This window comes from Micromonospora sp. DH13 (assembly GCF_020873825.1).
GTDB classification, from domain to species: domain Bacteria; phylum Actinomycetota; class Actinomycetes; order Mycobacteriales; family Micromonosporaceae; genus Micromonospora; species Micromonospora haikouensis.
On the sequence record NZ_JAHWGR010000032.1, the window covers coordinates 1 to 55192 of the forward strand.

A 55192-nucleotide genomic window follows, 5' to 3' on the forward strand; every position below is an offset into this window, starting at 1 on the left:
ACCGCCGCACCACCGAAGGCCGCACCCCAGCCGAGATCACCCGCAGCCTCAAACGCTACATAGCCCGACAAATCGGGCCCACCCTCGAAGCCGCCGCTTGACAAAGACCTACACAGATCTGGCACTTAGGGCCCCGATTCTGTCTCTTTTGCCGCTTATGCGGGGGCCGAAACTGCAAGATCGCGGGGAGCGGGGGCGGGAGCGGGGAGCGGGGGCGGGAGCGGGGAGCGGGGGCGGGAGAGGGGCGGGGCAGGCGGGGGTCAGTTGCCTCGGCGGCGGAGCTTGGCGCCCCACTGGGCCACCGTCACCAGCAGCGCGCCGATGCCGAGGGCGAGTGCGCCGATCAGGCCGACGGCCGCCGTGGAGGCGCCCGTCACCGGCAGATCCTGGCTCGCGGACATGTTCACCTCCCTCACGCGTCGGTCGTGGCGGGGACGGCGAAGCGGGTGGGGGAGGCCCACACGCACCGGTCCACCGTTGGCTGGCGGATGGCCTTGACCAGGGCGTGCACCAGGATCACCCGGTACAGCAGGTCGGCCAGCACGATCGTCGGCAGGAACAGCAGCAGACGGGGGCGGCGCAGCCGCCAGGCGGCGAGCGCGACCCAGAGCCCCTGGCCGGCGAGCAGGAGCAGCAGGCCCGTGCCGAGGCCGGGCCCGGCGGTGGCGAGCAGCCACAGCGTGAGCGGCGCGCCGAGCACGTAGAGCAGCCAGTGGGCCATGAGCAGCACGTACGCGTAGTCGAAGCGGGTGTTCCGGCGGCCGACGCGGTGCCCGATGATGCCCTGGAAGGTGCCCCACAGCCAGCGCAGGTTCTGCTTGTACCAGTCCCGGCCGTTCGTCGGGTCCTGCAGCAGTGCGGTGGCTCGGGGGGCGTACACGACGCGGCCGAGGCCCCGGCGGTGCGTCTCCAGCACCCAGTACGTGTCGTCGACGATGTACGGCGGCTGCTGCGGCAGCAGCACGTCGAGCAGTTCGGTGCGGTAGATCGAGTTCGAGCCGGAGATGCAGTTCATGACGTTGAAGTGGCTCTGGATGCGGCGTACGACTGCCTGGTAGTTCCAGTAGCTGTAGGCGCGCTTGGCCAGCCACGGGTTCCACCGCCGCTCCGGCGGCCACCAGGTGACGTTGTGCCCGACGACGATCGCCACCCGCTCGGTGAGGTGCGCCAGCGCGGCGGTGACGAAGTCGGGCGCGACCAGCACGTCGTCGTCGAGGATGGCGACGGCCCGGTACGCGGTGCCGAGCCCGAACCGGACGTATCCGGCGTGCAGGGCGGCTGGCTTGCCGACGTTCTCCGTGAGTTCCAGCACCTCGGCCCCGGCCTCGGCGGCCTCCCGCGCGGTCGCGTCGGTGGAGGCGTCGGAGACCACGTATACCTGGGCGCCGGTGGCGCGGGCGGCCCGCACCGCCCCGGCGATCGTCGCCGCCCCGTTCCGGCAGGCGATCATGATGGCCACCTCGTCGGGGGCGACCGGCCGGTACCGGGGGAACTCGGGGCGTTCGCCGTGCCGGGTGACCCGCTCGGGGCGGAGGAAGCCGTAGCCGAAGGCGGCCACGATGAGGAACAGGACGATCCCACCGAGAGTAATCGTGGAGATCAAGAAAACTTCCCGCATGAGGCCCATTTCGCAGGTGAGGGGGTATGCGAAAGCCGCTCACGTTGCGGCGCTGCGGTAACGCTACGTGTTCTTCGGGCGGTCGCCAAATGCCGGCCCGGGTTCTGGCCGTTCGGCTGACCCGCCGTCGCCGGCCGGCGGAGTCGTGGCCGGTCAGGGGTGTGAAGCGCCGCGCGCCGGCCGGGCGTTGGGCCCCGCGTGACACGATGAGCGGGTGAGTGGTGCTGCCCCTGCCGGATACGCCCCGCCGACCGGCCCCGGCGGAAGCGGAGAGCCGACGCCGCCGGCCCGCCGGTCCCGTTGGCTGCTCGTGGCGACCGTGGCCTGGGCGGTGCTGCTCGGCGTACTCACCTGGGTCTCGGTCCGCGACGACGGGCCGACGGTCCGCGAGCAGCGCAGCCTGGCCCAGGCCGGGCCGGTGGTCGACCGCGCGGTGGGCGAGCTGGTCGCGGCGGCCGGCGACCGGGCGGTCGCGCTCACGCCGGCCCGCACGGAGCCCGGCTGCCGGGTGACCCCCTTGCTCGACGGCGCGACCCTGGAGCGCGGCGTGGAGATCCTCGACCCCGCCGCCGACCCCCGCGCGGTGCTCACCGAGGTCGCCGACCGGCTGCCGGCCGGCTGGGAGGCCGGGGTCCGGGTGACCGGCGACGGCCCCCGGCTGCGGGCCGATGCGGGGGAGTTCGTGCTGGTCGAGGGCCGCCCGGCCGGCGACGGCCGGCTCCGGCTGACCGTCCGCACCGGGTGCCGGCCCGTCGGCGACGGCTACCGCCCGCCGTCCGCGCAGGGCGGCCCGGAGGCGGACGCGCTCGCCGCCGCCCTGCGGGCGCTGGCCGCCCCCGCCGCGCCGGCCCCCGAGCTGCTCGCCGCGCCGTGCCCCGGCGGCGACCGCCAGGCCCGCACCGCCCGCGTCACCCTCGACCCCGCCCCGGCCGCGCCGGCCACCGCGCTCGCCCCGGCCGCCGGCCGCGCGGTCCTGTTCGACACCCCCGAGGGGTACGCCTACCGTGCCGGCGCGGTCACGGTGGCCCTGACCGGCGGCGACCTCACCGCCACCACGCCCTGCCCCTGACGCCCACCCGCCACGCCCAGCCCAGTCCTCCCGAGCCTGACGGGCTCAGCGGCGGCGCACCGGGTCGCTGGCGGTGCGGCTGCGGCCCAGCGCGTCGACCAGCCCCCACCTGCCGGGGATGTCGAGCAGCTCCACCCGGCCCATGCCCTCCGGCACCGCCGGATCGATGATCAGATGCTCGCCCTGCGGCTCCAGGCCGAGCATCACCCGCAGCAGCAGCAGCGGGGTGCCGGCCGACCAGGCCTGCGGGCTGCACGCCGTCGGATACTCCACCGGATAGTCGGTGAGGTCCCGCTCGTAGCCGGCGAACGCCTCCGGCAGCCGCCCGCCGAAGTGCCGCGACGCCGAGAAGATCCCCTCGCAGATCCGGCCGGCCTCCTCGCGGAAGCCGTACCGCCACAGGCCCCACGCGATGATCGCGTTGTCGAACGGCCACACCGTGCCGACGTGGTAGCCGATCGGGTTGTAGCGGCCCTGGTCGTCGGCGAGCGTACGCACGCCCCAGCCGGAGAACAGCCGGGGCCCGAGCAGGTGCGCGGCGACCGGGCCGGCCTTGTCGGCGTCGACGATCCCGCTCCACAGCAGGTGACCGATGTTCGACGACAGGGCGTCGACGGGCCGCCCGTCCGGGTCCAGCGCCAGCGCGTAGTACTCGCGGTCGGGCAGCCAGAAGTCCCGGTTGAACCGCTCCTTCAGCTCCGCCGCCTCCCGCTCCAGCCGCTCGGCGTACGCGGGATCGTTCCAGACCGTGCGGGCCAGCCGCGCCCCGCGCAGCTTCGCGTCGTACGCGTACCCCTGGGTCTCGCAGGTGGCCCGGGGGAAGCCCGGCAGCCGGCCGTCCGAGTAGGAGATGGCGTCCCAGGAGTCCTTCCAGCACTGGTTCGCAAGCCCCGTCTCCGGGTTGCGGGTCCGGTACCAGACGTACCCGGTGCCGAGCAGGTCGCCGTACGTGTCGATCCACTCCAGCGCGCCCCGGGCCGGGGCCTCCAGCTGCCGCACCAGGGCGGTGTCGCCGGTCCACCGCTCGTACTCGTCGAGCAGGATCACGAACAGCGGCGTCGAGTCGGCGGCGCCGTAGTACGGCGAGTGCGGCTGCTCCTCGAACCCGGCCGTCTCGCCGTACCGCAGCTCGTGCAGGATCTTGCCGGGCTCCTCGTCGCGGAAGTCGTCGATCCGGAACCCCTGCAGACCGGCCAGCATGGTGATCGTCGGCGGCACCAGGTCCGGCAGGAACGGCAGCATCTGCAGCGAGGTGAAGATGCTGTCCCGCCCGAACAGGGTCATGAACCAGGGCAGCCCGGCGGCCATCAGCCGCACCCCGAGGGCGATCGACTCGTAACGCAGGGCCGCCAGGTCGTTCAGGCTCCGCAGGTACGCCCCGGCCAGCGGCTCGCAGTCGCAGCCGAGCTTCGGCGCCCGCGCGACGATCTCCTCGTGCTCGGCCTGGATCTCGGCGACCGAGCGGGGTTCCGCGCCCAGCGGCAGGTTGGCCCGGACGTCCTCGCCCCGGGCCCCGTAGATCACCGTGGCCACGTCGAGTCGGGTCGTCCACTCGCCGTGCGGATCGACGCACACCCGGAACGTCATGCCCGCCGGGTCGACGGTCGCCGTGGCGCTGCTGCCCACCACGGTCTCCCGGTGGAAACCCTCCCGCCGGTACGTGAACCGCAGCTCGTTCTCCCCCGGGGTGGCGGTGGCCCGGCCCTTCTTGCGCCGGGCCTGCTTGATCTCGAACAGGTCGGCGAAGTCGGCCCCCATGTCGACCCGGACGACGAACTCGACCTGCCGCCCGGAGTGGTTGAGCACGGTCAGCTCCTCGGCGAAGCTGCCGCCGATGGACCGGCTGCGGATCACCGACACCTTCGCGTCGAGGTAGTGCGTCGGCGCGCCGGGCACCAGGAAGAACCGGGTGCGGTACGAGAACGCGTCGTCGGTGGAGAGCGGATGCAGCCGCTCCCCGTCGACGGTCAGCACCCAGGTCGACAGGAACCGGGTGTCGAAGGAGAACAGCCCGGTCGGGAAGTCCTGCGACGGCTCGATGTCGCCCCGCCGGTCGCTGACCAGGAAGGTGTTGCCGTCGAGGATGCTGACCTGCTCCCTCACGCGGGCTTCCTCACGCCGGCCGGCCGGTCTGCTCCCGGGCCACCGCCCGGGGATCCCGGGTGCCGGGCTGCTCCGGGAAGAACCGCCGGAACGCCAGGAAGAGCACCACGTCGCCGGTGAACGTGCTCTCGTTGCGCAGCATCGACGAGATGCCGTGCGCCCGGCCGGTGACGAGCTGGTCGAACAGGTCGGCGCTGCCGAACCAGTAGGCGTCGGCCGGCCCGGTCTCCCGGGTCACCCGGGCCGAGCCGGGGGCCATCTCGACCCGCCAGTGCTCGCTGTGGTTGCCGGTGGTGATCCGGAGCTGGAGCGTGCCGCGCACCGGGCCGCGCAGGACGGCGGGGGCGCGCGCCGGCAGCGTCGCGAAGAACCGCTCCGTCGCCTCGGTCGTCGCCCCGGTCACAGGGGAGATCGTAGGCAGGGCGGGGGACGAACCGGGTGGTTATCGACACTCAGTAGACGAGTGCCCGCGCCTCCTCGGCCATCGCCTCCTCGACGAAGACCGCCGCCCCGGCGATCCGCACGCCGGGCAGCACGTCGCCAGGGCCGATGTCCCGCCGGGCCGCGCACTGGGTGCAGGCGGTCACCCGACCCGTCGTCAGGATCACGTGCAGCAGCTCGCCCAGCGGCGCGGAGTGCGGCAGCTCGAACTGCTGCGCCCGGCCGGGCAGCGCGAACCAGGTCGACTCCCCGGTCAGCCAGAGCGACACGTCCACCCCGGCGGCGGCGGCCGTGGCGGCGACGGTGAATGCCTGGGCGCACCGCTCCGGGGCGTCGGCCCCGGCGGTCGCCTTGACGACGAGAGAGCGGGCCATGGGGCCCAGCATAGGATGACCGGGATGGTTACCGAGATCGGGTTCGTCAGCCTGCTGGTCGCCGGCCTGGGCGCGCTCGCCGGTGGCCTGGTCTACGTTGCCGTACGCATCTCGAGAGGACGTTGGTGACCTGGTGAGCGACGAGAACCCCCTCCAGCCGCCGTGGCTGAACGCGCCCCCGGTCGAGGAGTACCCGTACGAGGAGAGCCACGATCTGCGCGTCGGCCCGAAGCTGCACCCGACGCTGGACGGCCTGCTGCCGTACGTCGGGGTGTGGCGCGGCCGGGGCCGGGGCGGCTACCCGACGATCGAGGACTTCGACTTCGCCCAGGAGATCCGGATCAGCCACGACGGCCGGCCGTTCCTGCACTACGAGTCGCGGGCGTGGATCCTCGACGAGCAGAGCCGGCCGGTGCGCCCCGGCGGCCGGGAGATCGGCTGGTGGCGACCGGTGCTCGACGGTGACGGCCGGGCCACCGACGAGCTGGAGGCCCTCATGTCCGTGCCGACGGGCGTGATGGAGCTGCACATCGGCAAGCGCAAGGGCACCCAGGTCGAGTTCGTCACCGACGCCGTGGTGCGCACCGCCACGGCCAAGGAGGTCACGGCCGGCCACCGCCTCTTCGGCATCGTCGAGGGCGCCCTGCTCTACGCGCAGGACATGGCCGCCGTGGGCCACTCCCTGACCCCGCACCTGTCGGCCCGCCTGATCCGCGTCGCCGGCTGACCCGCGCCGCCGGCCCGGCCTCCCGGCCTCCGGGCCCGGCCGCCCGGCCCGGCCCGGTTCCGCCGCCCCGCGCCCTCAGCGGGGGTGGGCCAGCAGGGCCTGGGCGGCCTCGGTGAGCGCCGGGCGCGGCAGGCGGGCCCCGTCCAGGGTGTGCACCGGGGCCAGGCCGCGCAGGGACGAGGTGAACCACACCCCGTCGGCGGCGCGCAGCCCGGCCGGGGTGACCATGCGCTCCTCGGCGGTCAGGCCCAGGTCGGCGGCGTGGTCCAGCAGCCAGGCGGCGGTCACCCCGGGCAGGATGCCGGTGGCGGCGGCCGGCACCGTGCACAGGGTGCGCCCCACCAGCCAGACGACGTTCGCGGTCGGCCCCTCCAGGGCGTAGCCGTCGGTGGAGACCCACAGCACGTCGTCCACGCCGTGCCCGGCGGCCCAGCGGCGGGCGGCGGCGCTCACCGCGTACGACGTCGACTTGATCCCGACCGGGAGCCAGCCCAGGGCGGGGCGGGCGGTGGCGGCCACGCCCAGCGGCAGGGTCGCCACGGAGATCCCTTCGAGCCGGGCCCGCCGGGCGGCGGCCGGCACCCCGGCGAGAGTGGCGTGCGCCGACGGCGGCCCGCCGCCCTCCGGCCCCCGCGTGCAGACCAGCCGCAGCGCGCCCTCCGCGTCGACCGGCCAGCCCGCGCAGACCTCCTCCAGCAGCTCGACCAGCACCCCGGCCGGCGGCAGCGGCAGGTCGATCCGGGCGGCCCCCCGCGCCAGCCGGGCCAGGTGCTCGTCGCGCAGCCAGGGCCGCCCGCCGCGTACGTGCATGGTCTCGAAGAGCCCGTCGCCCTGGAACGCGCCCAGGTCGTCGCCGCGCAGCACCGGCTCGACGGCCGGCACGACGCCCCGCCCCAGCACCGCGACCCGCGCGTCCGCCCCGCTGCCCACCTCCGCCACGACCGGTGAGCCTAGTCGCGTACCCCGTGGCGGCCGACGCTTCGCGGCGGCCGAACTATGATCGGACGGTGTCCGAGTCATCCCTCGCGGAAGTGCTCCGCGCCCGTGGGCTGCGGCTGACGGCGCAGCGGCAGCTGATCCTCCAGGCGGTGCTGGATCTCGGGCACGCCACACCGGAGCAGGTGCACACCGCCGTCCGCGAGGTCGCCGCCGGGGTCAACATCACCACCATCTACCGCACGCTGGAGCTGCTGGAACGCCTCGGCCTGGTGACCCACACCCACCTGTCGCACGGCTCGCCCACCTACCACGCGGCCGGCGAGCACCAGCACGTCCACCTCGTCTGCCGGGAGTGCGGCGCGATCGACGAGATCGACCCGGGGCTGCTCGGGCCGCTGGCCGACCGGCTGGTCGCCGAGCGCGGGTTCCGGGTGGACATCGGGCACGTGGCGCTGTTCGGCGTCTGCGGCCGGTGCGGGGAGGACCCCGCGGACGAGGGCGTGCCGGGCCGGAGCGAGGACGGGGAGCAGAAATGATCGACATCGCGGGTGCGGTGACCACCGACGCCATCGACGAGGAGACCCGGGATCAGCCGGAGCCGGCGCACCGGGCGGCCGGGGTGCTGTCCGTCGCCGCCCACTACGGCGACCCGCTGCGGGAGCAGCGCGTCCTCGACACCGCCGTCGGCCTCGTCGACCGGTCGCACCGGGGCGTCGTCGCCGTGCCCGGCGAGGAGCGCATCGGCTGGCTGCACACCCTCACCACCCAGCACCTGGCCGCGCTGGCCCCCGGCGAGGGCACCGAGCTGCTGGTGCTCTCCCCGCACGGCCACGTCGAGCAGCATGCCATGGTCGCCGAGGACGGCGACACCACCTGGCTCGACACGGAGCCCGGCGCCACCGGGGGCCTGCTGACGTACCTGGAGAAGATGCGGTTCTTCAGCAAGGTCGAGCCCCGCGACGCCACCGCCGAGCACGCCCTGCTCTCGCTGGTGGGGCCGGAGGCGACCGGGGCGCTCGCCACGCTGGGCGTGACCGGGCTGGCCGCGCCCGACGCCGTCGCGGTGCCCGGCCCGAAGTTCCGCGCCGGCGAGCTGCCGCCCCGGCCCACCGTCCGGTACGCGGTCGCGCCGCTGCCCGGCGGCGGGTGGGCCCGGCGGGGGCCGCTGGGCGTGGACCTGCTGGTGCCCCGCCCCGCCATGGACCGGGTCGTCGCCGAGCTGCGCGCGGCCGGGGTGCCGCCGGTGGGGCTGTGGGCGTACGAGGCGATCCGGGTCGCCGCCCGGCGGGCCCGGGTCGGGGTGGACACCGACCACCGGACCATCCCGGCCGAGGTGGACCTGATCGCCCCGGCGGTGCACCTGGACAAGGGCTGCTACCGGGGCCAGGAGACGGTGGCCCGGGTGCACAACATGGGGCGGCCGCCGCGTCGCCTCGTACTGCTGCACCTGGACGGGGTGACCACCGACCGGCTGCCGGCCGCCGGCACGCCGGTGACCCTCGACGGCCGGGCGGTCGGCTTCGTCGGCACGGCGGTGCTCCACCACGAGCTGGGCCAGGTCGCGCTGGCGGTGCTGAAGCGCAACGTCCCCGACGACGCCCGCCTGCTCGTCGGCGACTCAGCCGCCGCCATCGAGTAAGGAAGGGCCCCCTGTTAACGCTTTTTGTATAGGAAGGGCCCCCTCCTAACACCGCAGCCGGCGCGCAGGCGGTGCGTGGGCGGCGCGCGGTGCGGTGGCCGGCTGGCGGACGGGCGCGTCCGCTGTGGGAGCGCGCGCCGTCGACCGGGCCCCGGCGGGGCGTCTAGGATCGCCGGCATGACGACAGGGACGTTGATCACGGTTGCCCCCACCGGCGCGGAGTCGGCCAAGGCGGAGGTCCCGGCGCTGCCGGTGACCCTCGACGAGCTGCTGCTGACCGCCAAGGAGTGCGAGGCGCTCGGCGCCGCCGTGATCCACGTCCACATCCGCGACGACGAGGCCCGGCCCACGCTCGACCAGGGGCGGCTGCGGGAGACCGTGGCGGCGCTGCGCGAGGGGACCGACCTGATCGTGCAGCTCTCCACCGGCGGCGCGGTGACCGACCCGGAGGCCGACCGGCTGGCCGTGCTCGACGCCGGGCCGGACATGGCGTCCTGCACCATGGGCACGCTCAACTTCGGCGACGACGTCTTCCTCAACCGCTGGGAGTTCATCGTCGACCTGCACACCCGGATGCAGGAGCGCGGCATCGTGCCCGAGTACGAGATCTTCGACCTCGGCCACCTGACCGCCCTGCAGCGGCTCCTCGGCAAGCACGGGCTGCCGCACGGCGGGCACGTGCACGTCGACTTCGTGATGGGCGTGCCGGGCGGGATGCCGGGCACCACGGCGACGCTGGCCGCCGCCCACCAGGCGCTGCGCGACCTGCCGGAGGGCACCACGTTCTCGGCCACCGGCATCGGACGCAGCACCATCCCGGTGCTGCTGGCCTCCCTGTCGGCCGGCGGGCACCTGCGGGTCGGCTTGGAGGACACGGTGACGTACGCGAAGGGCCGGCCGGTCGAGTCGAACATGCAGCTCGTGGCGCGGGCGGTGGGCTTCGCCCAGCTCGCGCAGCGCCCGCCGCTGACCACCACCGAGGCCCGCGAGCTGCTCGGCGTCGCACCCCACTAGGCCCCGGCAGGGCGGCGCGCGCCGGTAAGCCCCGGCCCGGCCGTCGCCCCTGTCGCGGCTCGGGCGACTGCGCTGGTCACCCGCGTTTCGCCGCCCGCCGGCCCCTCGGTACCGTCCATCCGTGAGCAAGACGTACTCCGGTGGCGTGCCGCTGGCCGAGGTGGTCCGTTCCGGGTTCGTGGAGGGGCTGCACCGCGGCTCGGTGGTGGTGCTCGACGCGGCCGGCGCGACGGTCGCCGCCGCCGGTGACGTGGGGTCACCGGTCTTCCCCCGCTCGGCCAGCAAGCCGATGCAGGCGGTCGGCATGCTCCGCGCCGGGCTGCCGCTGACCGACCCGGCCGACGTGGCGATCGTGTCGGCCAGTCACGCCGGGGAGGAGTTCCACGTGGCCCGGGTCGGCGCGCTGCTGGCCGGTGCCGGGCTGGACGAGTCCGACCTGGGCTGCCCGCCCGACCTGCCGATGGGCGAGCTGGCCCGGGAGGCGGTGCTGCGCGCGGGCGGCGGGCCGACCCGGGGCCGGATGAACTGCTCCGGCAAGCACACCGGCATGCTGCTCACCTGCCTGGCCGCCGGCTGGCCCCGGGCGGGCTACCGGCAGCCGGAGCACCCGTTGCAGCTCGCGCTGCGGGCGGCCGTCGAGGAGTGCACCGGGGAGCCGGTGGCGGCGGTCGGCGTCGACGGCTGCGGCGCGCCGGTGCTGGCCGTGTCGCTGACCGGGCTGGCCCGCGCGTACCTGCGGCTGGTCTCCGCCGTGCCGGGCTCGCCGGAGCGGGCCGTCGCGGACGCCATGCGGGCGCACCCGGAGCTGGTCGGCGGCACCTGGGCCGAGGACAGCCGGCTGATGCGCGGCCTGCCCGGCGCGCTCGCGAAGATCGGCGCGGAGGGGGTGATCGCCGCCGCGCTCCCCGGCGTCGGCGCGGTCGCCCTGAAGATCGACGACGGGGCGACGCGGGCCCGGATGCCGGTCCTGGTCTCCGCGCTGCGCCGGCTGGGCGTCCGGGCACCCGTGCTCGACGAGTACGCCGAGCTGCCGCTGCTCGGCGGCGGGATCCCGGTCGGGGCGGTCCGCCCGGTCTGGTGACGCGGCAGGGCCTCGGGGCCGAACCAGCGCGTCACCAGGCCCCGCTCGTCACCAGGCCCACACGGTCGGCTCGCCGAACTGGTCGGAGTTGGTGTCGAGGTTCGGCGTGGCCCCGGTCAGCAGGAGCCGGCCGGCCGCGTCGAAGACCTTCGCCCCGACCACCTGGCGAGGATCGACGCGCAGCGCGCCGGCCCCGGCGGCGAGCTGGCCGTCGGCGATCGTCCGCCCGCTCTTGTCGAGCAGCTCGACGCGCGTTGCCGTTTCCGGCCCGACGACCAGCACCCCGGCCGTCTCTCCCGGCACCGGGACGACGGTCAGGTCGGGGCGGCCGACGGCGGTCCGATAGCCGGTCGGTGCGCTCGCTTCCCGTGGCGGCTGCGGCCCTGCGTCGATCTTCAGCAACGCGGCGCAGCCGGCGTCGGTCGAGCAGGAGTTCACCAGCACGGCCTCCGGGGCGTCGGAGACCCAGTCGGGCAGCCGCCCGCCCCAGACCACCTTCGGAGCCGGTCCGGTGAGCCCCTGGCCCTCGGCCAGCTCGCGCAGGTCGCGCACGGCGACAGCGGCGAGCGCGGCGTCCACCGGGCCGCGCGCGCCGGCGGTGGAGACCGGTGCCGCCGCCTTCGTCGACAGGACCACCCCCGGCCCGCCACCCGCCGGACCGGAGTAGCGCACCACGCCCTGGCAGGTGAAGCGCCACCGCTCGGTCACCGGGCCCGCCCCGCCGACTGCGAGACCGTCGCTGCTCGCCACCTGCCAGCTGCGGGCGATCGAGCCGTCCGGCTGGAGCCGGCCGTCGCCGGAGGTCTCGACGAGGCACCCGGCCGGGGCGAGCCCGACCGTGACGTCGGCGACGTGCCCGCCGTCCGTCGGCGAGAGTCGGCTGAGGAAGGCGTACGGCTCCAGGGGCAGCGGCGCGTCCGGGGTGCCGGTCTTGCCCAACAGGTCCGGCACGGACGCCCCGACCTGCGCGATCGCGGAGCGGAGCAACGCGTGCGAGTCGCCGACGAAGGCCACCACCACGATCCGGCCGCCCGGTGCGTCGTGGGCCAGCAGCACCTTCACCTCGCCCAGTGCCGGGTCGACCAGCAACCGGGCGCGGGCCGTCCGGTACTGCCGTTGGATGTCCGCGATCAGCGCCCCGTCACCGGCGAGGTTGCCCCGGGTCGGCGAGTCCAGCAGCTGCCGCACCAGCGGCGTCTCGATCCGGCTCGCCGGCTGGTAGGTCCCGGTGGCAGGCGGCGACGATGCCACGCCGGTGACGAGCCGGCCGGCCGCACCGAAGGCCGGCAGCGCCAGCGCCGCCGCCGTCAGGCCGGCCACGCCCGCCACCGTGATCCGTCGCTGCCGGCGTCGGCGGACCCGGACCAGCAACCGCTGGTACGGGTCGGGGCCGGGCATCACCGGCTCGGCGAGCCGCGTCAACGCGTGCCTGATCTCATCGGCCATCGTGCACACCTCTTCCTCTCGTCGTGACCGGCGACGCGTCCGACGGTGGCGGCTTGTCGGACGACGGCGCCGGGGTGTCGGACGACGGCTCCCGGGCAGGTGACGAGGGCGACCCGGCTGGCGAGGCCGGCAGTACCGCGCGCAGCCGGGCGAGCCCACGGGACGCCTGGCTCTTCACCGTGCCGACCGAGCAACGGAGCGCCTCGGCGATCTGCGCCTCGGGGAGGTCCTCCCAGTAGCGCAGCACCAGCACGGCCCGCATCCGGGGCGGGAGGCCGAGCAGCGCGGTGAGCACCTCGTCGCGCAGCACGACGTCGTCCGCGACGTCCGGGCCCCGGCTCTGGCCGGCGTGCAACCGCCAGGCGCCGGTCACCCCGGCCAGGAACTCCCGGGAACCGAACCGGTGCCACAGGCTGACCCGTTCGTTGACCATGATCCGGCGAACGTAGGCGACGGGGTTGTCGACGTGCCGCCAGCGGCGCATCACCCGTATCAGCGCGCTCTGCACCAGGTCCTCGGCCGCGTGCCGCGAACCGGTCAGCAGGTACGCGGTCCGCAGCAGATCCGCGTACCGGATCTCGACGAACTCGCGGAAGCTGTCCTCCGTCACCTGCGATCTCCAGTCCTGCCCGGCGTCACCGTCGAGAGGAAGACCCGGGGCGGGCAGGAAAGGTTGACCGGGGTCGGGACCGATCTACCGCAGGAAGTCCAGCAGCGCGTCGTTGACGGCGTCCGGGCGTTCCAGGGGGAGCAGGTGCCCGGCGTCCGGTACGTCCGGCAGCCGCACCGCGCCCGGCACCTCGGCGGCGATCCGGTCGGCCAGTCTGCCGATGTCCGGCACGTCGGCGGCCCCGGCGGCCACCAGCACCGGTACGCGCAGCTCGCCGAGCCGCTCGATCGCGGGCGGGTCGAGTTCGTCCACCTCGACGGCGCTCAGCGCCAGCTCGGCCGCGAGGGCCCGGCGGTCCATCTCCTCGGCGAACCGGATCAGCTCCGGGTCGACGTCTTCGGGGCGGCGGCCCGGGCCGACCACCCAGAACCGCACCTCGCCGGCCGCCGTGGCCGCGTAGTCCTCGGGGTCGGTTTCGCCCACCAGGTCGTCCCAGAGGTCGTTGGCCTCGTCGGACCACTCGCTGCCGCTGACGGCCGTGCCGAACAGGGCGAGTGCGCCGACCCGATCCGGGTATGCGAGAGCGGTGTCGATCGCCACGGCCCCGCCGAAGGAGCACCCGACGAGGGCGGCTCGGGGCAGTTCCAGGGCGTCCAGGAGGCCGACCACGTCGTCGTGGTGGGCGAACGGGTCGGTGGGCAGTTCGGAGTCGCCGTAGCCGCGCAGGTCGACGGCGATCACGCGGTGCCGGGCGGCCAGGGCTTGCACCTGTCCGCGCCACATGCGCCGGTCGGCGATGCCGGCGTGCAGCAGGAGCACGGGCGTTCCGTCACCCGTGTCGTCGTACGCGAGATTCGCGCCGTTGATCTCGATCTTCGTCACCCCGGGGAAGGTACGGACCGGACGCACGGCGCGCAACAGATTCAAGCCGGGCGGCGCTGACCGGGGGCGGCGGGCCGGGTTGATCGACTTCATGTCGGGGACGTGGGGGTATCCCGTCCCGTTGATACCCCCATCCGGCCGGCATCCCGTCCCGCGACGACCGCGTGCCCGGCCCGGCGTGAGACCTTGCTAACTCGGGTTAGCGTTTTGCTTGCAGCAGCTAGCAGGGCCGGTTAGCGTGGGGTCATGGCCACTCCCAAGGACCTACCTGACGTCGGCGGGTTCATCCGTGACCTGCGGCGCAACGCCAAGATCTCGCTGCGGCAGCTCGCCGAGCAGGCGGGCGTCAGCAACCCGTACCTCAGCCAGATCGAGCGCGGCCTGCGCAAGCCCAGCGCCGAGGTGCTCCAGCAGCTCGCCAGCGCGCTGCGGGTCTCCACCCCGGCGATGTACCTGCGGGCCGGCCTGCTCGACGACAAGGAGGGGCAGGGCGTGCTCGCCGCCATCGTGGTCGACCCCGATCTCACGATGGCGCAGAAGCAGTCCCTGACCCAGATCTACGAGACGTTCCGGCGGGAGAACAGCCGGCTCGCCGAGGCGGAGGCCGCCGCCGAGGCGGCCGAGGCCACCGCCGAAGCCGCCCAGGCGGGCTCGGGTGCCGGCCCGGCCGCCACGGCCGCCGCTCCGTCCGCGCCGGCCGCCGCCCCGGAGGCCCCGGGCACGGCCACGCCGGCCGCGACCGGGCCCACCACGCCGGAGGGCACCCCGACCGAGGCGGTCCTGGAGTCGGTCGCCGTCACCGAGGCCGGCCCGGCACCCGCCCCGCCCAGCAGCACGCCCGCGAGGAAGGCCGCCGAGAGGGCGACCGCCGTCGAGACCGAGCAGACCGCCGCCGCGGTCGAGGAGGAGAAGTCATGACCCAGCCGAAGACCCACCGCATCCCGGCCCCGCTCTACGCCGCCGCCGGCGCCGGCGACCTGGCCCTGGAGCAGCTGCGCAAGCTGCCCACGGTGGTCACCGACCTGAGTGGCAAGGTCGCCGCCGACCTCGGCGGCAAGGCCGTCGTGACCGGCTTCGAGCTGCGCCAGAAGGCCACCGAGACCCTGCGTACGGCCAACCAGACCGCCGCCGAGCTGCGTGGCCGGTCCGTCCCGGCCGAGCTGAACCGGCTGCGCGAGGCCGCCGACGTCAACCGGCTGCGGGAGGTCGCCGACCTGAACCGGCTGCGCGAGGCCGCGGACGTCAACCGCCTGCGCGAGCTGACCGACCTCGACCGGCTGCGCGGGCTGGCCGCCCGCAACGCGGCCGTCGTCGTCGCCGGCGCGCAGGCCGCCCAGGAGCGGGCCCTCGCCGCGTACGCCGAGCTGGTCGCCCGTGGCGAGCGGGTGGTCGGTGCCGGCGTGCTGGAGGCCGCCGACACGGTCAACGCCGACATCGCGGCGACCGAGGCCGAGCTGAACCCGGCCCCGGCCGCGCCCGCCCCGGCGGCGAAGGCCGACGTCCCGACCCCGGCCGACGTGGCCGAGGTCGTCGAGGCCAAGCCGGCCGCCGCCCGGACCCCGCGCACCCGCGCGACCAAGGCGACCACGGCCAAGGCCACCGCGAAGACCGCTGCCAAGGGCGGCCCCAAGGCCAAGGCCGCCGACAGCCCGGCCCCGGAGGCCGCCGACACCCCGTCGGCCAAGCTGCCCAAGGCCACCCGGCGGACCCGCCCGGCCGCCGAGTAGCGCAGCGACCCCGTTCGGCCCCCGCCGCCGCCCCGCGGCAGCAGCCGCCCGGCGGCTTGCCGGAGCGAGACGCCGCACGACCCCGGAGACGTCCTGGCGGACGGATCCGGGGTCGTCGGCATAAGCTTGCCGGCATGGCCATCGCCGCGCCGATCTTCGCTTTCCAGGTCCAGTATTGGATCACCATGCTGCTGCTGGTGTTCGCCCTCGTCATCGAGGGGGTGGCGCTCGTGCACGCGATCACCCAGCGCGGCGAGGGCTTCGCCGCGATCGGCACCCTGCCCAAGGGCGGGTGGATCGCCATCCTCGCGGTGTGCCTGGTGCTCACGCTGCTGACCAACAACGTGCTGAACATCTTCGGCCTGATCGGCATCGCCGCCGCCCTGATCTATCTGCTGGACGTCCGGGTGGGGCTGCGTGACCTGCACGACGGCCGGGGATCCTCCTGGTGAGAGGGTTCCGCTGGCCACCGCCGCCGGACGGCGGGCCACGGACCTGGGGCCCCGGCCCGGGCGCCCCGCGTACGGGCCGGCCGGCCCTGCCCGAGCCGGAGACGGAGCTGGTCGCCACCCCGCACGGGGTGCGCCTCGAACAGCTCGTCACCGGCGTCGGCGACCCGGTCACCGTGTTCGCGCACGGGCTGGGCAACGGCATCGCCACCACCCGGCCCTTCGGCAGCGGCGTTGCCGGCCGCAAGGTCTTCTTCCAGTTCCGGGGGCACGGCCGTTCCGAGGCACCGCCCGGGCCGTGGAGCTATCTCGACCTCGCCCGGGACCTGCGGGCCGTCGCCGACCTCGGCAACGCCACCCGCGCGTTCGGCGCGAGCCTCGGTGCGGGCGCGCTGTGCCGGCTGCTCGCCGAGAGCCCGGAGCGCTTCGACCGGCTGGTCTTCTTCCTCCCGGCGGCGCTCGACCGGCCCCGCACCCCGGCCGCCCGGAGCCGGATCACCGACCTGATCGAGGCGGTGGAGAGCGGCGACGCCTCCGCCGTCGCCGACGTCGTCTCGGCCGAGCTGCCGCCCGCCGTGCGCAACACGCCCGCCGGGTGGGCATACCTTCGGCAGCGGCTCGACCACCTGCTGCGCGACGGCCTCGCGGCGGGCCTCGCCGACCTGCCCGACCAGGCCCCGCTCGGCGACCGGGCGCAGCTTGCCGCGGTGGCCGCCCCGGCCCTGGTGCTCGCCTGCGCGGGCGACGACCTGCACCCGGTCGAGGTCGCCGAGCAGCTCGCGGCCGCCCTGCCCCGGGCCACCCTCCACGTGTACGACCGCCCGGGCGTGCTCTGGTCGGAGCGCGCCGACCTGCGGGAGCGGATCTCGGGGTTCCTCAACGGGTGACGCCGGCCGCCGCAGGCGTCACCCGGGGCACGCCCCGGCCGGCGGCAGGTGGGCGGCGCGCACGTCGAGCAGCCAACGCTCCACCGTGGCCTCGTCGGGCCGCTGCGGCAGCGGCGTACGCGTCGTGTCGAAGTCGCGTTCCGCCTCGGCGAGCAGGTCCCGCGCCTCCGCCAGTTGCCCGCCGGCCACCCGCTCCCCGAACGCCCGGAACCGCTCCGGGTCGGCCAGGCGGATCTCCAGCACGCCGGTGGCGTAGAGCAGTCGGCCCTGGTGCACCAGCCGGGCCAGGTGCCGGGCGTGCTTCGCGGTCCGCCGCCGCGTGTCGGCCGAGAACGTCCCGTCGCCCCGGGACGCGAGCTTGCGCAACTGCTGCGCGGCGTACCCGAGGTAGGCGTCGCGGACCCGGGGCGCGCTGAGGAACGCCGACCGGATGCCGATCAGCCGGTCGCCGAGCGCGGTGCGCGTCTCGTAGCAGTCGTCGGGCAGCCACATCAGCTCGGTGGCGGTCGGGTTGCCGCCCAGCGCCAGCCGGGCGTACTTGCCGGCCTCGTGCAGGGTGACGTCCGGCTCGGTGGTGACCACCGACTCGCGGGGCGGGTGCAGGCCGTGGAAGGCGACGGTCGGCGCGGCGAACACCCCGATCCGGTCGACGTCGGAGCCGGGCCGGGCCAGCCCGTACGCCACCGAGCCGACGATCCCGGAGAGCAGCAGGTGCATGCGCCGAGCATGACGCAGGACACCCGTTCGCGAAACCGGACTTCGGCTGTCAGGTATTGCTGTCAGGGTCGACGCATGACGACAAAACCCCTGACCGGGACGGTCGCGCTGGTTGCCGGGGCGACACGGGGCGCCGGCCGGCAGATCGCGATCCAGCTGGGCGCGGCCGGGGCGACGGTGTACGCCACCGGCCGCAGCAGCCGCACCGCCGGCCGCTCCGAACTGGACCGGCCGGAGACCATCGAGGAGACCGCCGAGCTGGTCACCGCCGCCGGCGGCACCGGCATCGCCGCCCGGGTCGACCACCTCGTGCCCGAGCAGGTGCGCGACCTGGTGGCCCGCATCGACGCCGAGCAGGGCCGGCTCGACGTGCTGGTCAACGACGTGTGGGGCGCCGACCCCCTGATCACCTGGGAGAAGCCCGTCTGGGAACAGCCCCTCGACGCCGGCTTCCGCACCCTGCGGCTCGCGGTCGACACCCACATCATCACCAGCCACTTCGCCCTGCCGCTGCTGATCCGCCGCCCCGGCGGGCTGGTGGTGGAGATCGGCGACGGGACCCGGGAGTACAACGACGCCCACTACCGGCTGTCGGTCTTCTACGACCTCGCCAAGACCTGCGTTAACCGGCTCGCCTTCACCCAGGCGCACGAGCTTGAGCCGCACGGCGGCACCGCCGTCGCGCTCTCGCCCGGCTGGATCCGCTCCGAGTTCATGCTGGAGCACTTCGGGGTCACCGAGGCCAACTGGCGCGACGGGGCGGCGAAGGACCCGCACTTCCTCATCTCGGAGACCCCGGCGTTCGTCGGGCGGGCCGTCGCCGCGCTGGCCGCCGACCCCGACCGGGCCCGCTGGAACGGCAGGTCGACCTCCGCCGGCGAACTGAGCCGCGTGTACGGCTTCACCGACCTCGACGGCAGCCAACCGGACGGCTTCCGCTACATCACCGAGGTCGTGCACGGCGGCAAGCAGGCTGACGCGGCCGACTACCGCTGACTGTCGCCCGTCCGCTCGTGGCCCTCCCGTCCGCCGCCCGGCCCGCCGTACAACTCGGCGAGCCGGGCGGCGGTAGCGGCCACCCGCCCCCGCAGCTCCGGCGGATCCAGCACCTCCACCTCCGGCCCGAGCCGCAGCACCAGGTCGTACGCCACGTCGACGGACTCGATCGGCAGCCAGGTGACCACCCAGCCGTCGCCGTCGGGCGCACCGGCGGCGGCCGTCGCCTCCGCGTACCCGAAGGGGGTCTCCGGGGCGCTGCGGAGCGCGCGCAGGCCGGCGGGGCTCAGCCGGACGCGGACCCGGGTCCGCTGCATGCTCCGCAGGAACGCCTCGGCCTGCTCGCCCCAGTAGCCGCCGAGGTCGAAGCCCTCGTCGCGGTCGAACGCCTCCCCGCCCGGGGTCACGTCGACCACCCGGTCGACCCGGTACGTGCGCGTGCCGTCGCCGACGCGGGCGACCAGATACCAGGTCCCGCTCTTGAGCACGAGCCCGTACGGCTCGACCCGCCGGACGACCTCGCCGTCGCCGCGCCGGTAGCGCAGCTCGACGACCCGGTCGGCCCACACCGCACGGGCCAGCTCTGCCAGCCGGGGCGGCGGCGACGCGTCGCGGAACCAGCCCGGCACGTCCAGGTGGAACCGCTGCCCGGCGCGGGCGGGCGCGTCGCGCAGCGTCGGCGGCAGCGCGGCCAGCACCTTCAGCTCGGCCGAGGCGACCGCGTCGGCCAGCCCCATGTCGCCCGCCGGCCCGGGCAGCCCGGCCAGGAACAGCGCCTCCGCCTCGTCCCGGGTGAGCCCGGTCAGCCGGGTCCGGTAGCCGCCCAGCAGGCGGTAGCCGCCGGCCCGGCCCCGGTCGGCGTAGACGGGCACCCCGGCGGCCGACAGCGCCAGCACGTCCCGGTAGACCGTCCGCTCGGAGACCTCCAGCTCGCGGGCCAGCTCGGCCGCCGTCATCGCCTCCCGCGACTGGAGCAGCAGCACCAACGAGATCAACCGCGAGGCCCGCACCCACCCATTGTGTAAGGAAGGGCCCCCTGTTAACGCCTGCGGTATAGAAGGGAACCCTTCTCACCTCGCCCCGCGTTGCTTGGCGGGCCGGGCGGGACGGGCGCCGATAGGCTCAGCGGTCGTGAACGTACCCAGCAGCATCACCGCGCCGGTGACCGGTGCCGTCGGCCGATTCTTCTCCGGGGTCGGGCTGCTCCTGCGCGGCATCGGCCTGTACGTCCGCAGTCCCGGCCTGATGCTGCTCGGCATCGTGCCGGCGCTGATCTCCGGAACCCTCTTCGTGGCCGCCTTCGCCACCCTCGTCTACTTCGTGGACGACCTGGCCGCGCTGGTCACCCCGTTCGCCGACGACTGGTCCGGCACCGCCCGCAGCCTCGTCCGGGTCGTCGCCGGCCTGGCCTTCCTCGGCGTCGGCGGGCTGCTCGCGGTGCTCACCTTCACCGCCGTGACCCTGGCCATCGGCGACCCGTTCTACGAGAAGATCTCCGAGCGGGTCGAGGAGCGTTACGGCGGCACGCCCGGCGCGGTGGAGGCGCCGTTCTGGGCGTCGCTGCGCCGCAGTGTCGTCGACTCGCTGCGGCTGGTCGCGATCTCCGTACTCGTCGGCATTCCGCTCTTCGCGGCCGGCTTCATCCCGGTGGTCGGCCAGACCGTCGTGCCGGTGATCGGGGCGGCCGTGGGCGGCTGGTTCCTCGCGCTGGAGCTGGCGGGGACCCCGTTCTACCGGCGCGGCATGCGGCTGCCCGACCGCCGGACGCTGCTGAAGGCCGACCGGCCGACGACGCTGGGCTTCGGGGTGGCCGTCTTCGTGTGCTTCCTGATCCCGCTCGGCGCGGTGCTGGTCATGCCGGCGGCGGTGGCCGGCGCGACCCTGCTCACCCGTCGTGCGATGGGCCAGTCCATCGAGCCGCCGGGCCGCCCGGTGCAGGAGCGGTGACGGGGAGGTCGACCATCAGCCCAGCTCGCGGAGGCAGGACCACTGGCTGGTCACCGGCCGGTAGCCCAGCCCCTGGTTGATCGCCAGCATCGGAGCGTTCGCCGCGTCGTTCGAGGTGTACGCGACGCGTACCCCCGAGGTGGCGGCCCGGCGCAGCGCACTCGTCTTCACCAGCCGGGCCAGCCCGCGCCCCCGGTGCCCCGGCACGGTGCCGGTGTAGTCCGACCACATCCGGTCGCCGTCCCGCTTGACCAGGCTGAACGCGACCACCCCCTCGTCGGCTGCCTCCTCGCCGGCCCCCTTCCCGTCGGCCACGGCCACCGTGCTGGCCTGCCGGTCCAGCCCGAGGTTGTCCCAGATCTCGTACCGGAAGCTCTGGTAGCTCATCGCGTCCACCGGCACGTCGCCCGGCTCGTCGACGGCCGCCGCGCGGACCGCCGGGTACAGCTCATCGGGCCCGACGTCGGCCAACGGCAGCAGGCGTACGCCAGGTGCGGCGGGTGGCGGCGGCGGGACGGACCGCAGCTCCAGCGCCGAGTAGCGCAGCTCCCGGCCCGGGGTGAAGCCGTGCCGGCGGGCGAAGGGCAGCGCCTCGTCCAGCGCCCAGGCACGCACCCGGCGGATCCCGAGCGGGGCGAGATGGTCGAGTGCGGCGGTCAGCAGCGCGGAGCCGAGGCCCCGCCCCCGGTGGTCTGGGTGGACGTGCAGCAGCGAGACGCAGCCGAACCCGTCCGTGGACGTCCGGCCCTCGCGGTAGGCCGACACCCAGCCGACCACGGCGCGGTCGACCTCGGCCACGAAAGCCGTCCAGTGCTCGCCGGGCGAGGGCTCGGCGATCATTTTCCGGGTCGAGGCCACACCCCGCACGACGTACGGGTGGACAAGCGCCCGTAGGGCCACCACGTCGGAGGCGTCGTCCGGTCGGGCGACGCGCACCGGCGCCGGGGGATCGCTCATCCGCGTGACGCTAGCCCGCCCCCGACCCCGCCGCCACGCGATAACCGCCCCGCCACGCGCTCACGCGCCCGCCGGAGTGGTGAGAAGGGAACCCCTCTCTACCGTATGCGTTAACAAGGGGCCCCTCCTTGCACCTATCCTGAAGCGGACGAAAGGTGCAATAGGGGGTGCCTCGCGTGCGGGTCGGCCGGTTCAGGTCCGCGGTCTCTGCGACCACGGCCTGCCTGCTGGTGCTCGGGGCCGCGGGCCTGCCCCGGCGCGAGGTCCGGACCGACCCGTCGACCGCCCGGCCGTCCGCGCTGCCGGTGCCGCCCGCGCCCCTGCCCGGTCCACGCACGACGATCCGGCTGGACCCGGCCGACGCGCCGGTCCGGGCGGCCGGGCGCGGGCCGGCGTGCGCCGCGGGCCTGGGCGGCGGGCCCTATCCGGACGAGGACGTGTGGGTGTTCGGCCTGGCGGCCGGCGGGGTCGGGGCCCGGTTCGTCGCGGTCACGCCCGAGTTCGTCGCCCCGAACCGGGAACGCGTCGCCCTCACCGTGCCCACCGAGGGCGGCGCGCTGACCGTGGACGACGCCGGGGCCAGCGCGGCCTGGCTGCGCCTGCCCGCCGGCTGGACCCTGACGGGCGGCTCGGCGGCGATCGCCGGGGACGCCGGCTCCTTCGCGCTCACGGCGGTCTGCCCGGCGTCCGAGGCACCGTCGTCCTGAGCGGCCCGCCCGGCGGAGCGCACCGTCAGCGGCCGGGCTCCCGGACGGCGGCGACCGCCTCCACCTCGACGAGCTGGTCGTTGTAGCCGAGCACGGTCACCCCGAGCAGGGTGCTGGGCGGCTCGTGGTCGCCGAACGCGTCCCGGACCACCTCCCACGCGGCCACCAGGTCGGCCTGTTGGGTCGACGCCACGTACACCGTGGTCTTGACGACGTCGGCGAGCCGCGCCCCGGCGGCGGCGAGCGCGACCTCCAGGTTGGCCATCACCTGCCGGGCCTGCGCCGCCGGGTCGCCCGGCGCGACCGTACGCCCGTCGGCGTCCAGCGGGCAGGCGCCGGCGGCGAACACCAGCCGGGCCGGCGGGTCGACGGTCGCCGCGTACGCGTACTCGGCGACGTCGGAGAGTTCGGACACGCGCACCAGCGCCACGGGATCGCTCATCCGCGTGACGCTAGCCCGCCCCCGACCCGGCCGCCACGCGATAACCGCCCCGCCACGCGCTCACGCGCCCGCCGGAGGTGGTGAGAAGGGAACCCCTCTCTACCGTATGCGTTAACAAGGGGCCCCTCCTTACGCCGAGGCGCGCAGGACCAGCTCGGTGGGCAGCACGAGGGCCGGCTCGACGTCCTCGCCGGCCGCCATCCGCAGGAGCTGGCGGGTCGCCTCCCGGCCCAGGTCGAGTATCGGCTGCCGCACGGTGGTCAGCGGCGGGTCCGTGTACGCGGCCGTCTCGATGTCGTCGAACCCGATCACGGCCACGTCGGCGGGCACCCGCCGCCCCGCCTCGCGCAGCGTCCGCATGGCGGCGTGCGCCATCAGGTCGGACGCGGCGAAGACGGCGTCCAGATCGGGGTGGGCGTCGAGGAGCTGCCGCATCGCCGCCGCCCCCGACTCCCGGGTGAAGTCCCCGTACGCCACCCGCTCGGGCAGCCCCGCCTCGGCGATCGCCGCCCGGTAGCCGGCGAGGCGTTCCACCCCGGCGAACATGTCCTGCGGACCGGCGATGGTGGCGATGCGCCGCCGCCCCGAGCCGAGCAGGTGCCGCACGGCCCGGGTCACCCCGCCGACGTGGTCGACGTCGACGTACGGCACGCCGACGTCGCCGAGGAACCGCCCGCTGCACACCACCGGGATGCCGAGCCGGGCCAGCCGGGCCGGCAGCGGGTCGGCCCCGTGCAGCGAGGCGAAGACGACGCCGTCGACGTGCCGCCCGGTGGTGTACCGCTCCACCCGGGCGTGCCCGGCCGGCGAGCCGGCGAGCATCAGCACGAGCTGCTTGTCGGCGGCCTCCAGCTCCTGCGCGACGCCCCGGATGATGCTCGGGAACACCTGGTCGTCGGAGAAGACCCGGGTGGCCTCCTCGGGCAGCACGAGGGCGATGGAGTCGGTCCGCTGGGTGACCAGGCTGCGGGCGGCCAGGTTCGGCACGTACCCCAGCTCGGCCACGGCCTGGCGGACCGCCTCCCGGATCGGCTCGGCGACGGTGGTGGAGCCGTTCACCACCCGCGACACGGTCGCCCGGGAGACGCCGGCCCGCCGGGCCACCGCCTCCAGGGTCGGCCGCTGGGCCGTCGTCATCGGAGCGCTCCCCACCTCGTCACAGCCCGTTCCGGGAGATCACCTCCTGGTACCACCGGGCGCTGGCCTTCGGTGTGCGCCGCTGGGTCAGGTAGTCGACGTGGACGATCCCGAACCGCTTGCGGTACCCCTCGGCCCACTCGTAGTTGTCCAGCAACGACCATACGAGATAGCCGCGCAGGTCCACCCCCCGGCCGATGGCCGCGTGCACGGCCCGAAGGTGCCCGTCGAGGTAGGCGATCCGGTCGGCGTCGGCCACCCGACCGGCGGAGTCGGTCGTGCGGTCCGGGAAGGCCCCGCCGTTCTCGGTGATCATCAGCGGCAGGCCGGGGTAGTCGGCGGCGAGCCGGTCCAGCAGGCGGCCCAGCCCGGCCGGCTCGATCGCCCAGCCCATGTCGCTCACCGGCCCGGCGGCCGGCAGGAACTGCACCGCCCCCTCGGTGCCCGGCCAGGCGCTGCTGCCGGCCCCGTCCGGCCGCCCGGCCACGTAGGTCGGGGAGTAGTAGTTGATGCCGAGCAGGTCGATCGGGGCGGCGATCAGCTTCTCGTCGCCGTCCCGCAGGAACGTCGCCGGGTCGACCATCCGGGACACGTGCTCCAGCACGTCGGCGGGGTACCCGGCGCCGGTCAGCGGGTCCAGGAAGATCCGGTTCTGCAGCCCGTCGACCAGCCGGACCGCCGCCGCGTCCGCCGCGCTGTCCCGGTTCGCCGGCTGCACCTCCGCCGGGTTCAGGGTGATCCCGACGACCTCCGCGCCGCTCGCGCGCAGCGCCCGGACCGCCAGGCCGTGCCCGAGCAGCAGATGGTGTACGGCGGTGAAGGCCGCGCCCGGGTCGCTCACGCCGGGGGCGTGCACCCCGTTGCCGTACCCGAGGTAGGCCGAGCACCACGGCTCGTTGAGCGTGGTCCAGGTGCGGATGCGGTCGCCGAGCCGGCCGTGCACGGCCGCCGCGTACGTGGCGAAGTGCTCGGCGGTCTCCCGGTTGGTCCAGCCGCCCCGGTCCTCCAGGGCCTGCGGCAGGTCCCAGTGGTAGAGCGTGACGATCGGGTCGATGCCCCGGTCGAGCAGCGCGTCGGTGAGCCGGTCGTAGAAGTCCAGCCCGCGCGGCTCGACCGGCCCGGTGCCGTCGGGCTGGATCCGGGGCCACGCGATCGAGAACCGGTACGCCTTCAGCCCCAGCTCCGCCATCAGGGCCACGTCGTCGGCGTACCGGTGGTAGTGGTCGCAGGCGACGTCGCCGGTGTGGCCGGCGAAGACCTTGCCCGGCGTACGGCTGAAGGTGTCCCAGATCGACGGGCCGCGACCGTCGTCGCGGGCCGCGCCCTCGATCTGGTAGGAGGCGGTGGCCGCGCCCCAGACGAAGTTGTCGGGGAACCGTAGCTCGCTGCTCGCGCTCACGCCTTGACCGCACCTTCCATGATTCCGCCGATGATCTGGCGGCCGAACAGGACGAATACCAGCAAAAGGGGCAGAGTTGCGATGGCCGTGCCGGTGAAGACCTGTGACATGTCCTGGTAATAGCCGTCCGACAGCGCCCGCAGGGACAGCTGCACCGTCGGGTTCTCCGGGTCGTTGAGCACAGCGTACGGCCAGAGGAAGTCGTTCCAGGTCGTCATGAAGGTCAGCAGGCCGAGGACGGCCGCGGCCGGGCGCAACGCCGGCAGCACCACGTTCCAGTAGATCCGCGCCGTGCCGCAGCCGTCCATCCGGGCGGCCTCGATCAGCTCGGTGCTGACGGCCTGGCTGGCGTACTGGCGCATCATGAACACGCCGAACCCGGTGACCAGCGCCGGCACGATCACGGCCGGCAGCCGGTCGTTCCAGTTGAGCTTCGTCATCAGCAGGTACAACGGGATGACCCCGAGCTGGGTGGGGATCATCATCGTCGCGATGATCACCAGCAGCAGCCCGTTGCGGCCCCGGAACCGCAGCTTGGCGAAGGCGAACCCGGCCAGCGTGGAGAAGAAGACCACCGACACGGTGACCGTGACGGCCACGATCGCCGAGTTGATCAGACCGGTGAGGAAGTACGCGTCGGTGTTGTCGAACAGCCGGGCGATGTTCGCGCCCAGGTTGCCGCCGGGGGTGACCGGCGGCGGAATCTGGCCCATCGCGTCGCTGGAGCGGCTGGCGACCACGAACATCCAGTAGATCGGGAAGACCGACAGCAGGGCGGAGACGGCCAGGGCGGCGTACGTGAGCCGGCCGGCGGACCAGAGCTTGTTCATCGGGTGCGCTCCTTCCGGGGCCGGCGGACCCGCGCCGGCCCGTCGGTGCCGCCGAGCCGGCGCAGGATCACCACGTTGATCGCCGCGACGATCGCGATCAGGGCGAACAGCAGCCAGGCGACCGCCGAGCCGTAGCCGAAGTTGTAGTGCGGCGCGAAGGCGTTCTCGAACATGTACATGGTCATCGTCTGCGACTCGCGCAGCGGCCCGCCCCGGATCGGGTTGGTGCCGGAGTGGAACATCCGGGGCTCGGTGAAGAGCTGGAGGCCGCCGATGGTCGACACGATCACCGCGAAGATGATCGTCGGCTTGAGCAGCGGCACGGTGATCTTCCAGAACTGCCGGGCCCGGCTGGCCCCGTCGATCGCCGCCGACTCGTACAGGTCGCGGGGGATGGCCTGCATGGCGGCGAGGAAGATCAGCGCGTTGTAGCCGGTCCACCGCCAGTCGACCATGGCGGAGATGGCCACCCAGGAGGCGAACCGGTTGGACTTCCAGTCGATCGCGTCGACGCCGACCAGGTCGAGCAGCCAGTTGATCATGCCGAACTGGCGGCCGAACAGCACCCCGAAGACGATCGCCACGGCGGCGGTCGAGGTGACGTTCGGCACCAGCACCGCCATCCGCCAGGTGGTCCGGGCCCGCAGCCGCCGGTTGAGCAGGCTGGCCAGCCACAGCGCGGCGAACAGCTGCGGCACGGTCGAGATGACGAAGATGCCGAGGGTGTTGACCACCGAGTGCCAGAAGTCGGGGTCGGCCAGCAGGCGGGTGTAGTTCTCCCCGCCGACGAACGGGTGCTCCGCGGCGAGCAGGTCCCAGTCGTGCAGCGACACCCAGAACGTGTACGCCAGCGGGTACGCCCCGAACACGCCGAAGAGCAGGAAGAACGGTGCGATGTAGAGGTAGGGGGAGTACTTGTCGTCGAGCCGGCTGAGCCGGTACCTCCGGGGCGGGCGGGCGGTGCTCCGCTCCGTCGGTGTCACCGGTGGCAGGGCGTCGAGCTGGACGGCCATGGGCCCGGTCACTCCTTTCCGCGTCTTGCGCGGCGCGGGCGGCGCTCCGGCACGCCGGAGCGCCGCCCGCGCGTCCGCGTCGGGCCTACTTGGCGGCGGCCTTCTTGGCGTTGTTCACCGCGTCGGTCCACGCCTGCTCGGGGCTGCGCTGGCCGAGGTCGACGGTGCGGACGGCGTTCTCCACCTCGGTGCGGACGGCCTGGTTCTTCGGGCCCATGTAGACCGGCTTGAGGCTCTTCGCGCCCGCCGCGAAGATCTTGCCGACGGGGGCGTCGGAGAAGTACGCGTTCTTCGAGTCGACGATCGCCGGGTCGTCCAGCGCCTGCGGGTTGGACGGCAGCGGGCCCTTGGCCTTGAACGCCCCGATCTGCCCCTTGGCGCTGGTCAGGAACTTCGCCAGCTCGATCGCCTCGGCCTGGTGCTTGCTCTGCTTGGGCACGGCGAGGAAGGAGCCACCCCAGTTGCCGCCGTTGCCGGGCACCTGGGCGATGTCCCACTTGCCCTTGGCGGCCGGGCCGGCGTTGCCCTCGATGACGCCGGTCATCCAGGCCGGGCAGGCGATGGTGGCGAACTTCGCCTGCTTGAACGCCGAGACCCACTCCTCCGACCAGGAGCCGTACTTGCCGGACAGGCCGGAGTCGAGGATGTCCATCGTGGTGTCCCACGCCTGCCGCACGGCCGGGTTGCTGTCCACCACCAGGTTGTTGGCGGTGTCGTAGTAGTGGTAGCCCTGCGCGTTGCCGGCGGTCTGCAGCACGATCGTGTTGAAGATGTTGGTGGCCGAGTCCAGGAACGCCGCCCCGGTGTTGGCCGCCTTGAACTTCTCGCCGGTGGCGACGTAATCCTGCCAGGTGGGCCAGAGCTTGGACACCTCGTCGCGCTGGGTCGGCAGCCCGGCCTTGGCGAACAGGTCGCTGCGGTAGCACATCGCCATGCCGCCGACGTCGGTGCCGAGGCCGATGAGCTGCTTGCCGTCGGCGGTCAGCGCCTGGTTCCACTTCCAGTCGAGGAAGTTGCCCTTGAGCTCGGCCGCGCCGTGGTCGAGCAGGTTGACGAAGTTCTGCGGGTTGGCCTTGTACTCGACGAGCAGGCCCTCCTCGATCGCGACCACGTCGCCGGCGCCCTTACCGGCGGCGAGCCACTGGGTGAGCTTCGGCGAGTATTCGTCGAGGTTGCCGCCGGTGCCCCGCTCGACGATCTTCACGTCGGGGTGGGCGGCCATGTACTCCTGGTAGAGCTCCTGGTAGCCCATCTGGCCGAAGACGTCGACGGTCAGCGTGACCGGCCCGCCCTCGGCGGGCTCGTCCCCGCCGCAGCCGGCGGTGGTGAGCAGTGCGGTGGCCGCGACGAGGGCCACGGCCGCGAGGCGGCGGCGTGGAAAGACACCCATCTTGTTCTCGGACCCCTCTCAGGTCGTGCGCATGGTGGTGGGGACGGGGGTGGAACCTTCGAGAGAGCGCTCTCACAAGAGCCTGGCCGCTGGCTGCCGCGATGTCAATAGAGCGCTCTCGGAGCGGAAAGGAAGGGCCCCCTGTTAACGCATTCGGTAGAGCAGGGGCCCCTTCCTAACAACGCACGGCACGCGCGAATCGCCGGGCGGGCGGGGCGGCGGGCACGACGACGCGTGGCCCCGGCAACGCCGGGGGCCACGCGAGGCGGGAAAGAGGGCGGTCAGCCGGTGCGCAGGCCGTCGAGGAGGGCCCGGTCGCCCCGCACCCCGAGCGTGTCGAAGCTGACCCGGCCCATCAGCGCCAGCAGCAGGTCGCTCGCCGTGCCGGTGACCTCGACCCGGGCGTGGTGGTCGTCGTGGTCGAGGATGGTGTCGGTGTCCAGCAGCGCCACGCCCTCGCCGCGCAGCCGCAGGTACCAGTCCTGGCCCGCGTCGGGCGCGGCCAGGTGCACCACCCCGTGCCACTGGCCGGTGGCCTTGCGCCGGCCCGCCGGCAGCCAGGTGTCCAGCACCTCGCTCACCCCGTCGGCCGCGAGCTTGGCCTCGATCGGCTCACCGGCGGCGATGGCGAGCTGGGCGTCCCAGCGGTGCACCGAGGTCTCGTGCGCCATCCGGCGCGGCCAGAAGCCGGCCTTCTTCGGCTGCGGCGCCCAGTTCCACGTCGGGGTCTCCGGGTCCAGCCCGTCGAAGGTCGCCATCAACCGGTCGTACGACTGCTGCCAGAACTGCAGCGCGGACGTCCCGGCGGGCGGCGCGGCCGGGACGCTCGGGCGCTCGGGCCGGGTGGTGCCCCCGGTCGTCACGATGGTGTTCACCCAGCTGTAGACCTCGCCGAGGTGCACGGTCAGGTCGGTGATCGTCCAGCCGGGGCAGGAGAGCACGGGTGTCTCGGGGGGAGCCTCCGCAACGGCGGCGGCGAACGCGGGACCCTCGGTCCGCAGCGCGCCGATCCAGAAGTCCTTCGTGCCGTGCAGTCTGCTCATCACGATCCTCCCGGGCGACCGCGCCACCAAGTGGGTGCCGCGGCTCCCTCTCAGCCTAGGGTGAAAGGCGTGTCAGACGTTAGTGCCCGCCCGGCCACCGAAACCCGCGCCGCCGAACCGACCAGGTTGGCGGAATACACCACGCTGTGCCTCGGAGGCCCGGCCGGACGGATCGAGACCGCTGCCAGCGCCGAGGAGATCGTACAAAAGGTGCAGCAGGCCCGCCTGCGGGACGATGAGGTCCTGATCCTCGCCGGCGGCAGCAACGTGGTCGTCGGCGACGCCGGATTCCCCGGCACCGTCGTGCTGGTGCGCTCCCGGGGGCTGCGGGTCGTCGCCGAGGACGCCGACACCGTCACCGTACGGGTCGAGGCCGGCGAGCCGTGGGACGACCTCGTCGCCGCCACCGTCGCCAACGGCTGGTCGGGGCTGGAGTGCCTCTCCGGCATCCCCGGCTCGGCCGGCGCCACCCCGATCCAGAACGTCGGCGCGTACGGCCAGGAGGTCGCCGAGACGATCACCGGCGTGCAGGTGTACGACCGCGTCGAGGAGAGCCTGGGCCGGGTCGAGGCGGCCGACTGCGGCTTCGCGTACCGGTCGAGCATCTTCAAGTACAGCGAGCGCTGGGTGGTGCTGTCGGTCGACTTCCGGCTCGCCCGCTCCCCGCTGTCCGGCCCCGTCCGCTACGCCGAGCTGGCCCGGGCGCTCGGCGTCGAGCCCGGCGACGCGGTGCCGCTGGCCGACGCCCGGGCCGCCGTGCTGCGGCTGCGCGCCGGCAAGGGCATGGTGCTCGACGCCGCCGACCCCGACACCCGCTCGGTGGGCTCGTTCTTCACCAACCCGGTGCTCGACGGCGAGGCGTACGAGTTGCTGCGCGGGCGGGCCGCCGACCTCGGCGAGCCGCCGCACTGGCCCGGGGCCGGCGACACGGTGAAGGTGAGCGCCGCCTGGCTGATCGACAAGGCCGGCTTCGCCAAGGGCCACCCCGGCCCCGAGGGGGTGGCCATCTCCAGCAAGCACACCCTCGCCCTGACCAACCGCAGCGGCACCGCCAGCACCGCCGCGCTGATCGCCCTGGCCCGCGACATCCGCGACGGCGTGCACGCCCGCTTCGGCGTGCCCCTGCACCCGGAGCCGGTCCTGGTCAACTGCGCTGTCTGACGACCCCACCGGTCGGGCCGGGGAGCGGGGCGGCTCAGGCGGGGGCGACGACGGACCAGTCGACGGTCAGCTCGCCGTGCCGCCAGCGGCGGGGCCCGTCGGCGACCGGCCAGCCGGCGTCGCGGACCGCCGCCACCGCCCGCAGCCACCGCTGGCGGGGCCCGAAGGGCGCGTACGCGGCGGCGGAGCGCCACGCGTCGTCCAGGTCGCGGAGCAGGCCGTGGATCGCCTCGCCCGGCACGTTGCGGTGGATCAGCGCCTTCGGCAGCCGCTCGGCCAGCTCGGCGGGGCTGCCCAGCGTGGTGAGCTTCGCCGCCAGGGTGAGCGTGCGCGGGCCCTCGGAGTCGATCAGCAGCCAGCCGCCGAGCCGCCCCAGCTCGTCGCAGGTGCCCTCGACCAGCAACCCGCCCGGGGCCAGCCGCCCGGTGACCGTGCGCCAGGCGGCGGCCACCTCGGCCTCGTCGTACTGCCGCAGCACGTTGCACGCCCGGACCAGCGCGGGCCGCAGCCCGGCCAGCTCGAACCCGCCCCGGGCGAACGTGAGCCAAGGCGGGTCGGCGGCCGGCTGCGCGGCGGCGACGCGTACCGGATCGATCTCCAGCCCGACCACCCGCACGTCGGCGCGGACCCCGGCGGCGAGCCGGGCGCGCAGCTCCACGGCGGTGACCGGGGTCGCGCCGTAGCCGAGGTCGACCACCAGCGGGTCCGCCGCGTCCCGCAGCCGGCCGCCGCACGTCTCGACGATCCAGTTGTCGACCCGGCGCAGCCGGTTGGGGTTGGTCGTGCCCCGGGTGACGACCCCCTGCGGCCTCACCGCCGCCTCCGCCCGCGCGACCGGGGACCCATCAGCCTGCCCGGTGCACCTTGTGCTGCGCGGCCTGGGCCAGCGGGCGGACCACGAGCCGGTCGATGTTGACGTGCTGCGGCCGGGTCGCGCACCAGGCGACGCAGTCGGCGACGTCCTCGGCGACCAGCGGCTCGGCCACCCCGGCGTAGACCGCGTCGGCCCGGTCGGCGTCGCCGCCGAAGCGGACCAGCGCGAACTCGTCGGTCTTCACCATCCCCGGGTCGATCTCGATCACCCGGACGGGCCGGCCGCACAGCTCCAGCCGCAGCGTGCCGGCGACCGCCGTCTGCGCGTGCTTCGCGGCGCTGTAGCCGCCCCCGCCCTCGTAGACGACGTGGCCGGCGGTCGAGGAGACGATCACGATCGTGCCGGCCCCGGACGCCTCCAGCGCGGGCAGCAGTGCCTGGGTGACCCGCAGGGTGCCGAGCACGTTCACGTCGTACATCCACTGCCAGTCGCCCACCGACCCGGACTCCACCGGGTCGAGCCCGCGCGCGCCGCCGGCGTTGTTGACCAGCAGGGTGACCGGCCCGGGGGCCGCCGCGGCGGCCGCGGCGAGGCCCGCCACCGACTCCGCGGACGTGACGTCGCACTCGACGGCGGCGGCCGACCCGCCGGCCGCCCCGATCTCCGCGACGAGCGCGGCCAGCCGGTCGGTGCGCCGCGCGGCGGCCAGCACGTGGAACCCCTCGGCGGCCAGCCGGCGGGCCGTGGCCGCGCCGATCCCGCTGGACGCCCCGGTGACGATCGCGACAGAGGTCATCGGGCCATTCTCACCCCGCCGGGACGCCGCGCGCGCCGCCGGCCGGCCGCCCGCGTCGATGAGGTCCGTCACGCCCGGGGGCCGCCGGTACGAATTTCCGGTTCCCGATGGGGAAGATGACACGCGGCGCGCAGGTTGACCGAGGAGCGCCGGTCGTGCGGGACGGCATCAACCGTGACAGAGGGAGCGGACGTGGCGGAACAGCACACCGGCGTGGGTCGTCAGCGAGGTGCCCGGCCGTGGCCGCGCCCCCGGCGCATCGCCACCCTGTCGGTGCACACCTCGCCCCTGCACCAGCCCGGCACGGGCGACGCGGGCGGCATGAACGTCTACATCCTGGAGGTCGCCCGCCGGCTGGCCGAGGCCGACGTCGAGGTGGAGATCTTCACCCGGGCCACCTCCGGCGACCTGCCGCCGGTGGTCGAGATGTCCCCGGGCGTGCACGTCCGGCACGTCACCGCCGGCCCCCTGGAGGGGCTGACCAAGGAGGAGCTGCCCGGCCAGCTCTGCGCGTTCACGGCCGGGGTGCTGCGCACCGAGGCGGCCCGCCCGCCGGGCCACTACGACCTGATCCACTCGCACTACTGGCTCTCCGGGCAGGTCGGCTGGCTGGCCAAGGAACGCTGGGGGGTGCCGCTGGTGCACACCGCGCACACCCTGGCCAAGGTCAAGAACGACCGGCTCGCCGCCGGTGACCGCCCCGAGCCGAAGGCCCGCGTCATCGGCGAGGAGCAGGTCGTCGCCGAGGCCGACCGGCTGGTCGCCAATACCCGGGTGGAGGCCCGCGACCTGCTCGACCGGTACGACGCCGACCCGGCCCGGGTCACCGTGGTCGAGCCCGGCGTCGACCTGGACCGGTTCCGGCCCGCCGCCGGGGACCGGCACGCGGCCATGCTCGCCGCCCGCCGCCGGCTCGGCCTGCCCACCACGGGGTACGTGGTGGCCTTCGTCGGCCGGATCCAGCCGCTGAAGGCCCCCGACGTGCTGATCCGCGCCGCCGCCGCCCTGCGGGAACGGGACCCGCTCCTCGCCGACGAGCTGACCGTGGTGATCGTCGGCGGCCCCAGCGGCAGCGGGCTGGACCGGCCCACCGCCCTGATCGAGCTGGCCGCCTCGCTCGGGATCGCCGACCGGGTGCGCTTCCTGCCGCCGTGCACCGGCGACGACCTGCCGGCCGTCTACCGGGCCGCCGACCTGGTGGCCGTGCCGTCGCACAACGAGTCGTTCGGGCTGGTCGCCCTGGAGGCGCAGGCGTGCGGCACGCCCGTGCTGGCCGCCGCCGTGGGCGGCCTGGTGACCGCCGTACGCGACCAGGTCAGCGGGGTGCTCGTCGACAGCCACGACCCGGTCGACTGGGCCCGTACGCTGGCGGGGCTGCTGCCGGACCGGGCCCGCCGGGCGACCCTGGGGCGGGGCGCCGAGCAACACGCCCGCAACTTCTCCTGGGACCGCACGGTCGGCAACCTGCTCGCCGTCTACGGCGAGACGATCGCCGAGCACCGGGAGCGGCTGGCCAGCCGGCTCGCGGCGGACCGGGCGCTCTCCTGCGCCTGGTGAGGTGCAAGGAAGGGCCCCCTGTTAACGCATACGGTAGAGAAGGGCACCCTTCTCACCGCGCCGTCGCGCCACCGCCGGCGGCCGTAGAGTGGGGCGGATGAGCGCGAGGAGCCAGGTGGCCGCCCTGATCGAGTCGGTCTGTGCCGAGCGGGAGCTGGCGGTCGAGTCCACCGGCGAGGCGTCGTACGCGGTGACCCTGCCCGGCACCCACAAGCTCAAGACGATCTGCAACCTCGTCGTCGGCGAGCACGCGCTGCGGATCGAGGCGTTCGTGATGCGCCAGCCGGACGAGCGACGCGAGGAGCTGTGGGCCTGGCTGCTGCAGCGCAACGCGCGGATGTACGCCGTGTCGTTTTCCATCGACGCGGTCGGCGACGTCTACCTGACCGGCCGGGTGAACCTGGCGGGGGTCGACGAGGACGAGCTGGACCGGCTGCTCGGCAGCGTGCTGACGTACGCCGACGAGTCGTTCGACACGATGCTGGAGATCGGCTTCGGCAGCGCCATCCGGCGGGAGTGGGAGTGGCGGGTCAAGCGCGGCGAGTCCACGGCCAACCTGGCGGCGTTCGCGCACCTCTTCGAGCCGTCGCCCGCCGGCCGGGCTGCGGCGGGAGGTTCGGAGCCGTCCTGACGGGTATGCCGCACCGCGCGGTGCGGCACTGGGATCCACCGCGCGCCGAGGACGGACTGTCAAGGAGCGGAGCATCCCATGGCTCAGCGGAACAGCTCAGGTCGCGGCGGGGCTGCGACCAGGACGAGACGGCAGACGGGCAACCAGACCCCGAACACCCCGACGATCTCCGAGTCGGAGATCTCCCGCATGCGGGTGGACGACATCCGCGGCCAGCTGCGTCGTCGGGGCGTCGCCGGGATCTCCGTGCTGCGCAAGCCGGAGCTGGTGAAGGCCCTGGCCCGTACCCTGCGCGCCGAGGGCCGGGGCGCGGCGCGGCGCGGCACCGGGCCCGCGGGCCGCGCCAGCGGCACGAAGGCCAAGACCGCCGGGGGTACGCGCACCGCGGCCGCCGCCCGAACGAAGGCGACCCCGGCCCGGGCGAAGGCTTCCCCGGCCCCGACGAGGGCGAAGGCGGCCCCGGGCCGGGCCAAGGCGGCCCCGTCCCCGGCGCGGGCGAGGGCGGCCCAGAGCCGGGCGCGGACGACGGCATCCCCGGCGCGGACGACGGCCACCCCGACGCGGGCGGCCAAGGCGGCCCCGGCTTCGGCCTCGGCGCGCCGGGCCGCTTCGGCGAGGAAGGCGGCCCCGGCGCGGGCCGGCCAGGGCGCGGCCCAGCGGTCGGCGATCCGGACCGGCCGGTCGTCGTCCCGGTCGGCGCGGTCCTCGCAGCCGATCACCTCGCTCCAGGACCGGCCGGAGCGTCCGGGGCGCAGCCTGGTCACCACCAACCACGACGTGATCCGGCGCTGGGCGCGGGAGCGCAACGCCCGGCCGGCCACGATCGCGGGCACGGAGCGCAACGGCCGGGCAGGGGTGCTCACGTTCAACCTGCCGGGGTACCGGGAGAGCAGCCGGGTGCGGGAGATCACCTGGGACGAGTGGTTCCGCACCTTCGACGGCCGCAGGCTCAACCTGATCTACCAGGAGCAGCTGCGCGACGGCCGGCAGAGCAACTTCTTCCGCACGGAGTCACCCGATCGTGAGGACGCCTAGGCGTTTGCGGGGCCGGCGCACGGGTAGTCCCGGTGTGCCGGTGGTGACCCAGCGAACGGGTACGGTTTCGGACGGTGATGCTGTGACCGGCGAGACAGCCGTTCCGGGTTGAATCCGCAACCAGGGGAAACTAGCTTTATTGCACGCGCCACGCTCGTAACCGTTCGGGGGAGCGGTGGATCGATCAGATCCGTGCACGAGTGCAGGCGCAGGGACGGGTGGATCCCGCCGTTGGGGGACGGCGCCACCCGTTGGAACCGGCGGCGCGAGCGGGCGACGCTTACGGGGGTGAGTGTCGCCCGCCGCCGCCGGCACGATGCGGGCGCCCATCACGACCACTGGTCGAGGTGGGCGCTTTGCGTCGCCCCGGCCTTTCGTACCCCCGGATCCCGGCCTTTCGTGCCCCCGGATCTTGGACAGCTTCAGTTCACGACGGACGTCAACTGTCCACGTTCCGCCGGCGCGGGCCCGACGGGCTCGGCCGGCGGGCGCAGCGCCGTGGCCCGCCGCTCCCGGGCCGGCCCGGAGGCCAGGTGGGCGACCGCCACCACGACGCCGACCGCCGCGCAGCCCAGCCAGAGCGCCGCGTTGCCGGCCTGCTGCCGGACCAGGCCGCCGAGGATCGGCGCGCTGGCCCCGGCGACCTGCCAGGACAGCGAGAAGACGCCCTGGTACCGGCCGCGCAGGTCGGCGGGGGAGAGCTCCGCGATCAGGGTGGAGTTCGACGGCGAGTTGAGCATCTCGCCGAGGGTCCAGACGAGCACCGTGAGGGCGTAGAACCAGGCGGCGTCGGCGAACGCGGTCAGCCCGAACCCGACGCCCATCACCACGGCGGCGAGGGCGAGCACGTGCGAGCGGCTGCGCCCACGGATCAGCCGGGGCACGAAGAGCTGCCCGGCCACGATGAGCACCCCGTTGAGCGCGATCACCACGCCGTACGTGGACGGGCTCAGGCCGTCGTCGCCCATGGCGATCGGCAGCATCGAGATGTGCTGGAGGAAGACCAGCGCGCCGAGCAGGTTGAGCGCCACGAAGCCCAGGTAGACCCGGTCGCCGAGGATGGTGCGCAGCGCCCCGCGGGGACGGGCGGCCCCGGCGGGGTGCACGGCGGCGCGGGCCGGAGCCCGGGTCTCGGCCACCTTCACGAAGATGATCACGGCGGTGGCCAGGGTGGTCGCCGCGTCGATCACGAACAGCAGGAGGTAGCTGGCCTCGGCGGCCAGGCCGGCGAGGATCGCCGCGCAGGCGAAGCCGAGGTTGATCGCCCAGTAGTTCAACGAGAACGCGCGCAGCCGGTCCCGCTCCGGCACCACGTCGATCATCATCGCGCCGAACGCCGGGCGGGCCGCCTCGGCGAACAGGCCGAGCAGCAGCGCCCCGCCGGCCACCGCCCAGAGCTGCTGGGCGAAGCCGAGGGTGAGCATCATGGCCGCCGCGCCGAGGTGGGCGGTGAGCAGCGTCGGTCGCCGGCCCCACCGGTCGGCGAGCGTCCCGCCCAGCGTCGTCCCGACCGCGCCGCCGACGCCCCACAGGCCGAGCACGAGGCCGGCGGCCAGCTCGTCGAAGCCGCGCTCCTGGGTGAGGTAGATGGCCAGGAAGACCAGGACGAACGAGCCGAGGCGGTTGATCAGGGTGCCCGTCCACAGGTACCAGAAGGTCCTGGGCAGCCCGCCCGTGGTGTCCCGGAACCAGCCCCGCATCGCCCGCACGCTCGCGCCCCCGCCTTGGTAATGACCGATGTATCTAAAGCGCCTTACAACCTAGTCGCGGGGCCGAAGGCCGGTCACCGGCTTTTCCACGTGGTGGTCGTCACCGCAGGTCCCCGCGTGTCCGTCGACGGAGTGCGGCAGGATGATCGGCATGACTGCGAGCGAAGGGCCCACCGTCGGGACGCTGGTCCTGCTGCGGCACGGCGAGAGCGACTGGAACGCGAAGAACCTCTTCACCGGCTGGGTCGACGTCGACCTGACCGTCAAGGGTGAGGCGGAGGCGCGCCGCGGCGGTGAGCTGCTGCGCGAGCACGACCTGCTGCCGGACGTGGTGCACACCAGCGTGATGCGCCGGGCGATCCGCACCGCCGAGCTGGCGCTGAACGCCGCCGACCGGCACTGGATCGCGGTGCGCCGGTCGTGGCGGCTCAACGAGCGCCACTACGGCGCCCTGCAGGGCAAGAACAAGAAGCAGACCCTCGACGAGTACGGCGAGGAGCAGTTCATGCTCTGGCGTCGGTCGTACGACACCCCGCCGCCGCCGATCGCCGACGACGACGAGTGGTCGCAGGTGGGCGACCCCCGGTACGCGCTGCTGCCGACCGAGCTGATGCCGCGCACCGAGTGCCTCAAGGACGTCGTCGAGCGGATGCTGCCGTACTGGTACGACTCGATCGTGCCGGACATCCTGGCGGGCCGGACGGTGCTGGTGGCCGCGCACGGCAACTCGCTGCGCGCGCTGGTCAAGCACCTCGACCAGATCAGCGACGAGGCGATCGCCAAGCTCAACATCCCGACCGGCATCCCGCTGCGCTACGACCTGGACCCGCAGCTGCGTCCGCAGGTCCTCGGCGGGACGTACCTCGACCCGGCCGCCGCCAAGGAGGCCGCCGCCGCGGTCGCCAACCAGGGCCGCTGACCGACGAAGGAAGGGCCCCTTGTTATCGCGAAAGCGATAACAAGGGGCCCTTCCTAACGCCTGGGGCGCTCACTCGGCCGCGGCGGCCGGCTCCCCGGTGATCAGGTAGACGACGTGCTCGCCGGCGTTGACCGCGTGGTCGGCGAACCGCTCGTAGAAGCGGCCGAGCAGGGTGGCGTCGATCGCCGTCTCCACCCCGTACGGCCAGTCGTCGCCGAGCAGCACCCCGAACAGGCTCTTGTGCAGGTCGTCCATGGCGTCGTCGTCGCGGTCCAGCTCGGCGGCGAGGTCGGCGTCGGGCTTGGCCAGCACCGAGCCGATCTTCTCGGCCATCCGGTCGGCGATCGACGCCATGTCGACGAAGACCGGCCGCAGCTCCGCCGGCACGGCCGGCGAGGGGTGCCGGCGCAGCGCGGTCTTCGCCACGTGGTCGGCCAGGTCCCCCATCCGCTCCAGGTCGGCGGCCACGTGCAGGGCGGTGATCATGGCCCGCAGGTCGGAGGCGACGGGGGCCTGCCGGGCCAGCAGGTCGCAGACCCGCTCCTCGACGTGCCGGTAGAGCTCGTCGATCTCGGCGTCCCGCTCGATCACGTTCTCGGCGGCCTGGCGGTCGGCGGTGAGCAGGGCGCGGGTGGCCTGGCGCATGGCCGCGCGGATGGCCTCGGCCATGTCCACCAGCAGCTGGCTGACAATCTGGAGGTCGGCCCGGAACTCGTCGCGCATCATCACGTCCTGTGGTCGGTGGTCGCCGGCCCGGGGCTGCGGGCGTCGGCGCTGGTCTGGCAGGGTGCGCGACAACCGTAGGCCGGGGGAGATGACCGGAGGTGAACGCTGGTGAACGACGCGGGACCGACGGGTGAACATCGCCGGAAGCGAGAGCGTTTCGTCCCGTTTGTGGCGATGTCCAGATGAACAATGACCCTACGATCGCCGGGTGGAGTGGGCGGTGACGACGGCGGCGGTCGTGACACTGGTGGCCGGGCTGGCCATCGGGTCGCTGCTGCCCCGGCTCGTCCGGTCGTGGCGTCGCCGCGGCCCGGCCGCCGGGAGCGGCGGCCCCGCCCGCCTGTTCCGGACCAGGGGGAGGCCCGTGATGGTCGACGAGCAGCAGACCGGCCTCTCCAGCCTGGGCCGCCGCACGGTGGACTCGCTGCGGGCCGGCGTCGTGGTACTCGGCCCCGATGACGTGCCGGTCCTGGTCAACCCGGCGGCCCGCGCGATGGGGCTGCTGCGCACCGGGGCCACGCCCGGCTCGATCGCCGCGCACCCGCTGATCCGTACCCTCGCGGGGCAGGTCCGGCGCACCGGCGTGCGGCGCGAGATCGAGCTGGACCTGCCGCGCGGCCGCGACGCCTCCGGCCCCGACCCGCTCGGCGTGCACCTGCGCGCGATGGCCATCGGCGGCGGGCACGTGGCCGTGGAGGCGGCCGACGTCACCGAGTCGCACCGGCTGGCCCGGGTCCGCCGGGACTTCGTGGCCAACGTCAGCCACGAGCTGAAGACGCCCATCGGGGCCCTGCAACTGCTCGCCGAGGCGCTGCTGGACGCCACCGAGCCGGCCGGCGCGGCGGCCCCCGACCTCTCCGAGGACCTGGTCGCCGCGCGCCGGTTCGCCGAGCGCATCCAGCACGAGTCGACCCGGCTGGGGCGGCTGGTGCAGGAACTGCTGGAGCTGACCCGGCTCCAGGGCGCCGAGCCGCAGCCCGCCCCGGAGCCGGTCGCCGTGGACTGGGTGATCGCCGAGGTGATCGACCGCACCCGCACCACCGCCGCCGCCCGGCGGATCGAGGTGGCCACCGAGGGCGAGCGCGGCCTGACGGTCTACGGCAGCGACGCCCAGCTCGCCACCGCCGTGGCGAACCTCGTCGAGAACGGCATCACCTACTCGGGCGAGGACACCACCGTCCGGGTCACCACCCGGTCCGACGGCGAGCACGTCACGATCTCCGTCGCCGACCAGGGCATCGGGATCGCGCCGACGGACGTCGAGCGGATCTTCGAACGGTTCTACCGGGCCGACCAGGCCCGTTCCCGGGCCACCGGCGGCACCGGCCTCGGCCTGGCCATCGTCAAACACATCGCCAGCAACCATGGCGGCCGGGTCGAGGTGTCGAGCACTCTTGGTGGTGGGTCGACGTTCACCCTCCGGCTGCCGGCCCGTCCACCGGACGACCTGCTGCCGACACCGCAATCGGATGGGATCGAGGCCGGCCCGGCCGAGCTCCGGCAGGTCCGACCGCTATGAAAGGAATACCCCGTTGAGCCGCGTTCTGGTGGTCGAGGACGAGGAGTCGTTCTCCGACGCCCTGTCGTACATGCTCCGCAAGGAGGGCTTCGAGGTCTCGGTCGCGGCCACCGGCCCGTCCGCCCTCACCGAGTTCGACCGGACGGGCGCGGACATCGTGCTGCTCGACCTCATGCTGCCCGAGATGTCCGGCACCGAGGTGTGCCGGCAGCTCCGCCAGCGCTCGCACGTGCCGATCATCATGGTCACCGCGCGGGACAGCGAGATCGACAAGGTCGTCGGCCTGGAGATCGGGGCCGACGACTACGTGACGAAGCCGTACTCGCCCCGGGAGCTGGTGGCCCGGATCCGGGCGGTGCTGCGCCGGCAGACCCCCGACGTGGCCGAGTCGGGGGCGCCGACCCTGGCGGCCGGGCCGGTGCGGATGGACATCGAGCGGCACGTGGTCACCGTGGACGGGGGCACCGTGCAGCTTCCGCTCAAGGAGTTCGAGCTGCTGGAGCTGCTGCTGCGCAACGCCGGCCGGGTGCTGACCCGGGGCCAGCTCATCGACCGGGTCTGGGGCGCCGACTACGTCGGCGACACGAAGACCCTCGACGTGCACGTCAAGCGGCTGCGCTCGAAGATCGAGCCGGAGCCGTCCGCGCCGCGCTTCATCGTCACCGTCCGGGGCCTGGGCTACAAGTTCGAGCCGTGACGGGCCCGATCACCGCCTGACCGCACCCGGTCGGTGCGCTGAGCACTCGCCAGCGTGGTTAGGAAGGGGCCCTTCCTATGCAGAAAGCGTTAACAGGGGGCCCTTCCTTACGCGCTGGCCGGGTGGGGGGCGATCTGGCCCTGCCGCAGCCGGGCCGCGCACAGCTCCGCGAGCTTCGCGTACGCCGCCGCGCCGACCAGCGCGGTCAGCTCCGGGCCGTACGAGACGTACATCGGCTCGGTGCCGACGTGCGCGTCCGTCGACGAGGTGCACCACCAGTCGAGGTCGTGCCCGCCCGCGCCCCAGCCCCGCCGGTCGAACTCGGCCAGCGTGGAGACCAGCACCTTCGTGTTGTCCGGCCGCTTGTGCCACTCCTGGTCCCGGCGGACCGGCAGCTGCCAGCAGACGTCCGGCTTGTATTCCAGCGGGTGCACCCCGTCGCGCAGGGCCTGCGCGTGCAGCGCGCAGCCGCCCCCGCCGGGAAAGTCGGCGTCGTTGAGGAACACGCACGGTGCGTCGATCGCGCGGGTGGCGGTGCGCCGGGCCGGCGTCTTGCCGTCGACCGTGTCGTTCTCGGTCCAGTTCTTGAACCCGCGCCGGAAGTGCTGCCAGTTTTCCGGGGTGAGCCGCTTGACGGCCGCCCGGACCCGCTTCTCGTCGTCGGAGTCGGTGAAGAACGCCCCGTGCGAGCAGCAGCCGTCGGCGGCCCGGCCGGCGACGATGCCGTGGCAGCCCTGGCCGAACACGCAGGTCCAGCGGGACAGCAGCCAGGTCAGGTCGGCGCGGATCACGTGCGTGGCGTCGGCCGGGTCGACGAACTCGATCCACTCCCGGGGAAAGTCCAGCCCCACCTCGCGGCTGCGCGGGTCGTCGGGGTCGTCCACCAGCACCTGGATCTCGATCTGGCTCGTCACCCGGACCAGCGTACGCCCGGTGCCCCGCTCGCACCGGCGAGCCACCGATCCGGGCAGGCCCTAGTGTCTTCGGCATGCGACTGGGAGTCCTCGACGTCGGTTCCAACACGGTGCACCTGCTGGTGGTCGACGCCCACCACGGCGCGCACCCGTGGCCGGCGCACTCGGAGAAGGTGGTGCTCCGGCTCGCGGAGCAGATCGGCCCGGACGGGGCGCTCACCGAGGCCGGCGCGGACGGGCTGGTCCGGGCGGTCGACGCGGCCCGCGCCTCGGCCACCCGGCTGGGCAGCGACGACCTGCTGGCCTTCGCCACCTCCGCGGTGCGCGACGCCACCAACGCGGCCGAGGTGCTGGCGCGGGTGCGCGAGGCCACCGGCGTACGGCTGGAGGTGCTCTCCGGCGCGGACGAGGCGCGGATGACGTTCCTCGCGGTCCGGCGGTGGTTCGGCTGGTCGGCGGGCCGGCTGCTCGCCCTGGACATCGGCGGCGGGTCCCTGGAGATCGCCGCCGGCATCGACGAGGACCCGGACGTCGCGGTCTCCCTGCCGCTCGGTGCGGGCCGGCTGACCCGGGAGCGGCTGCGCATCGACCCCGACGGCGCGGAGCCGCCGCCGGCCGGGGCCGTGGCGGAACTGCGGGAGTACGTCGACGGGCTGCTCGACCCGGTGGTGGAGAAGATGGCCGAGGTGGGCTGGGAACGCCCCGTGGCCACCTCGAAGACGTTCCGCACCCTGGCCCGGCTGGCCGGGGCGGCCCCCTCCGGCGCCGGCCTGTGGGCCCGGCGCAGCCTGACCCGGGACGGGCTGCGGCAGGTGCTCGGCTTCGTCCGGCACATCCCGCCGCGCCACCTGAGCGAGCTGGAGGGGGTGAGCGTCGGCCGGGCGCACCAGTTGCTGGCCGGGGCGGTGGTGGCCGAGGCGGTGCTGCGCCGGCTCGACGTGCCCGCGTTGGACATCTGCCCGTGGGCGCTGCGGGAGGGGGTCATCCTGCGCCAGCTCGACCGGCTCACCGAACGCTGAACGCCCGGTGACCTGCCGTGACGTCCCGGAGGCCCGTTGCGGCGCTACGGGCGATTTGCGATTACTCGTCACGATGCCGCAACGTGGGCCGGGCTACGCTGGCAGCTGTGACTTCCCGCGTCCCGGTGCTCCTGTCCACGTCCTCGGTGTTCCCTGAGCGGACCGCGGCGGCGTTCCAGCTGGCCGCGGCACTCGGATACGACGGCATCGAGGTCATGGTCTGGACCGACGCCGTCAGCCAGGACGCCGGCGCGCTGCGCGGCCTCGCCGCGCACTACGGCGTGCCGGTGCTCTCCGTCCACGCCCCCTGCCTGCTGGTCACCCAGCGGGTGTGGAGCCCCGACCCGTGGGAGCGGCTGCGCCGCGCCGCCGAGCTGGCCGACACCCTGGAGGCGCCCACCGTCGTGGTGCACCCGCCGTTCACCTGGCAGCGCGACTACGCCCGCACCTTCGCCGACGGGCTGGACGAGGTCGCCGGGCGGTTCACCGGGCTGCGCTTCGCCGTGGAGAACATGTACCCGGTGCGGATGGCCGGCCGGCAGTTCGTCCCGTACGCCCCCGGGTGGGACCCGACCGAGACCGGCTACCCGTCGTACACCCTCGACCTGTCGCACTGCGCGGCCTCGCACACCGACGCCCTGGCCATGGCTGACCGGATGGGGTCGAGCCTCGCCCACGTGCACCTCGGCGACGGCACCGGCGAGGGGCGCGACGAGCACCTGGTGCCGGGGCGCGGCGGCCAGCCCTGCGGCGAGCTGCTGCGCTCCCTGGCCGGGCGTGGCTTCACCGGCTCGGTGGCCGTCGAGGTCACCACGCGGGGCGCGAAGAGCCGCGCCGTCCGCGAGGCCGACCTGCGCGAGGCCCTGGAGTTCGCCCGCGCCAATCTGACCGCGCCGTCCCCCGTCGACGCCTGAGCCGCGCTCGCTGCCCGGCCGGCCCGGCGCCCGGGGCGACCCGGCCCGGTCAGCGGGCCGGGGCCAGCGCCTCGGCCGGGGCGGTGACCTGCTGCTCGCCGATCGCCGCCCGCTTGCGGGCCCGGTGCGCGGCCACGTGCGACCGGGTGGCGCAGCGCTCCGAGCAGAACCGCCGGCAGCAGTTCGACGAGGTGTCCAGGTAGACGTTGCCGCAGCGCTCGTCGGCGCAGACCCCGAACCGGGCGCTGCCGTACTGGCAGAGCCACACCGACAGGCCCCACACCGCGCCGGCCAGGTATTCCGCGCTCACCGACGCGCCCCGGCTGGTGACGTGCATGTGCCAGTCGCTGGAGTCGTGGCCGGAGATGCGCGGCTGCACCGGGTACGCCTCCAGCAGCGCGTTCAGCTCGGCGACCGCCTCGATGTCGCGCCCCGAGGTGCCGTAGTCGAAGACGTCCCGCAGCCGCTTCTGCGCCCGCCGGAAGATCGCCAGGTCCCGGTCCGCGACCTCGTCGCGCATCCACGCGTTCTCGTCGGGGAAGAGGGCCCGCAGGTCGTCGAGGTCGTCCAGCCGGGCGTTGACGAGGTCAACCCCGGTCCGGGCGTACGCGTCGAAGTTCACACCCCAACGGTAGACGACTCACGTCAGGCGCGGCGTGTCGATGTAGTGCGGCAGGAACCGGGCGTAGTTGTCGGTGATGAGGCTGGTGCTCTCCCGCAGGCCCGCGCCGGCCGGCTCGCCGTCGACGATCCAGCTGCCCAGCACCACGTGGTTGCCGTCGAAGCTCGGCAGGGCCCGGAACTCCTGGTAGCAGAAGCCCTCGTCGCCGTAGTCGCTGGGATTGCTGACCTCCCCGGCGGGCGTGACGATCCGCACCGACCCGCCCTCGCGGCCGAGCAGCGGCTTCGCCACGTACTCGGTCATCTGCCGCGGCGAGTCGAGGTACGCGGGGAGGAGGTACTCGTGCCCGGGGAACAGCTCCCACAGCACGGCGAGCAGCGCCTTGTTGGACAGCAGCAGCTTCCAGGCCGGCTCGATCCAGGTCGTCGGGGTGCCCGGCTCCAGGGCCAGCGGCCCGTACGGCTCGGCGAGCATCCACTCCCACGGGTAGAGCTTGAAGCAGGTGGTGACCGGACCGTCGGTGGCGTCGACGAAGCGCCGGCCGTCCCAGCCGATGTCCTGGATCGGCAGCAGCTCCGCCTTCAGCCCCGCCTGCCGGGCGGTCTCGGCGAGGTAGCCGGCCGTGATCTGGTCCTCGCCCGACTCCTCCTCGTTCGACCACACCACGTGCACCCGGTCGTCGTGCAGGCCCGCGCCGATGCGCGCCCACGCCGCGACGAGGCGCTCGTGCAGGCTGTTCCACTGGTCCGCCGCCGGGCGCGTCTCCTCCAGCCAGAACCACTGCACGATGCTCGCCTCGACCAGCGAGGTGGGGGTGTCGGCGTTGTATTCCAGCAGCTTCGGCGGCCAGCTGCCGTCGTAGCAGAGGTCGAACCGGCCGTAGAGGCTCGGCGGCTTCTCGCGCAGCGAACGGGCCACCGCCTCGGCCGCCCATTCGGGGATGCCGAACTCGGCGTACCGGCCCCGGGCCACCACGTGCTCGGCGGCGGCGACGCACATCCGGTGCAGCTCGGCGGTCGCCTCCTCCAGCCGGAGCACCTCCTCCAGCCCGAAGACGTACGCGGCGGTCTCGTCCCAGTACGACACGATCCCGCCGTCGGGCAGCTCCGTGTCGATGTAGACGAGGCCCTGCGAGCGGACCGTGGCGTCCCAGTCGGCGCGCGGGGTGGCCGCCTCGCGCCGCACGTCAGCCGCCGCAGGAGGCGAGATGGGTGCCGAAGCCGCCGCGCTCCGGCACCGCCGCGGCGGCACCCGCCCGGGGGTCGCCGCGCCCGGCGTCGGTGGTGACGGCGGTGCCGGTGGCGGGCACGTGCATCGCCAGCGCCACGGTCGTCCCGCCGCCGACCGGCCCGAGCGCGCAGTCGTCGTCATCGTCGTCGCCGGAGGACATGTTGCAGCCGGAGATGGTGAGCGCGAGGGCGGTCAGCGCGCCGAGCTGCACGGTGGCCGACCGGAGCCGGCGTCGGGGGCGTTGTTCCACGGCATCGTTGTAGCTGATCCGCGCCACGTCACCCGTCCCGGGGCTGCGCCGGCGGGGCCGCCGCCCGGCGGGGTGGTGCCCGCTGGCGTTACGCTCAGCTCATGCTCCGTTCCGTCATCCTTGCCGCCTCCCGGTCATCCCAGGTCGAGCGGCTCGTTGCGACGGCCCCGTTCACCCGGGACGTCGTCCGCCGGTTCGTCGCCGGCGCCGGCACCGACGACGCGTTGCGCGCGACCCGCGAACTCGTCGCCGAGGGCCTCGCGGTCACCCTCGACAACCTCGGCGAGGACACCGTCACCGCAGAGCAGGCCACCGCCACCCGAGACGAGTACCTGAAGCTGCTGGGTCTGCTCTCCGCCGCCGGGCTCACCCCGGCCGCCGAGGTCAGCGTGAAGCTCTCCGCGCTCGGCCAGCGCTTCGACGAGCGGCTCGCGTACGACAACGCGCGGGCGATCTGCGCCGCGGCGGACGAGGCGGGCACCACGGTCACCCTGGACATGGAGGACCACACCACCACCGACTCGACGCTGGACACGCTGGCCCGGCTCCGCAAGGACTTCCCGGCGACGGGGGCGGTCCTCCAGGCGTACCTGCGGCGGACCGAGTCGGACTGCCGCGAGCTGGCGTACGCCGGCTCCCGGGTGCGGCTGTGCAAGGGCGCGTACCGGGAGCCGGAGTCGGTGGCTTACCAGGCGGCCCGCGAGGTGGACAAGTCGTACGTGCGGTGCCTCAACATCCTGATGTCCGGCGACGGGTTCCCGATGCTGGCCACCCACGACCCGCGCCTGATCGCCATCGGCGAGGACCGGGCGCGCTGGTTCGACCGGGGGCCGGAGCGGTTCGAGTTCCAGATGCTCTACGGCATCCGGCCGGAGGAGCAGGCCCGGCTCGTCGGCGACGGCTACACCGTGCGCACCTACCTGCCGTACGGCACCGACTGGTACGGCTACCTCATGCGCCGCCTCGCCGAACGTCCCGCGAACCTGGCCTTCTTCGGCCGGGCCCTGATGTCGAAGAAGTGACCCCAGCGGGGGAATGAACTCACCCGTCCGAGCGGACCGGGCGCTAAGCGCTTGACGCGATTGGCTAATCGAGTTAGCTTTCAGGCTATGACTGTTAGCTACGTGGAGCGGGACGGTGGGCGGATCGCCTACGAGGTGCACGGGGCGGGCCCGCTGGTGGTCCTCGCGCACGGCATGGGGGAGAACCGGGCGGCCTACCGCCACCTGGTCCCGCTGCTGGTCGACGCCGGCTACCGGGTGGCGTCGGTGGACGTACGCGGGCACGGCCAGTCCAGCGCCGGCTGGCCGACGTACGCCCCGGCCGAGGTCGGCGGCGACCTGCTGGCCGTCGTCCGCGCCCTCGGCAGCGGCCCCGCCACGCTGGTCGGCAACTCCTCCAGCGGCGCCGCCGTGGTCTTCGCCGCCGCCGACGCCCCCGACCTGGTCGGCGCGATCGTCCAGGTCGGCGCCTTCGTCACCGAGCGGAAGCTGAACCCGGTCCTGCGGCTGGCCGTGGCGGCGGTGCTGCGCAGCCCCCGGCTGTTCGGCATGTTCCACCGCAGCCTCTTCCCCAGCGGCCGGCCGGCGGACTACGCCGCGTACCGCAAGGCGATGGTGGCCAACCTGCGCGAACCCGGCCGGATGGCGGCGATGCGCGGGGTCGCGGCCCCGGCCGAGCCGCAGTGGACCACCCGGGCCCCCGAGGTGCGCCAGCCGGTCCTCGTGCTGATGGGCACGAAGGACCCCGACTTTCCCGACCCCGGCGCCGAGGCCCGCGCCGCCCGCCGGCTCTTCACCACCGCCGAGGCCCGCATGATCGACGACTCCGGTCACTACCCGCACGCCGACCGGCCGGCCGAGACCGCCGCGCAGCTCGTCGCCTTCCTCAAGGCCACCGCCCGTGCCTAGGGCCGGGCTCAACCAGCAGATCGTCGTGCGCGAAGCCGCCCGGCTCGCCGACGAGGTCGGCCTCGACCAGCTCACCCTCGCCGCCCTCGCCGGTCGGCTCGGCGTCGCCCTGCCCAGCCTCTACAAGCACGTCAAGGGCGCCGACGCGCTGACCCGCAAGCTCGCCGCGCTGGCCACCGCCGAGCTGGCCGACGCGCTCACCTCGGCCGCCGCCGGCCGCGCGGGCGAAGACGCCCTGCGCGCCGTCGCCGCCGCCTACCGCGACTACGCCCGCCGGCACCCCGGGCGCTACGTCGCCGCGCAACGCGCGCCCGACGCCGGTGACCCCGACCACGTCGCCGCCGCCGGGCGGGCCGTCGGCGCGATCTACGCCATCCTGCGGGGGTACGGCCTCGACGGCGACGACGCCGTCGACGCCACCCGGGTGCTCCGCAGCGCCCTGCACGGCTTCCTCGCCCTGGAGGCCGCCGGCGGCTTCGGGCTGCCGCGTGACCTCGACCGCTCGTACGACCAGCTCGTCGCCGGGCTGGACGTGGCGTTCCGCTCCTGGCCCAGGAAGGACTGACCGGTGTACCTGCTCGCCCTGGCCCTGATCTTCCTGCTCGAACTCGCCGTGCTCGTCGCCGGCGGCTGGTGGGGCTTCACCCTGGACGCGGGCTGGGCGGTCCGGATCGCCGCCGGGATCGGCGCGCCGGTGCTCCTCGCCGCCGCCTGGGGGGTCTTCGGCGCGCAGAAGGCCGCCGTGCCGCTGCCCGGCCCGGCGAAGCTCGCCTTCCAGGCCGCCTGGTTCGTCACCGGCGGGCTCCTGCTGCTTCTCGCCGGCCGTCCGGTGCCCGCCGCGGTGCTGGTCGGCCTCTGGTTGCTCGACCGGGTCCTGCTGGCGCTCACCGCACCATCGGACTGACTGCTCGACGGTCGGCGGCCCCGGGCGGCCCGTGGCGCGTTCGCCCGATCCGCCCCGGAGGTCGTACCCTTCGCCGGGTGACCGACGGCTTGGACGGCATGCACCGGTGGGACCAACCACGACGGCGTCGGCCCTGGCCGCTGTGGGCCGCGCTCGGCGTGGTGCTGGTGCTGCTCACCTGCGGCCTGCCGACCGTGCTGCTGGCCGGCGTGCTGCACGAGGCGGCGGACCGGCCGACGATCGGCCGCCTCGGGCCCACCGTGCCCGCCGACCCCGCTGTCGAGGCCGCCCGGCAGCTCGGCGAGCGGATCTCCGGCCAGCTCGACCGCCAGGCCGCCGCCCTGCTCGGCGGCGACCGGGCCGGCTTCCTCGCCGTCGCCGAGCCCGCCGCCCACCCCGCCCTGGCCCGCCGGTACGCCGCCCTGCGCGCCCTGCGGGTCACCGTGTGGCGACCCGAGCAGACCGGCCTACCCACGACCGTGGCCGGGCGGCCCGACGAGTGGCGGATCGTGGTGCGCTTCCAGTACTGCTTCGTGGTGCCCGGCTGCCGGCCGAGCCCCGTGCTCGTCGGCACCCGGTGGCGGGACTCCGGCGGGCAGGTCCGGCTGGTCGCCATGGAGGAGTCCCGGTCCGCCGAGACCGGCACCCGGCCGTGGGAGGTGAGCGACCTGGTCGTGGCGGTGGGCCCGCGTACGGTCGTGGCCACCACCCCGGCGCTGCGCGGGAAGCTTCCCGGCCTCCTCCGCCAGGCCGAGGCCGCGGCGCGGACCGCCGACGCGTACGCGGTCGCCGGCCCGCCGCCCGACCGGTACCGCGTCTTCTACGCCGGCAAGGCGGAGTGGCTGAGCTGGTACGGCGGCGGCCGCCCGGCGTGGACCGGCGGGTACGCCGTCACCGTCGGCGGCGGCCACCACGAGGTGGTCCTCAACGCCGACGGGCTCTCCGCCACCGGCGCCGACGACCTGCTCCGGCACGAACTGACGCACGCCGCCTCCCTGCCCGAGCGCGGGTACCCGGGGCGGGAGACGTGGTGGCTGGTGGAGGGGCTCGCCGAGTACGCGGGCGTCGGCGGAACACCGGTCGGTCGCTACGAGGGGCTCGCCGAGGTGCGCGAGCTGCTGGCGCCGGGCGGCGGCTGGACCGGCCGGCTCGACGACCTCACCCCGGCCGAGGACGCGTCCGCCCGGCGCGTCGGCGGCAGCTACGGCGTCGGCTACCTGGCCGTACGGCACCTCGTCGACCGGTTCGGCGAGCAGCGGGTGCTCGCCTTCTTCAAGGCGGTCGTGCACGACCGGCGGACCGCGGAGGAGGCGTCCGGGGAGGCGTTCGGCGAGCCGTGGGCGGGCCTGCACGACGAGTGCGTCGCGTACGCCCGGACGGCGGTCGGCTGACCGGCCTGCCGGTCCCTCCCCGCCGGGGTGAGGCGGAGCATGCCTCCGCCCTCACCCCGACAGGAGCCGCGTCAGAACGCCCGGCGCTCGGTCAGGAAGTCGCCGATGGTGTTCCAGGCCAACCCCAGGGACACCTTCGGCCCCACAGACGGGTTGCCGGGCGTGCTGGTGTTGGGCCAGACCCACAACTCGTCGCCGATCTGGGCGAGTACGTCCGGTCGACCGTCACCGTCGTAGTCGATGACCCGCTTGTCGGCTGCGGTGGCGAAGCCGGCCGCCACCTCCTTGCTGGTGCCCCGGCTCGGCGTGCCGCCGGCGGGGGTGGTGTTCGGCACCCACCAGAACTTGTCGCCGCTGATCGAGAAGCCGACGATGTCCTCCCGTCCGTCGCCGTCGAAGTCCGCCGTCGTGGTCGTGGGCAGCGTGTCCCAGGCGGTGCCGAGGGCCACGAGTGAACCAACGGACGGGTTGCCGACCGTGCTGGTGTTGAGCCAGACGTACATGACGTTGTTGCTGCCCCGACCCAGGATGTCCGGCATACCGTCCGAGTTGTAGTCGGCGATCATCTGCTTGGTGATGCCACCCCATCCCGAGGACACCTTCTTGCTCGTCCCGCGCTGCGGCATCCCGCCGACGGGAGTGGTGTTCGGGACCCACCACAGTTCGTCGTTGTTGCTGGAGTAGCCGACGATGTCGGTTCTCCCGTCGCCGTCGAAGTCGGCGGGCGCGATCCGGGGGAGACTGTCCCAGTTCACGCCGAGCTTGTCGGCGGCCACCACGATCGGAGCGCCGACGCTGCTGGCGTTCGACCACGTCCACAGCTCGTCGTCGACCCGCCCGACGACGTCTGACTTTCCATCCCCGTCGTAGTCGGTGACGAACGGGTCGGTGATGTCCGACCACCCGGCGGAGATCCGCTTGCTGCCGCCCCGCGACGGGGACTGGCCGGCCACGGTCGTGTTCGGCGTCCACCAGAGCTCTGTGTGGGAGGTGGAGAAGCCGAGGATGTCCGAGCGGCCGTCGCCGTCGAAGTCCTCCACAGGGAGGTTTCTGGCCCGGGGAAAGGTCAGCATCCGCGACCAGGTCTGCGCATTGGCCAACTCCCCGGCGAACCAGCCTCCGTAACTGCCGGCCCCCGTCTTGTGGCTGCCCATCCGGAACCCGCCGACTGCGCTCCAGGTCGAAGAGTGGGCCCCGTGGGCACTCCGCACGCCGTTGAGCATGATCCACATGGTGCCGACGGACTTCTGGTAGGTGACCGTGACGTGCGTCCACACGCCCAGCCGGGCGGTGTTGGATGCCGAGATCGCGACATCCCACACCGGAGCCGCGACGTCGGTACGTGGCATGGCGAAGCGCCAGGACTTGTCGGTGGCGTCCGTGTAGAGCTTGAACCCTGCGGTGCTGGTCCCGTCCTGGGACAGGATGGTGCCGCCGAGAGCGGTGGGCTTGACCCACACGGAGAGGGAGAAGTCGGCGTTCGTGTTCACCGCCGGCGTGGGAGTGGTGAGGGTTCCGCTGGTGCCGTTGAACACCGTGTCAGGGTCGAACATGTCGCCCGTGTTCCAGGTCACGCCAGCGTTGCCGGTGGCATGCAGGGTGCCGGCGGTGTCGCGGGCGGTGCCCACCGAGCCGCTGTCGGCGTCGTTGAGCTGCCAGCTGTGGTCGGAGGTGATGAGGCTCTGCATGGGCTGGGCGGCGAGGGTGCCCGTGCCCGGGACGCCAGTGGTGAGGTTGGTGACCTTCCAGAGGGTGATGCTGCCGCCGGTACCGGTGGTCCACAGGTCGGGGGTGCCGTTGTTGTCGGCGTCCGCCGCGCGGAGGGTCAGGTTCGCGCCGGTGTTCCAGGCGGCCGACAGGGTGTACGGCTGGTAGGTCAACTGCCCGGTGTCGGGGTCGACGGTCAGGTCGGTCCACAGGTGCAGGGCGCCGGTGGTGCGGTGCCACAGGAACATGGCGGTGCCGGCGGTGAGCTGGGCTGTGGCGAGCGTCCAGTTGTTCCAGTCGGTGCCGCCGGTGGGCGTCAGGGCGGTGGTGTGGAAGGCGCCGAGGTAGCCGTTGGGCGTGCCAAGGTTGGGGTGGTACGTGAGGTGGTAGCCGTTGGTGGGGTCGCCGCTGGTGCCGACGAGGTCGGGATAAGGGGAGTCGAGGCGCCGGCTGTCGCCGGCGTTGGCCAACTGGATGGGCTGATTGCCGTCGGGGTCGAGGAGTTGGTCGGGGCCGATGCTGAACTGGTTGCCGCTGAGCTGGGCCTGGATGACGGAGCCGTCGCCGTTGGCGCGCAGGACGCCGGCGCTGCCGGCACCGGCGCCGGTGGGGTGGTAGGTGAGGACGTCCTGAAGGCCGGTGCCGGTGAAGCGGCCGGTGAGGGCCTGGGCGCCGTCGAAGTCGGCGGGGGAGTTGTTGCCCGTGACCCCGTTGCCGCGGGCACCGATGTCGGTGGCGGTGACGGCAGTGCCTTCGACGTTGCCCTTGCCGAGCCACAACCCGGAGGGCAGGCCGTTGGCGGCACCGACGGTGAGGAGGTCGGCGACTCCGTCGCCGGTGAGGTCAGCGTCGGCGGCGGTCGCGGCCGGGTCGGCGTTGAACGTGATGCTGGCCGACTCGCCGATGTTGCCTCCGGCGGACACGCTCGTCACGGTCAGGGTGTTGACGAACCGGGTGGGCGCGACCGCGATGGTGGCGTTGCCGCTGGTGTCGGCCGGGACGTCGACCGGAGCGCCGGCGTTGAGTTGGTAGACGTACCCGCCCGGGGTCGTACCGGTCCCGGGTGGGGCGACGGTGAAGGTGGCTGGCTGGCCGATGGTGCTCCCGGCCGGTGCCGTCACCTCCGGCGGCCCCGCCCTGGTGGGGTCGAAGGTGAACCGGCAGGTGGCCGACCAGTTGCTTGGGGTACGGAAATCGGTGACCTGGACCTTCCAGGAGAAACCGGTGACCGCGCCGGCGGCTGCGGTGCGCAGGGTCGCCACCGGTACGACCAGTACTGCGGTGCTGCCGGAGGAGTAGGTCAGCAGGTTCGGGTTGGAGGACGCGACGGCGGTCTGCGCCGCGTCGCTGGTCTTCCAGAGCTTGAAGGTGACGCCGAGGGTGCCGCCGTTGCGGTCGGAGACCGGTGCGTAGAGGGAGACCGAACCGTCTCCGACGATTGTCGGCGTGGTGGCGGCGCAGGTGGTCTTGGGCGAGGTGGTCATCCCCGTCGGGGTGTTGGGCTTGTGGTTGTAGCGGATGGTGAGGGTGGGGCTGGTTTCGAGGAACTCCTTCCAGCTCTGGGTGTCGCTGGCCTCGTTGGCGGCGATCATCCGCAGGGTGCGGGTGGCCCTCTGGGCGGTGACGTCGGCCTCGATCTGGTTGGTGACGTCGAAGGAGACGGCAGCGGCGTCGCAGCCGCTGTAGCCGTAGGCGAAGCTCTTCGACGCGGCGAGGGGGCCGTTGGACACGCCTTCCCAGTGGTTCCAGGTGGCGTTGCCGGAGGTGAGGGTGGTCGCGGGGGCGTAGATGTTGACGGTCTTGTCGGTGCAGTTCCAGGACCGGGTGTTGGTGATCTTGAAGATGGCGTCGTAGATCTCGGCCCCGGCGAGGGTGCTGTAGGGGACCGGGAAGTTGATCAGGGTCTGGGAGCGTTGGCTGCCGGAGTTGCCGACCTGCATGCGGCCGATGAGGTCGGGGGTGTCCTTCCAGAAGTTGGTGGACTGGTGCTGGTAGGAGATCGTGGCCCAGCCGGACATCTTCGGCCCGACGGGTGTCCAGTTGAACGTGGGATCGATGTAGACGGGGTAGACCGTGGCAGAAGCCGTGAGCAGCCCTCTGTCGGGAGTCAGGCGCAGCTTCCTGGGCGTGACCTGCACGGCGATGGGAGCGCTCCGCGCGGTCCTGCCCGGTGCGGAGGCGCTCGACGCGACGGTCCCTCGTTCGTTGGCGCCGGCGGTGGAGTCCCACATGGTCGGCGCGGGGGCGGTGAGGACGGCGTGGCCGGCGCGGTCGCGGCCCGTGATGTTGCCGGTCTTGTCGGCGGTGAGGGTGACACCCCGGACCGTGGTGCTCAGGTCGAGGGTGGACAGCCTCGGGTTGGCGGCGGCCCGACGGTTCTTGACGACGAAGACGTGGGAGAAGCCGCCCTCGGGGGTGACCCGTACGGTCAAATCGACGCCGGGCAGCACCTCGGTGTAGGTGGCCGTGGGCCCGGACAACGTGGGCGCGGGCAGGGCCAGCGGCGCGGTGAGCGAGAGTGCCCGGTCGCCGCTGGTCAACTCAGCGAGCGGGCCGGTGCCGCCGGGGGAGAGCCGGACCTGGTTCGTCGTCACCGCCGGGGTGATGCTGCCGTCGGAATGGCGGACCAGGGTCGCGTCGAGCGTCTTCCACTGTCCGTCGACCCGGGTTCGGGTCGGCACCGCGGTCTGGGTCAGCTCGACCGTGCCGTCGGGTCGGGCGGTCACCGTGGAGGTGGAGGTGCCTGCGGCGGTCGCCTCGACGGGTCGGCCCGTTCGCCGAGCCTCGGCCACCGCCCGGTCCACGCCGAGCGGGCCGGGCGCCGGCTTCGCGGTGGGTGTCGAGGGTGCCGCCTCGGCCGGCTGGACGGGCAGCGAGGCGACGCTGGCGGCCAGGAGGCCGAAGCTGACGCCGGCCGCGACGGCCCTCCCTCGAAGGGCCCATCGTGGTGGGTGAGCTGCGAGCATGAAGCGGTTCCTCCCGTGGCCATTGCCGGTGGACGCCGGGCGGCGTCCGGTGGGCGGCCACAGTGAACCAGCCCCACCTGCTCACGGGGAACGTCGAATCTCACCATCGGTCGTCCTTTTGCGACTCTCTGCGACCGATTTGGACGAAGTGATTTCGGCCTATCGTTACCGCGCCGTGACCTTCCGCTCCGGCGAACATGAAACATTGTTCGCGCCA

Annotated in this window: 56 protein-coding genes; 28 read left to right on the forward strand and 28 right to left on the reverse strand. The window is 74.0% G+C overall.

Annotated elements, in window-relative coordinates:
* Positions 1–260 precede the first annotated feature (260 nt).
* Positions 261–401: a hypothetical protein gene (locus tag LPA42_RS25710; protein ID WP_176734426.1), complete on the reverse strand. Its 141-nt coding sequence runs from the start codon at positions 399–401 to the stop codon at positions 261–263.
* Between the two features lie 11 nt (positions 402–412).
* On the reverse strand, positions 413–1603 hold the full coding sequence (locus LPA42_RS25715; protein WP_228986918.1) for a glycosyltransferase family 2 protein: 1191 nt from the start codon (positions 1601–1603) through the stop codon (positions 413–415).
* Positions 1604–1832: 229 nt separating this feature from the next.
* Here LPA42_RS25715 and LPA42_RS25720 point away from each other — a divergent pair, with 229 nt between their 5' ends.
* Entirely contained in the window at positions 1833–2687 is an 855-nt protein-coding gene (locus LPA42_RS25720; RefSeq protein ID WP_077938155.1) for a hypothetical protein, read from the forward strand.
* A 45-nt stretch (positions 2688–2732) separates the two neighbouring features.
* Here the strand turns inward: LPA42_RS25720 and LPA42_RS25725 are convergent, their stop codons facing one another.
* From LPA42_RS25725 to LPA42_RS25735, 3 genes are read right to left on the reverse strand one after another with little or no spacing between them, the layout of a single operon-like run.
* Complete coding sequence (locus LPA42_RS25725) at positions 2733–4790, reverse strand: glycogen debranching N-terminal domain-containing protein (RefSeq protein WP_096761665.1); 2058 nt, start codon at positions 4788–4790, stop codon at positions 2733–2735.
* Between the two features lie 10 nt (positions 4791–4800).
* Positions 4801–5193, reverse strand: coding sequence for a hypothetical protein (locus tag LPA42_RS25730; protein WP_077938156.1), 393 nt, complete (start codon positions 5191–5193; stop codon positions 4801–4803).
* Between the two features lie 49 nt (positions 5194–5242).
* A complete protein-coding gene (locus LPA42_RS25735; RefSeq protein WP_043965234.1) occupies positions 5243–5617 on the reverse strand; it encodes a DsrE family protein in 375 nt (124 codons plus the stop codon).
* Positions 5618–5629: 12 nt separating this feature from the next.
* On the opposite strand from LPA42_RS25735, the gene mtfM reads away from it, so the two are divergent.
* Positions 5630–5734 (forward strand): small membrane protein MtfM, encoded by a 105-nt coding sequence (gene mtfM, locus LPA42_RS34245; RefSeq protein ID WP_043966460.1) that lies wholly within the window; start codon positions 5630–5632, stop codon positions 5732–5734.
* Positions 5735–5738: 4 nt separating this feature from the next.
* Positions 5739–6332, forward strand: coding sequence for an FABP family protein (locus LPA42_RS25740; RefSeq protein ID WP_077938157.1), 594 nt, complete (start codon positions 5739–5741; stop codon positions 6330–6332).
* A gap of 75 nt (positions 6333–6407) precedes the next feature.
* Here LPA42_RS25740 and LPA42_RS25745 read toward each other — a convergent pair whose 3' ends face one another.
* The gene (locus tag LPA42_RS25745; protein ID WP_228986919.1) at positions 6408–7271 is read right to left on the reverse strand and encodes an aminotransferase class IV; all 864 of its coding nucleotides are present in this window, start codon (positions 7269–7271) and stop codon (positions 6408–6410) included.
* 68 nt (positions 7272–7339) lie between these two features.
* Here LPA42_RS25745 and LPA42_RS25750 point away from each other — a divergent pair, with 68 nt between their 5' ends.
* From LPA42_RS25750 to LPA42_RS25765, 4 genes are all read left to right on the forward strand, one after another.
* The gene (locus tag LPA42_RS25750; protein WP_043965237.1) at positions 7340–7807 is read left to right on the forward strand and encodes a Fur family transcriptional regulator; all 468 of its coding nucleotides are present in this window, start codon (positions 7340–7342) and stop codon (positions 7805–7807) included.
* Positions 7804–8910 (forward strand): folate-binding protein YgfZ, encoded by a 1107-nt coding sequence (locus LPA42_RS25755; RefSeq protein WP_077938159.1) that lies wholly within the window; start codon positions 7804–7806, stop codon positions 8908–8910. Before LPA42_RS25750 ends, LPA42_RS25755 begins: the two co-directional genes overlap by 4 nt.
* A 177-nt stretch (positions 8911–9087) precedes the next feature.
* On the forward strand, positions 9088–9924 hold the full coding sequence (locus LPA42_RS25760; protein ID WP_077938160.1) for a 3-keto-5-aminohexanoate cleavage protein: 837 nt from the start codon (positions 9088–9090) through the stop codon (positions 9922–9924).
* Between the two features lie 121 nt (positions 9925–10045).
* Positions 10046–11005, forward strand: coding sequence for an asparaginase (locus tag LPA42_RS25765; RefSeq protein ID WP_096761666.1), 960 nt, complete (start codon positions 10046–10048; stop codon positions 11003–11005).
* 48 nt (positions 11006–11053) lie between these two features.
* Here the strand turns inward: LPA42_RS25765 and LPA42_RS25770 are convergent, their stop codons facing one another.
* The 3 genes from LPA42_RS25770 to LPA42_RS25780 all read right to left on the reverse strand — a co-directional run bounded on the left by LPA42_RS25770 (position 11054) and on the right by LPA42_RS25780 (position 13943).
* A complete protein-coding gene (locus tag LPA42_RS25770; protein ID WP_077938162.1) occupies positions 11054–12451 on the reverse strand; it encodes a hypothetical protein in 1398 nt (465 codons plus the stop codon).
* Positions 12441–13061, reverse strand: a complete 621-nt coding sequence (locus LPA42_RS25775; RefSeq protein ID WP_077938163.1) for a SigE family RNA polymerase sigma factor — start codon at positions 13059–13061, stop codon at positions 12441–12443. Before LPA42_RS25775 ends, LPA42_RS25770 begins: the two co-directional genes overlap by 11 nt.
* A gap of 84 nt (positions 13062–13145) precedes the next feature.
* Positions 13146–13943, reverse strand: a complete 798-nt coding sequence (locus LPA42_RS25780; protein ID WP_228986920.1) for an alpha/beta fold hydrolase — start codon at positions 13941–13943, stop codon at positions 13146–13148.
* A 246-nt stretch (positions 13944–14189) separates the two neighbouring features.
* On the opposite strand from LPA42_RS25780, the gene LPA42_RS25785 reads away from it, so the two are divergent.
* From LPA42_RS25785 to LPA42_RS25800, 4 genes are all read left to right on the forward strand, one after another.
* Positions 14190–14861 carry a helix-turn-helix domain-containing protein gene (locus tag LPA42_RS25785; RefSeq protein ID WP_077938166.1) on the forward strand — a complete coding sequence of 224 codons (672 nt, stop codon included), beginning with the start codon at positions 14190–14192 and terminating at the stop codon, positions 14859–14861.
* A complete protein-coding gene (locus LPA42_RS25790; RefSeq protein ID WP_077938167.1) occupies positions 14858–15670 on the forward strand; it encodes a hypothetical protein in 813 nt (270 codons plus the stop codon). Before LPA42_RS25785 ends, LPA42_RS25790 begins: the two co-directional genes overlap by 4 nt.
* A 134-nt stretch (positions 15671–15804) precedes the next feature.
* Positions 15805–16122 carry a DUF2516 family protein gene (locus LPA42_RS25795; RefSeq protein WP_043965247.1) on the forward strand — a complete coding sequence of 106 codons (318 nt, stop codon included), beginning with the start codon at positions 15805–15807 and terminating at the stop codon, positions 16120–16122.
* A complete protein-coding gene (locus LPA42_RS25800; RefSeq protein ID WP_077938168.1) occupies positions 16119–17006 on the forward strand; it encodes an alpha/beta fold hydrolase in 888 nt (295 codons plus the stop codon). Before LPA42_RS25795 ends, LPA42_RS25800 begins: the two co-directional genes overlap by 4 nt.
* An 18-nt stretch (positions 17007–17024) precedes the next feature.
* On the opposite strand, the gene LPA42_RS25805 is transcribed toward LPA42_RS25800, so the two are convergent.
* Positions 17025–17723 (reverse strand): nucleotidyltransferase domain-containing protein, encoded by a 699-nt coding sequence (locus tag LPA42_RS25805; RefSeq protein ID WP_077938169.1) that lies wholly within the window; start codon positions 17721–17723, stop codon positions 17025–17027.
* A 75-nt stretch (positions 17724–17798) separates the two neighbouring features.
* Between LPA42_RS25805 and LPA42_RS25810 the strand changes: the two genes are divergently transcribed.
* A complete protein-coding gene (locus LPA42_RS25810; RefSeq protein WP_077938170.1) occupies positions 17799–18719 on the forward strand; it encodes an SDR family oxidoreductase in 921 nt (306 codons plus the stop codon).
* On the opposite strand, the gene LPA42_RS25815 is transcribed toward LPA42_RS25810, so the two are convergent.
* Positions 18710–19729 (reverse strand): YafY family protein, encoded by a 1020-nt coding sequence (locus LPA42_RS25815; RefSeq protein ID WP_077938171.1) that lies wholly within the window; start codon positions 19727–19729, stop codon positions 18710–18712. The genes LPA42_RS25810 and LPA42_RS25815 overlap by 10 nt on opposite strands.
* A 121-nt stretch (positions 19730–19850) precedes the next feature.
* On the opposite strand from LPA42_RS25815, the gene LPA42_RS25820 reads away from it, so the two are divergent.
* Positions 19851–20666: an EI24 domain-containing protein gene (locus LPA42_RS25820; RefSeq protein ID WP_077938172.1), complete on the forward strand. Its 816-nt coding sequence runs from the start codon at positions 19851–19853 to the stop codon at positions 20664–20666.
* Positions 20667–20681: 15 nt separating this feature from the next.
* Here the strand turns inward: LPA42_RS25820 and LPA42_RS25825 are convergent, their stop codons facing one another.
* Positions 20682–21623 (reverse strand): GNAT family N-acetyltransferase, encoded by a 942-nt coding sequence (locus LPA42_RS25825; RefSeq protein WP_077938173.1) that lies wholly within the window; start codon positions 21621–21623, stop codon positions 20682–20684.
* Between the two features lie 167 nt (positions 21624–21790).
* Between LPA42_RS25825 and LPA42_RS25830 the strand changes: the two genes are divergently transcribed.
* Positions 21791–22330: a hypothetical protein gene (locus LPA42_RS25830; protein ID WP_144082681.1), complete on the forward strand. Its 540-nt coding sequence runs from the start codon at positions 21791–21793 to the stop codon at positions 22328–22330.
* 25 nt (positions 22331–22355) lie between these two features.
* On the opposite strand, the gene LPA42_RS25835 is transcribed toward LPA42_RS25830, so the two are convergent.
* The 7 genes from LPA42_RS25835 to LPA42_RS25865 all read right to left on the reverse strand — a co-directional run bounded on the left by LPA42_RS25835 (position 22356) and on the right by LPA42_RS25865 (position 29584).
* Positions 22356–22772, reverse strand: coding sequence for a RidA family protein (locus tag LPA42_RS25835; protein ID WP_077938175.1), 417 nt, complete (start codon positions 22770–22772; stop codon positions 22356–22358).
* Between the two features lie 129 nt (positions 22773–22901).
* A complete protein-coding gene (locus tag LPA42_RS25840; protein WP_077938176.1) occupies positions 22902–23909 on the reverse strand; it encodes a LacI family DNA-binding transcriptional regulator in 1008 nt (335 codons plus the stop codon).
* Between the two features lie 19 nt (positions 23910–23928).
* On the reverse strand, positions 23929–25308 hold the full coding sequence (locus tag LPA42_RS25845) for a GH1 family beta-glucosidase (RefSeq protein WP_077938177.1): 1380 nt from the start codon (positions 25306–25308) through the stop codon (positions 23929–23931).
* On the reverse strand, positions 25305–26138 hold the full coding sequence (locus LPA42_RS25850; protein ID WP_043965268.1) for a carbohydrate ABC transporter permease: 834 nt from the start codon (positions 26136–26138) through the stop codon (positions 25305–25307). The genes LPA42_RS25845 and LPA42_RS25850 overlap by 4 nt, the downstream gene beginning before the upstream one ends.
* A complete protein-coding gene (locus tag LPA42_RS25855; protein WP_077938178.1) occupies positions 26135–27151 on the reverse strand; it encodes a carbohydrate ABC transporter permease in 1017 nt (338 codons plus the stop codon). The genes LPA42_RS25850 and LPA42_RS25855 overlap by 4 nt, the downstream gene beginning before the upstream one ends.
* Before the next feature lie 85 nt (positions 27152–27236).
* Entirely contained in the window at positions 27237–28541 is a 1305-nt protein-coding gene (locus tag LPA42_RS25860; RefSeq protein ID WP_077938179.1) for an extracellular solute-binding protein, read from the reverse strand.
* Positions 28542–28822: 281 nt separating this feature from the next.
* On the reverse strand, positions 28823–29584 hold the full coding sequence (locus tag LPA42_RS25865; RefSeq protein ID WP_077938180.1) for a maleylpyruvate isomerase family mycothiol-dependent enzyme: 762 nt from the start codon (positions 29582–29584) through the stop codon (positions 28823–28825).
* Between the two features lie 69 nt (positions 29585–29653).
* Between LPA42_RS25865 and LPA42_RS25870 the strand changes: the two genes are divergently transcribed.
* Positions 29654–30745, forward strand: a complete 1092-nt coding sequence (locus LPA42_RS25870; RefSeq protein WP_077938181.1) for a UDP-N-acetylmuramate dehydrogenase — start codon at positions 29654–29656, stop codon at positions 30743–30745.
* Between the two features lie 34 nt (positions 30746–30779).
* On the opposite strand, the gene LPA42_RS25875 is transcribed toward LPA42_RS25870, so the two are convergent.
* Entirely contained in the window at positions 30780–31559 is a 780-nt protein-coding gene (locus LPA42_RS25875; protein ID WP_077938182.1) for an SAM-dependent methyltransferase, read from the reverse strand.
* Positions 31560–31590: 31 nt separating this feature from the next.
* Positions 31591–32355 (reverse strand): SDR family NAD(P)-dependent oxidoreductase, encoded by a 765-nt coding sequence (locus LPA42_RS25880; protein WP_077938199.1) that lies wholly within the window; start codon positions 32353–32355, stop codon positions 31591–31593.
* 192 nt (positions 32356–32547) lie between these two features.
* On the opposite strand from LPA42_RS25880, the gene mshA reads away from it, so the two are divergent.
* The 3 genes from mshA (at position 32548) to LPA42_RS25895 (ending at position 35578) form a co-directional block, all read left to right on the forward strand.
* A complete protein-coding gene (mshA, locus tag LPA42_RS25885) occupies positions 32548–33912 on the forward strand; it encodes a D-inositol-3-phosphate glycosyltransferase (protein WP_077938183.1) in 1365 nt (454 codons plus the stop codon).
* A 97-nt stretch (positions 33913–34009) separates the two neighbouring features.
* Complete coding sequence (locus tag LPA42_RS25890) at positions 34010–34543, forward strand: YbjN domain-containing protein (RefSeq protein ID WP_077938184.1); 534 nt, start codon at positions 34010–34012, stop codon at positions 34541–34543.
* Between the two features lie 189 nt (positions 34544–34732).
* Entirely contained in the window at positions 34733–35578 is an 846-nt protein-coding gene (locus LPA42_RS25895) for a hypothetical protein (RefSeq protein WP_228986928.1), read from the forward strand.
* A 422-nt stretch (positions 35579–36000) separates the two neighbouring features.
* On the opposite strand, the gene LPA42_RS25900 is transcribed toward LPA42_RS25895, so the two are convergent.
* Positions 36001–37287 (reverse strand): MFS transporter, encoded by a 1287-nt coding sequence (locus LPA42_RS25900; protein WP_077938186.1) that lies wholly within the window; start codon positions 37285–37287, stop codon positions 36001–36003.
* Positions 37288–37438: 151 nt separating this feature from the next.
* On the opposite strand from LPA42_RS25900, the gene LPA42_RS25905 reads away from it, so the two are divergent.
* Positions 37439–38206, forward strand: coding sequence for a phosphoglyceromutase (locus tag LPA42_RS25905; RefSeq protein ID WP_077938200.1), 768 nt, complete (start codon positions 37439–37441; stop codon positions 38204–38206).
* Between the two features lie 69 nt (positions 38207–38275).
* On the opposite strand, the gene phoU is transcribed toward LPA42_RS25905, so the two are convergent.
* Positions 38276–38929 carry a phosphate signaling complex protein PhoU gene (gene phoU / locus LPA42_RS25910; protein WP_043965293.1) on the reverse strand — a complete coding sequence of 218 codons (654 nt, stop codon included), beginning with the start codon at positions 38927–38929 and terminating at the stop codon, positions 38276–38278.
* A gap of 211 nt (positions 38930–39140) precedes the next feature.
* Between phoU and LPA42_RS25915 the strand changes: the two genes are divergently transcribed.
* Positions 39141–40451 (forward strand): cell wall metabolism sensor histidine kinase WalK, encoded by a 1311-nt coding sequence (locus LPA42_RS25915; RefSeq protein ID WP_077938187.1) that lies wholly within the window; start codon positions 39141–39143, stop codon positions 40449–40451.
* Positions 40452–40464: 13 nt separating this feature from the next.
* Positions 40465–41148, forward strand: coding sequence for a response regulator transcription factor (locus LPA42_RS25920; protein ID WP_043965295.1), 684 nt, complete (start codon positions 40465–40467; stop codon positions 41146–41148).
* A 107-nt stretch (positions 41149–41255) separates the two neighbouring features.
* Here the strand turns inward: LPA42_RS25920 and LPA42_RS25925 are convergent, their stop codons facing one another.
* The gene (locus tag LPA42_RS25925; RefSeq protein WP_096761667.1) at positions 41256–42062 is read right to left on the reverse strand and encodes a hypothetical protein; all 807 of its coding nucleotides are present in this window, start codon (positions 42060–42062) and stop codon (positions 41256–41258) included.
* A 74-nt stretch (positions 42063–42136) separates the two neighbouring features.
* On the opposite strand from LPA42_RS25925, the gene LPA42_RS25930 reads away from it, so the two are divergent.
* A complete protein-coding gene (locus LPA42_RS25930) occupies positions 42137–43081 on the forward strand; it encodes a Ppx/GppA phosphatase family protein (RefSeq protein WP_077938188.1) in 945 nt (314 codons plus the stop codon).
* 107 nt (positions 43082–43188) lie between these two features.
* Positions 43189–43995: a sugar phosphate isomerase/epimerase gene (locus LPA42_RS25935; RefSeq protein WP_176734114.1), complete on the forward strand. Its 807-nt coding sequence runs from the start codon at positions 43189–43191 to the stop codon at positions 43993–43995.
* Between the two features lie 49 nt (positions 43996–44044).
* Here the strand turns inward: LPA42_RS25935 and LPA42_RS25940 are convergent, their stop codons facing one another.
* From LPA42_RS25940 to LPA42_RS25950, 3 genes are read right to left on the reverse strand one after another with little or no spacing between them, the layout of a single operon-like run.
* Positions 44045–44617, reverse strand: a complete 573-nt coding sequence (locus LPA42_RS25940; RefSeq protein WP_077938189.1) for a CGNR zinc finger domain-containing protein — start codon at positions 44615–44617, stop codon at positions 44045–44047.
* 18 nt (positions 44618–44635) lie between these two features.
* On the reverse strand, positions 44636–45802 hold the full coding sequence (locus LPA42_RS25945) for a glutathionylspermidine synthase family protein (protein ID WP_077938190.1): 1167 nt from the start codon (positions 45800–45802) through the stop codon (positions 44636–44638).
* A 1-nt stretch (position 45803) separates the two neighbouring features.
* Complete coding sequence (locus tag LPA42_RS25950; protein ID WP_228986921.1) at positions 45804–46097, reverse strand: hypothetical protein; 294 nt, start codon at positions 46095–46097, stop codon at positions 45804–45806.
* Positions 46098–46198: 101 nt separating this feature from the next.
* On the opposite strand from LPA42_RS25950, the gene LPA42_RS25955 reads away from it, so the two are divergent.
* The 5 genes from LPA42_RS25955 to LPA42_RS25975 all read left to right on the forward strand — a co-directional run bounded on the left by LPA42_RS25955 (position 46199) and on the right by LPA42_RS25975 (position 50302).
* Positions 46199–47119 carry a proline dehydrogenase family protein gene (locus tag LPA42_RS25955; protein WP_043965299.1) on the forward strand — a complete coding sequence of 307 codons (921 nt, stop codon included), beginning with the start codon at positions 46199–46201 and terminating at the stop codon, positions 47117–47119.
* A gap of 87 nt (positions 47120–47206) precedes the next feature.
* Positions 47207–48007 (forward strand): alpha/beta fold hydrolase, encoded by an 801-nt coding sequence (locus LPA42_RS25960; protein ID WP_077938191.1) that lies wholly within the window; start codon positions 47207–47209, stop codon positions 48005–48007.
* The gene (locus LPA42_RS34585; RefSeq protein ID WP_077938192.1) at positions 48000–48572 is read left to right on the forward strand and encodes a TetR/AcrR family transcriptional regulator; all 573 of its coding nucleotides are present in this window, start codon (positions 48000–48002) and stop codon (positions 48570–48572) included. The genes LPA42_RS25960 and LPA42_RS34585 overlap by 8 nt, the downstream gene beginning before the upstream one ends.
* A 3-nt stretch (positions 48573–48575) precedes the next feature.
* Positions 48576–48911: a YrdB family protein gene (locus tag LPA42_RS25970; protein ID WP_077938193.1), complete on the forward strand. Its 336-nt coding sequence runs from the start codon at positions 48576–48578 to the stop codon at positions 48909–48911.
* 77 nt (positions 48912–48988) lie between these two features.
* Positions 48989–50302: a hypothetical protein gene (locus tag LPA42_RS25975; RefSeq protein ID WP_077938194.1), complete on the forward strand. Its 1314-nt coding sequence runs from the start codon at positions 48989–48991 to the stop codon at positions 50300–50302.
* Positions 50303–50373: 71 nt separating this feature from the next.
* Here the strand turns inward: LPA42_RS25975 and LPA42_RS25980 are convergent, their stop codons facing one another.
* Positions 50374–54975 carry an FG-GAP-like repeat-containing protein gene (locus LPA42_RS25980; RefSeq protein WP_144082682.1) on the reverse strand — a complete coding sequence of 1534 codons (4602 nt, stop codon included), beginning with the start codon at positions 54973–54975 and terminating at the stop codon, positions 50374–50376.
* Positions 54976–55192 lie beyond the last annotated feature (217 nt).

What these genes read in the sequence shown, in the direction of transcription:
- LPA42_RS25710 (WP_176734426.1), bottom strand. Translation starts at nt 401, where the DNA reads ATGTCCGCGAGCCAGGATCTGCCGGTGACGGGCGCCTCCACGGCGGCC.
- LPA42_RS25735 (WP_043965234.1), bottom strand. Translation starts at nt 5,617, where the DNA reads ATGCTGGGCCCCATGGCCCGCTCTCTCGTCGTCAAGGCGACCGCCGGG.
- mtfM (WP_043966460.1), top strand. Translation starts at nt 5,630, where the DNA reads ATGGTTACCGAGATCGGGTTCGTCAGCCTGCTGGTCGCCGGCCTGGGC.
- LPA42_RS25755 (WP_077938159.1), top strand. Translation starts at nt 7,804, where the DNA reads ATGATCGACATCGCGGGTGCGGTGACCACCGACGCCATCGACGAGGAG.
- LPA42_RS25760 (WP_077938160.1), top strand. Translation starts at nt 9,088, where the DNA reads ATGACGACAGGGACGTTGATCACGGTTGCCCCCACCGGCGCGGAGTCG.
- LPA42_RS25770 (WP_077938162.1), bottom strand. Translation starts at nt 12,451, where the DNA reads ATGGCCGATGAGATCAGGCACGCGTTGACGCGGCTCGCCGAGCCGGTG.
- LPA42_RS25785 (WP_077938166.1), top strand. Translation starts at nt 14,190, where the DNA reads ATGGCCACTCCCAAGGACCTACCTGACGTCGGCGGGTTCATCCGTGAC.
- LPA42_RS25790 (WP_077938167.1), top strand. Translation starts at nt 14,858, where the DNA reads ATGACCCAGCCGAAGACCCACCGCATCCCGGCCCCGCTCTACGCCGCC.
- LPA42_RS25795 (WP_043965247.1), top strand. Translation starts at nt 15,805, where the DNA reads ATGGCCATCGCCGCGCCGATCTTCGCTTTCCAGGTCCAGTATTGGATC.
- LPA42_RS25805 (WP_077938169.1), bottom strand. Translation starts at nt 17,723, where the DNA reads ATGCACCTGCTGCTCTCCGGGATCGTCGGCTCGGTGGCGTACGGGCTG.
- LPA42_RS25810 (WP_077938170.1), top strand. Translation starts at nt 17,799, where the DNA reads ATGACGACAAAACCCCTGACCGGGACGGTCGCGCTGGTTGCCGGGGCG.
- LPA42_RS25825 (WP_077938173.1), bottom strand. Translation starts at nt 21,623, where the DNA reads ATGAGCGATCCCCCGGCGCCGGTGCGCGTCGCCCGACCGGACGACGCC.
- LPA42_RS25835 (WP_077938175.1), bottom strand. Translation starts at nt 22,772, where the DNA reads ATGAGCGATCCCGTGGCGCTGGTGCGCGTGTCCGAACTCTCCGACGTC.
- LPA42_RS25840 (WP_077938176.1), bottom strand. Translation starts at nt 23,909, where the DNA reads ATGACGACGGCCCAGCGGCCGACCCTGGAGGCGGTGGCCCGGCGGGCC.
- LPA42_RS25850 (WP_043965268.1), bottom strand. Translation starts at nt 26,138, where the DNA reads ATGAACAAGCTCTGGTCCGCCGGCCGGCTCACGTACGCCGCCCTGGCC.
- LPA42_RS25855 (WP_077938178.1), bottom strand. Translation starts at nt 27,151, where the DNA reads ATGGCCGTCCAGCTCGACGCCCTGCCACCGGTGACACCGACGGAGCGG.
- LPA42_RS25860 (WP_077938179.1), bottom strand. Translation starts at nt 28,541, where the DNA reads ATGGGTGTCTTTCCACGCCGCCGCCTCGCGGCCGTGGCCCTCGTCGCG.
- LPA42_RS25865 (WP_077938180.1), bottom strand. Translation starts at nt 29,584, where the DNA reads ATGAGCAGACTGCACGGCACGAAGGACTTCTGGATCGGCGCGCTGCGG.
- LPA42_RS25880 (WP_077938199.1), bottom strand. Translation starts at nt 32,355, where the DNA reads ATGACCTCTGTCGCGATCGTCACCGGGGCGTCCAGCGGGATCGGCGCG.
- LPA42_RS25890 (WP_077938184.1), top strand. Translation starts at nt 34,010, where the DNA reads ATGAGCGCGAGGAGCCAGGTGGCCGCCCTGATCGAGTCGGTCTGTGCC.
- LPA42_RS25895 (WP_228986928.1), top strand. Translation starts at nt 34,733, where the DNA reads ATGCGGGTGGACGACATCCGCGGCCAGCTGCGTCGTCGGGGCGTCGCC.
- LPA42_RS25905 (WP_077938200.1), top strand. Translation starts at nt 37,439, where the DNA reads ATGACTGCGAGCGAAGGGCCCACCGTCGGGACGCTGGTCCTGCTGCGG.
- phoU (WP_043965293.1), bottom strand. Translation starts at nt 38,929, where the DNA reads ATGCGCGACGAGTTCCGGGCCGACCTCCAGATTGTCAGCCAGCTGCTG.
- LPA42_RS25930 (WP_077938188.1), top strand. Translation starts at nt 42,137, where the DNA reads ATGCGACTGGGAGTCCTCGACGTCGGTTCCAACACGGTGCACCTGCTG.
- LPA42_RS25955 (WP_043965299.1), top strand. Translation starts at nt 46,199, where the DNA reads ATGCTCCGTTCCGTCATCCTTGCCGCCTCCCGGTCATCCCAGGTCGAG.
- LPA42_RS25960 (WP_077938191.1), top strand. Translation starts at nt 47,207, where the DNA reads ATGACTGTTAGCTACGTGGAGCGGGACGGTGGGCGGATCGCCTACGAG.
- LPA42_RS25980 (WP_144082682.1), bottom strand. Translation starts at nt 54,975, where the DNA reads ATGCTCGCAGCTCACCCACCACGATGGGCCCTTCGAGGGAGGGCCGTC.